This is a genomic window from Rhizobium sp. BK591 (assembly GCF_014195045.1).
GTDB lineage: Bacteria > Pseudomonadota > Alphaproteobacteria > Rhizobiales > Rhizobiaceae > Rhizobium > Rhizobium anhuiense.
Window position 1 is genome coordinate 835,408 of sequence record NZ_JACIAZ010000003.1, and the last position, 54,948, is coordinate 890,355.

56 protein-coding genes, 1 tRNA gene and 1 pseudogene (1 of these 58 only partly in view) are annotated in these 54,948 nt (G+C 61.3%); 38 read left to right on the top strand and 20 right to left on the bottom strand.

From position 1 onward, the window contains the following. Positions 1–201: 201 nt before the first annotated feature. Genes cysG through FHX10_RS17475 form a run of 5 tightly spaced genes read left to right on the top strand, consistent with a single transcriptional unit; the run spans position 202 to position 5,407 of the window. Positions 202–1,638, top strand: coding sequence for a siroheme synthase CysG (gene cysG / locus FHX10_RS17455; RefSeq protein ID WP_184389919.1), 1,437 nt, complete (start codon positions 202–204; stop codon positions 1,636–1,638). 2 nt (positions 1,639–1,640) lie between these two features. Beyond that, complete coding sequence (locus tag FHX10_RS17460; RefSeq protein ID WP_011651871.1) at positions 1,641–1,955, top strand: DUF2849 domain-containing protein; 315 nt, start codon at positions 1,641–1,643, stop codon at positions 1,953–1,955. An 8-nt stretch (positions 1,956–1,963) separates the two neighbouring features. Then, positions 1,964–3,634: a nitrite/sulfite reductase gene (locus tag FHX10_RS17465; RefSeq protein ID WP_097594547.1), complete on the top strand. Its 1,671-nt coding sequence runs from the start codon at positions 1,964–1,966 to the stop codon at positions 3,632–3,634. Positions 3,635–3,644: 10 nt separating this feature from the next. Then, positions 3,645–4,157 (top strand): DUF934 domain-containing protein, encoded by a 513-nt coding sequence (locus FHX10_RS17470; RefSeq protein ID WP_047615398.1) that lies wholly within the window; start codon positions 3,645–3,647, stop codon positions 4,155–4,157. A gap of 38 nt (positions 4,158–4,195) precedes the next feature. After that, entirely contained in the window at positions 4,196–5,407 is a 1,212-nt protein-coding gene (locus FHX10_RS17475) for a UbiH/UbiF family hydroxylase (protein WP_097630841.1), read from the top strand. On the opposite strand, the gene FHX10_RS17480 is transcribed toward FHX10_RS17475, so the two are convergent. The 5 genes from FHX10_RS17480 to FHX10_RS17500 form a co-directional block, all read right to left on the bottom strand. Beyond that, entirely contained in the window at positions 5,375–6,337 is a 963-nt protein-coding gene (locus tag FHX10_RS17480) for an AEC family transporter (protein ID WP_097623131.1), read from the bottom strand. The two genes, FHX10_RS17475 and FHX10_RS17480, sit on opposite strands and share 33 nt — an antisense overlap. 156 nt (positions 6,338–6,493) lie before the next feature. Continuing rightward, entirely contained in the window at positions 6,494–7,429 is a 936-nt protein-coding gene (locus tag FHX10_RS17485; RefSeq protein ID WP_184389921.1) for an MBL fold metallo-hydrolase, read from the bottom strand. Positions 7,430–7,691: 262 nt separating this feature from the next. Then, entirely contained in the window at positions 7,692–8,486 is a 795-nt protein-coding gene (locus FHX10_RS17490) for a potassium channel family protein (protein ID WP_047615041.1), read from the bottom strand. A gap of 111 nt (positions 8,487–8,597) precedes the next feature. Next, positions 8,598–9,368, bottom strand: coding sequence for an SDR family NAD(P)-dependent oxidoreductase (locus FHX10_RS17495; protein WP_184390016.1), 771 nt, complete (start codon positions 9,366–9,368; stop codon positions 8,598–8,600). Positions 9,369–9,634: 266 nt separating this feature from the next. Then, complete coding sequence (locus FHX10_RS17500; protein WP_184389923.1) at positions 9,635–10,384, bottom strand: cytochrome c biogenesis CcdA family protein; 750 nt, start codon at positions 10,382–10,384, stop codon at positions 9,635–9,637. A gap of 230 nt (positions 10,385–10,614) precedes the next feature. On the opposite strand from FHX10_RS17500, the gene FHX10_RS17505 reads away from it, so the two are divergent. Beyond that, positions 10,615–10,690: transfer RNA gene (locus tag FHX10_RS17505), tRNA-Lys, on the top strand. A gap of 306 nt (positions 10,691–10,996) precedes the next feature. Here the strand turns inward: FHX10_RS17505 and FHX10_RS17510 are convergent. Further along, entirely contained in the window at positions 10,997–11,692 is a 696-nt protein-coding gene (locus FHX10_RS17510; RefSeq protein ID WP_184389924.1) for a hypothetical protein, read from the bottom strand. A gap of 102 nt (positions 11,693–11,794) precedes the next feature. Between FHX10_RS17510 and FHX10_RS17515 the strand changes: the two genes are divergently transcribed. After that, positions 11,795–12,631: a hypothetical protein gene (locus tag FHX10_RS17515; protein ID WP_184389926.1), complete on the top strand. Its 837-nt coding sequence runs from the start codon at positions 11,795–11,797 to the stop codon at positions 12,629–12,631. A 363-nt stretch (positions 12,632–12,994) separates the two neighbouring features. Here the strand turns inward: FHX10_RS17515 and FHX10_RS35595 are convergent. Beyond that, positions 12,995–13,197, bottom strand: a pseudogene (locus tag FHX10_RS35595) (hypothetical protein). Positions 13,198–13,486: 289 nt separating this feature from the next. On the opposite strand from FHX10_RS35595, the gene FHX10_RS17520 reads away from it, so the two are divergent. Then, positions 13,487–13,690: a CsbD family protein gene (locus FHX10_RS17520; protein ID WP_028758090.1), complete on the top strand. Its 204-nt coding sequence runs from the start codon at positions 13,487–13,489 to the stop codon at positions 13,688–13,690. A 71-nt stretch (positions 13,691–13,761) separates the two neighbouring features. On the opposite strand, the gene FHX10_RS17525 is transcribed toward FHX10_RS17520, so the two are convergent. Then, positions 13,762–13,992: a hypothetical protein gene (locus FHX10_RS17525; RefSeq protein ID WP_184389927.1), complete on the bottom strand. Its 231-nt coding sequence runs from the start codon at positions 13,990–13,992 to the stop codon at positions 13,762–13,764. Between the two features lie 166 nt (positions 13,993–14,158). Here FHX10_RS17525 and FHX10_RS17530 point away from each other — a divergent pair, with 166 nt between their 5' ends. Together FHX10_RS17530 and FHX10_RS17535 are read left to right on the top strand one after the other, a co-directional pair. After that, the gene (locus FHX10_RS17530; RefSeq protein ID WP_179874667.1) at positions 14,159–14,329 is read left to right on the top strand and encodes a hypothetical protein; all 171 of its coding nucleotides are present in this window, start codon (positions 14,159–14,161) and stop codon (positions 14,327–14,329) included. Positions 14,330–14,659: 330 nt separating this feature from the next. Beyond that, the gene (locus tag FHX10_RS17535; RefSeq protein ID WP_184389928.1) at positions 14,660–16,153 is read left to right on the top strand and encodes an FAD-dependent monooxygenase; all 1,494 of its coding nucleotides are present in this window, start codon (positions 14,660–14,662) and stop codon (positions 16,151–16,153) included. Positions 16,154–16,179: 26 nt separating this feature from the next. On the opposite strand, the gene FHX10_RS17540 is transcribed toward FHX10_RS17535, so the two are convergent. Both FHX10_RS17540 and FHX10_RS17545 read right to left on the bottom strand, forming a co-directional pair. Continuing rightward, on the bottom strand, positions 16,180–16,917 hold the full coding sequence (locus FHX10_RS17540) for a hypothetical protein (protein WP_184389929.1): 738 nt from the start codon (positions 16,915–16,917) through the stop codon (positions 16,180–16,182). Between the two features lie 529 nt (positions 16,918–17,446). After that, positions 17,447–17,629 (bottom strand): hypothetical protein, encoded by a 183-nt coding sequence (locus FHX10_RS17545; protein WP_080759892.1) that lies wholly within the window; start codon positions 17,627–17,629, stop codon positions 17,447–17,449. Between the two features lie 317 nt (positions 17,630–17,946). Between FHX10_RS17545 and FHX10_RS17550 the strand changes: the two genes are divergently transcribed. After that, complete coding sequence (locus tag FHX10_RS17550; RefSeq protein WP_047615776.1) at positions 17,947–18,240, top strand: DUF982 domain-containing protein; 294 nt, start codon at positions 17,947–17,949, stop codon at positions 18,238–18,240. A gap of 172 nt (positions 18,241–18,412) precedes the next feature. Here FHX10_RS17550 and FHX10_RS17555 read toward each other — a convergent pair whose 3' ends face one another. After that, positions 18,413–19,240, bottom strand: a complete 828-nt coding sequence (locus FHX10_RS17555; protein WP_028758097.1) for a nickel-binding protein — start codon at positions 19,238–19,240, stop codon at positions 18,413–18,415. 462 nt (positions 19,241–19,702) lie between these two features. On the opposite strand from FHX10_RS17555, the gene FHX10_RS35190 reads away from it, so the two are divergent. The 3 genes from FHX10_RS35190 (at position 19,703) to FHX10_RS17570 (ending at position 20,533) form a co-directional block, all read left to right on the top strand. After that, positions 19,703–19,960, top strand: coding sequence for a DUF982 domain-containing protein (locus FHX10_RS35190; protein WP_028758098.1), 258 nt, complete (start codon positions 19,703–19,705; stop codon positions 19,958–19,960). 121 nt (positions 19,961–20,081) lie between these two features. Further along, on the top strand, positions 20,082–20,252 hold the full coding sequence (locus tag FHX10_RS17565; protein ID WP_164735986.1) for a hypothetical protein: 171 nt from the start codon (positions 20,082–20,084) through the stop codon (positions 20,250–20,252). Then, positions 20,252–20,533 (top strand): hypothetical protein, encoded by a 282-nt coding sequence (locus tag FHX10_RS17570; RefSeq protein ID WP_028758099.1) that lies wholly within the window; start codon positions 20,252–20,254, stop codon positions 20,531–20,533. Before FHX10_RS17565 ends, FHX10_RS17570 begins: the two co-directional genes overlap by 1 nt. Before the next feature lie 173 nt (positions 20,534–20,706). Here the strand turns inward: FHX10_RS17570 and FHX10_RS17575 are convergent, their stop codons facing one another. Beyond that, positions 20,707–22,200, bottom strand: coding sequence for an FAD-dependent oxidoreductase (locus tag FHX10_RS17575; protein ID WP_184389930.1), 1,494 nt, complete (start codon positions 22,198–22,200; stop codon positions 20,707–20,709). Between the two features lie 44 nt (positions 22,201–22,244). Here FHX10_RS17575 and FHX10_RS17580 point away from each other — a divergent pair, with 44 nt between their 5' ends. Further along, a complete protein-coding gene (locus FHX10_RS17580) occupies positions 22,245–22,769 on the top strand; it encodes a MarR family winged helix-turn-helix transcriptional regulator (protein ID WP_184389931.1) in 525 nt (174 codons plus the stop codon). A 110-nt stretch (positions 22,770–22,879) separates the two neighbouring features. After that, a complete protein-coding gene (locus FHX10_RS17585) occupies positions 22,880–23,356 on the top strand; it encodes a DUF2938 domain-containing protein (RefSeq protein WP_063475544.1) in 477 nt (158 codons plus the stop codon). Positions 23,357–23,585: 229 nt separating this feature from the next. On the opposite strand, the gene FHX10_RS17590 is transcribed toward FHX10_RS17585, so the two are convergent. The 3 genes from FHX10_RS17590 to FHX10_RS17600 are packed head-to-tail and all read right to left on the bottom strand — an operon-like array spanning position 23,586 to position 26,580. Continuing rightward, on the bottom strand, positions 23,586–24,227 hold the full coding sequence (locus FHX10_RS17590) for a ThuA domain-containing protein (RefSeq protein WP_184389933.1): 642 nt from the start codon (positions 24,225–24,227) through the stop codon (positions 23,586–23,588). An 18-nt stretch (positions 24,228–24,245) separates the two neighbouring features. Beyond that, on the bottom strand, positions 24,246–25,346 hold the full coding sequence (locus tag FHX10_RS17595; RefSeq protein WP_184389935.1) for a Gfo/Idh/MocA family protein: 1,101 nt from the start codon (positions 25,344–25,346) through the stop codon (positions 24,246–24,248). Between the two features lie 34 nt (positions 25,347–25,380). Then, positions 25,381–26,580 carry an ROK family transcriptional regulator gene (locus FHX10_RS17600; RefSeq protein WP_184389937.1) on the bottom strand — a complete coding sequence of 400 codons (1,200 nt, stop codon included), beginning with the start codon at positions 26,578–26,580 and terminating at the stop codon, positions 25,381–25,383. Between the two features lie 202 nt (positions 26,581–26,782). Here FHX10_RS17600 and FHX10_RS17605 point away from each other — a divergent pair, with 202 nt between their 5' ends. The 4 genes from FHX10_RS17605 (at position 26,783) to FHX10_RS17620 (ending at position 31,048) form a co-directional block, all read left to right on the top strand. Then, a complete protein-coding gene (locus FHX10_RS17605) occupies positions 26,783–28,087 on the top strand; it encodes an ABC transporter substrate-binding protein (RefSeq protein WP_028758106.1) in 1,305 nt (434 codons plus the stop codon). Positions 28,088–28,168: 81 nt separating this feature from the next. Next, entirely contained in the window at positions 28,169–29,107 is a 939-nt protein-coding gene (locus tag FHX10_RS17610) for a carbohydrate ABC transporter permease (RefSeq protein ID WP_047615059.1), read from the top strand. After that, a complete protein-coding gene (locus FHX10_RS17615; RefSeq protein WP_003539503.1) occupies positions 29,100–29,948 on the top strand; it encodes a carbohydrate ABC transporter permease in 849 nt (282 codons plus the stop codon). Before FHX10_RS17610 ends, FHX10_RS17615 begins: the two co-directional genes overlap by 8 nt. A 26-nt stretch (positions 29,949–29,974) precedes the next feature. Further along, entirely contained in the window at positions 29,975–31,048 is a 1,074-nt protein-coding gene (locus FHX10_RS17620; RefSeq protein ID WP_097623139.1) for an ABC transporter ATP-binding protein, read from the top strand. A 147-nt stretch (positions 31,049–31,195) separates the two neighbouring features. Here FHX10_RS17620 and kdgD read toward each other — a convergent pair whose 3' ends face one another. From kdgD to FHX10_RS17635, 3 genes are all read right to left on the bottom strand, one after another. Beyond that, entirely contained in the window at positions 31,196–32,122 is a 927-nt protein-coding gene (gene kdgD / locus FHX10_RS17625) for a 5-dehydro-4-deoxyglucarate dehydratase (RefSeq protein WP_028758110.1), read from the bottom strand. A 30-nt stretch (positions 32,123–32,152) separates the two neighbouring features. Then, complete coding sequence (locus FHX10_RS17630; RefSeq protein WP_028758111.1) at positions 32,153–33,127, bottom strand: mannonate dehydratase; 975 nt, start codon at positions 33,125–33,127, stop codon at positions 32,153–32,155. 65 nt (positions 33,128–33,192) lie between these two features. Beyond that, complete coding sequence (locus tag FHX10_RS17635) at positions 33,193–33,903, bottom strand: FadR/GntR family transcriptional regulator (protein ID WP_047615062.1); 711 nt, start codon at positions 33,901–33,903, stop codon at positions 33,193–33,195. Positions 33,904–34,035: 132 nt separating this feature from the next. Here FHX10_RS17635 and FHX10_RS17640 point away from each other — a divergent pair, with 132 nt between their 5' ends. From FHX10_RS17640 to FHX10_RS17660, 5 genes are read left to right on the top strand one after another with little or no spacing between them, the layout of a single operon-like run. Further along, positions 34,036–35,631, top strand: a complete 1,596-nt coding sequence (locus FHX10_RS17640) for an ABC transporter substrate-binding protein (RefSeq protein WP_028758113.1) — start codon at positions 34,036–34,038, stop codon at positions 35,629–35,631. Positions 35,632–35,651: 20 nt separating this feature from the next. After that, positions 35,652–36,680 carry an ABC transporter permease gene (locus tag FHX10_RS17645; RefSeq protein WP_028758114.1) on the top strand — a complete coding sequence of 343 codons (1,029 nt, stop codon included), beginning with the start codon at positions 35,652–35,654 and terminating at the stop codon, positions 36,678–36,680. Beyond that, the gene (locus FHX10_RS17650; RefSeq protein ID WP_028758115.1) at positions 36,677–37,579 is read left to right on the top strand and encodes an ABC transporter permease; all 903 of its coding nucleotides are present in this window, start codon (positions 36,677–36,679) and stop codon (positions 37,577–37,579) included. Before FHX10_RS17645 ends, FHX10_RS17650 begins: the two co-directional genes overlap by 4 nt. Further along, the gene (locus tag FHX10_RS17655; RefSeq protein WP_028758116.1) at positions 37,566–38,411 is read left to right on the top strand and encodes an ABC transporter ATP-binding protein; all 846 of its coding nucleotides are present in this window, start codon (positions 37,566–37,568) and stop codon (positions 38,409–38,411) included. Before FHX10_RS17650 ends, FHX10_RS17655 begins: the two co-directional genes overlap by 14 nt. Further along, positions 38,408–39,151 carry an ABC transporter ATP-binding protein gene (locus FHX10_RS17660; protein ID WP_047615069.1) on the top strand — a complete coding sequence of 248 codons (744 nt, stop codon included), beginning with the start codon at positions 38,408–38,410 and terminating at the stop codon, positions 39,149–39,151. The genes FHX10_RS17655 and FHX10_RS17660 overlap by 4 nt, the downstream gene beginning before the upstream one ends. Before the next feature lie 22 nt (positions 39,152–39,173). Here the strand turns inward: FHX10_RS17660 and FHX10_RS17665 are convergent, their stop codons facing one another. Continuing rightward, the gene (locus tag FHX10_RS17665) at positions 39,174–40,229 is read right to left on the bottom strand and encodes a LacI family DNA-binding transcriptional regulator (RefSeq protein ID WP_184389940.1); all 1,056 of its coding nucleotides are present in this window, start codon (positions 40,227–40,229) and stop codon (positions 39,174–39,176) included. Between the two features lie 188 nt (positions 40,230–40,417). On the opposite strand from FHX10_RS17665, the gene FHX10_RS17670 reads away from it, so the two are divergent. From FHX10_RS17670 to FHX10_RS17720, 11 genes are all read left to right on the top strand, one after another. Further along, the gene (locus FHX10_RS17670; RefSeq protein ID WP_184389942.1) at positions 40,418–42,940 is read left to right on the top strand and encodes a hypothetical protein; all 2,523 of its coding nucleotides are present in this window, start codon (positions 40,418–40,420) and stop codon (positions 42,938–42,940) included. 64 nt (positions 42,941–43,004) lie between these two features. Continuing rightward, positions 43,005–44,264 carry an ABC transporter substrate-binding protein gene (locus tag FHX10_RS17675; protein WP_063475553.1) on the top strand — a complete coding sequence of 420 codons (1,260 nt, stop codon included), beginning with the start codon at positions 43,005–43,007 and terminating at the stop codon, positions 44,262–44,264. An 11-nt stretch (positions 44,265–44,275) separates the two neighbouring features. Further along, positions 44,276–45,316: a carbohydrate ABC transporter permease gene (locus tag FHX10_RS17680; RefSeq protein ID WP_047615075.1), complete on the top strand. Its 1,041-nt coding sequence runs from the start codon at positions 44,276–44,278 to the stop codon at positions 45,314–45,316. Continuing rightward, positions 45,313–46,362, top strand: a complete 1,050-nt coding sequence (locus FHX10_RS17685) for a carbohydrate ABC transporter permease (protein WP_097544432.1) — start codon at positions 45,313–45,315, stop codon at positions 46,360–46,362. Before FHX10_RS17680 ends, FHX10_RS17685 begins: the two co-directional genes overlap by 4 nt. An 18-nt stretch (positions 46,363–46,380) precedes the next feature. Next, positions 46,381–47,460 (top strand): ABC transporter ATP-binding protein, encoded by a 1,080-nt coding sequence (locus FHX10_RS17690; protein ID WP_047615081.1) that lies wholly within the window; start codon positions 46,381–46,383, stop codon positions 47,458–47,460. 381 nt (positions 47,461–47,841) lie between these two features. Continuing rightward, positions 47,842–48,051, top strand: a complete 210-nt coding sequence (locus tag FHX10_RS17695) for a hypothetical protein (protein ID WP_047615083.1) — start codon at positions 47,842–47,844, stop codon at positions 48,049–48,051. Between the two features lie 9 nt (positions 48,052–48,060). After that, entirely contained in the window at positions 48,061–48,435 is a 375-nt protein-coding gene (locus tag FHX10_RS17700) for a GFA family protein (RefSeq protein WP_184389944.1), read from the top strand. A gap of 254 nt (positions 48,436–48,689) precedes the next feature. Beyond that, positions 48,690–49,982 carry an efflux RND transporter periplasmic adaptor subunit gene (locus FHX10_RS17705; RefSeq protein WP_184389947.1) on the top strand — a complete coding sequence of 431 codons (1,293 nt, stop codon included), beginning with the start codon at positions 48,690–48,692 and terminating at the stop codon, positions 49,980–49,982. Positions 49,983–49,994: 12 nt separating this feature from the next. Then, a complete protein-coding gene (locus FHX10_RS17710; protein ID WP_097594530.1) occupies positions 49,995–50,711 on the top strand; it encodes an ABC transporter ATP-binding protein in 717 nt (238 codons plus the stop codon). Continuing rightward, entirely contained in the window at positions 50,701–51,903 is a 1,203-nt protein-coding gene (locus FHX10_RS17715) for an ABC transporter permease (RefSeq protein ID WP_184389949.1), read from the top strand. The genes FHX10_RS17710 and FHX10_RS17715 overlap by 11 nt, the downstream gene beginning before the upstream one ends. Before the next feature lie 191 nt (positions 51,904–52,094). Next, a complete protein-coding gene (locus FHX10_RS17720) occupies positions 52,095–52,709 on the top strand; it encodes a GntR family transcriptional regulator (RefSeq protein ID WP_097594528.1) in 615 nt (204 codons plus the stop codon). Positions 52,710–52,760: 51 nt separating this feature from the next. Here FHX10_RS17720 and FHX10_RS17725 read toward each other — a convergent pair whose 3' ends face one another. Further along, entirely contained in the window at positions 52,761–53,573 is an 813-nt protein-coding gene (locus FHX10_RS17725) for a ferredoxin--NADP reductase (RefSeq protein WP_047615092.1), read from the bottom strand. Between the two features lie 367 nt (positions 53,574–53,940). Here FHX10_RS17725 and pcsA point away from each other — a divergent pair, with 367 nt between their 5' ends. Next, a complete protein-coding gene (gene pcsA, locus FHX10_RS17730) occupies positions 53,941–54,669 on the top strand; it encodes a phosphatidylcholine synthase (RefSeq protein WP_047615095.1) in 729 nt (242 codons plus the stop codon). A 9-nt stretch (positions 54,670–54,678) separates the two neighbouring features. Continuing rightward, positions 54,679–54,948: the beginning of a quinone oxidoreductase gene (locus FHX10_RS17735; RefSeq protein WP_184389952.1), read on the top strand. Its footprint extends 711 nt past the window's final position; only the first 270 of its 981 coding nucleotides appear in the window; the start codon lies at positions 54,679–54,681; its stop codon lies off the right edge, out of view.

Sequence of the window (54,948 nt, forward strand, 5' to 3'; positions counted from 1 at the left end):
GACGTCTTTTGTCACAGGCTTTATACTGCACTGCAGCAAGCGGGCTTGAGATATGCGGCTTTTTGGCAGCACGGGTGACTTTTCTCAAATCATTGACGGCACGAGCAAAAGAATACCTGCTTGCTTGGGCTTTCGAATTTCTGTTCCTTCAATCCCTTGTCGATCAAGGGCATATTCCGGCAACTTCGAAGTGGATTGATGATGCCTCCCAAGACTGAACAGCTTTCGGTATTTCCCGCCTTCTTTCGCGTGGAAGGCCAGAAGACGGCTGTCTTCGGCAATGGCGACGAAGCTTTCGCCAAGGTGCGGCTGCTGCTCAACACACGGGCGCGGATTGTCGCCTATGCCGAGCGGCCGGAAGCCGATTACCACGCCTTCCTGATCGCCAACCGTATCGAAACCGTGCGCGCTGCCTTTTCCGCCGAACAGGTCGAGGGTTCGGCACTCGTCTTCGCCGCAACCGGCAATGACGCTGACGACCGCGATATCGTCGATGCTGCGCGCTCTGCCAGAATTCCGGCCAATGCCGTCGATCAGCCCGATTACTGCGATTTCTTCACGCCGGCGCTGGTCAATCGCGCCCCCGTTGCCGTCGCGATCGGCACCGAAGGGGCAGGGCCGGTTCTGGCGCAGATGATCCGTGCGCAGATCGATCAGCTTCTGTCACCCTCGCTCGGCCGCCTCGCAGCACTGGCGACCAGCTATCGCAAGGCCGTTGAACAACGGGTGCCCCGCGGCGTCTCCCGCCGCGTCTTCTGGCGCCGCTTCTTTTCCGGCCCCGTTGCCGATGCTGTCGCCAATGGCAACCTGCCGCAGGCGCATTACGCGGCCGATGGGCTGTTGGGCGCGGTGGACAAGGTCGCAGGCCACGTCTGGCTGGTCGGCGCCGGTCCGGGTGCCGAGGATCTGCTGACGCTGCGTGCCCAGCGCGTGATGATGGAAGCCGATGTCATCGTTTATGACGCCCTCGTGCCGCAGGCGATCGTCGATATGGGGCGCCGCGATGCCGAGCGGCTTTCCGTCGGCAAACGCAAGGGCTGCCACTCGAAATCGCAAGAAGAAATCAACGACTTGCTGGTCGATCTCGGCAGCCAGGGCAAGCGCGTCGTCCGCCTGAAATCCGGCGATCCCCTGGTCTATGGCCGGGCAGGGGAAGAGATGGCCGCGCTGCGCGCTGCCGGCATCACCTATGAGGTCGTGCCCGGCATCACCTCGGCTTTCGCCGCCGCTGCCGATTTCGAGTTGCCGCTGACGCTGCGTGGCGTTGCCTCCTCGCTGGTCTTCACGACCGGCCATGATTTGACCGGCGACGTGCTGCCCGATTGGGCAAGCCTTGCCGTGTCGGGCGCGACGATTGCCGTCTATATGGGCCGCACGGTTGCAGCCTCCGTTGCTGAGCGGTTGATGCAGGCGGGCATTCCCGCTGAGACCACCGTTGCCGTCATCGAAAATGCCAGCCGCGCCGATCGCCGCCTGCTGCATGGCACGCTCGCTGATCTGCCCGATCTGCAGCACCGCGACGAATTGACAGGACCTGTCATGGTCATTATCGGCGATGCGGTCGCCGGCGCCAATTTCGAACTGTCCGAGCCCCTGGTGCGCGCAAACGCCCGGCTCGAGGAACTTGCAAGGAGCTGAATATGGGTGACAAGGTTCTGACCGCCAACCGGCTGACGGACGGCATTGCCGTCTGGCTGGATGCGAACGGGAAGTGGTCCACCTCGCTGCAGGAGGCGCTCGTTGCCCGTCACGCCGAAGCCGTTGCGGCGCTGGAGGCGATCGGCAAGAAATCCTATGCCGACAACGAGGTCGTTGACGTCGCCGTCGTCGACGTTCAGGAAACCAACGGCATTTTATGGCCGCTTCGCCTTCGCGAGCGCATCCGTGCTCAAGGGCCGACCATGGAATATGCCCCGGGCTACGCTCCGGCCGATCCCGAATTCATTGCAGTCTGAGGAAGACGATGTACCGTTACGACGAATTTGACCATGCCTTTGTCAGCGAGCGCGTCGAGCAGTTTCGCGATCAGGTTCAGCGCCGCCTGTCCGGCGAGCTCGCCGAGGACGCGTTCAAGCCGCTGCGCCTGATGAACGGCGTCTACCTGCAGCTGCACGCCTATATGCTGCGCATCGCTATTCCCTATGGCACGCTGAGCGCGCGCCAGCTGCGCATGCTCGCCCATATCGCCCGCACCTATGACCGCGGTTATGGCCACTTCACCACGCGCCAGAACCTGCAGTTCAACTGGCCGAAGCTGTCCGACATCCCCGATGCGCTCGCCGATCTTGCCAGCGTCGAGATGCATGCGCTGCAGACCTCGGGCAATTGCATCAGAAACGTCACGGCCGATCATTTCGCCGGTGCCGCCGCCGATGAGATCGCCGATCCGCGCCCCTACGCCGAGATCCTGCGCCAGTGGTCGTCTGTCCACCCGGAATTCTCCTTCCTGCCGCGCAAGTTCAAGATCGCCGTCACCGGCGCCGAGCGCGACCGCGCCGCGATCCAGGTCCATGATATCGGCCTGCACGTGAAGAAGAACGACAAGGGCGAGATCGGCTTTGCCGTCTATGTCGGCGGCGGCCAGGGCCGTACGCCGATGATCGCCAAGCTGATCCGCGACTTCCTGCCCGAGGAAGACCTGCTCTCCTACACCACGGCTATCGTGCGCGTGTACAATCTGCACGGCCGCCGCGACAACAAGTACAAGGCCCGTATCAAGATCCTGGTGCACGAGACCGGCACCGAGGAACTGACGCGCCAGGTAGAAGCCGAATTCGCCGCGCTGAAAGATAGCGAGCTCAAGCTGCCGGAAAAGGATGTCCAGGCAATCGCTGCCTATTTCGCGCCGCCGGCTCTGCCCGAACGCGCCGAAGGCTGGGAAAACCTTGCTCGCTGGAAGAAGGCCGATGCCGGCTTCGCCCGCTGGGTGCAGCAGAACGTGCAGCCGCACAAGAACCCCGATTACGGCATGGTGACGATCTCGCTGAAGCCGATCGGCGGCATTCCGGGCGACGCCTCGGATGCACAGATGGATGCGATCGCCGATCTCGCCGAGGAATATGGCTTCGACGAAATCCGCGTCAGCCATGAGCAGAACCTGATCCTGCCGCATGTGGCGCTGGCCGATCTCGAAGCCGTCTATCGCGGCCTCGTCGCCATCAACTTGGCGGAAGCCAATGCCGGTCTCATCACCGACATCATCGCCTGTCCCGGGCTCGACTACTGCGCGCTCGCCAATGCGCGCTCCATTCCGCTCGCGCAGGAAATCTCCCGCCGCTTCGGCAATGCCGAGCGCCAGGCGGAGATCGGCGAGCTGAAGATCAAGATCTCCGGCTGCATCAATGCCTGCGGCCATCACCATGTCGGCCATATCGGCCTGCTCGGTGTCGAGAAGAAGGGCGCCGAACTCTACCAGATCACGCTCGGCGGCTCCGGTGACGAACATACCTCGATCGGCGAAATCATCGGCCGCGGCTTCGAGCCGGACCGGGTGACCGACGCGATCGAGACGATCGTCGACACCTATCTCGGCCTGCGACTCGATCATTCCGAGAACTTCCTCGCCGCCTATCGCCGCGTCGGACCGCAGCCTTTCAAGACCGCGCTCTACGGCTCGGCCGCCGAAGCGGCATAAGGAGGGGATGATGACGAAGATCTGGAGAGAAACCGGTTTTGTCGAAAACGATCCCTGGGTGATCGAAACCGACGAGGTGAAGGCGACCGAGGAGCAGAAGCCGCTGCTCGGTCTCGACGAATTGATCGCCAAGGCCGATGAAAGCAACGATGTCGGCCTCGGCGTGCTGATCAAGCCGGCCGACGATGTGCGCAGGCTCGAGCCCTATCTCGATCGCCTCGAAATCGTCGCCGTCGCCTTTCCGGCGTTCAACGACGGCCGCGCCTTCAGCCACGCCTCGCTGCTACGCCAGCGCTTGGGTTATACCAACGAGCTGCGTGCCGTCGGCGACGTGCTGATCGATCAGGTGCCGCTGATGCTGCGCGTCGGCATCGACAGCTTTGCCGTCACCAACGCCACGGCGCTGAAGCGGCTTTCCGAAAACCGTCTTCCCGCCATTCCCCATCATTATCAACCGGCGGTGCGTGACGCCGACGCCGGCAAGGGCTATAGTTGGCGCCGTCAGGCGAAGCCGGCCGCATAAGCGGACGGTCCGCCTTTTTACGATGGCGGTACAGTAGCATGAAGACATTCGAAGTGGCGGTGATCGGTGGCGGGCTCGCCGGCATGATCGCAGCAATCGCGCTCGCGCGCGGCGGTCGCGATGTGGCGCTTGTCGCTCCTCTCGCTCCGAAGGAAGACCGGCGCACCACGGCGCTGATGGACCAGTCGATCCGCTTCCTCGACCGGCTGACGCTCTGGGAAAAGCTTCGGCCGGCAACCGCTCCTCTCACCAGCATGCGCATCGTCGACGGCACCGACCGGCTGCTGCGCGCGCCGACGACCACCTTCCGCGCCGCCGACGTCGGCCTGAATGCCTTCGGCTACAATTTCCCCAACAAGGCCCTGACCGACATCCTCGAGGCGGCTATATCAGGCGAGGGCAATATCACTCGCTTCTCCGACATGGCCGAATCGATCGAAATATCAAGCGATACAGTCTCGATCACACTTGCCGGCGGCGAGACTTTCTCGGCCGATTTTGCCGTCGGCGCCGATGGCCGCGGCTCGAAGCTGCGCGAAACCGCTGGCATCGGCGTGCGCAACTGGTCCTATCCGCAATCGGCCATGGTGCTGAATTTCGCCCATTCGCTGCCGCACCAGAACATCTCGACCGAATTCCACACCAAGCACGGCCCCTTCACCCAGGTGCCGCTGCCGGGAGGCCGCTCCAGCCTCGTCTGGGTGCAGGATCCCGCAGAAGCGGCAAGCCGCGCGGAATTGCAGCTTGCCGAACTCGGGGCTATTGTCGAGGCGCGCATGCAATCCATGCTCGGCAAGGTTGACGTCGAGGAGGGCGTCCAGGTCTGGCCGCTCTCCGGCATGATGGCGCATCGTTTCGGCAAGGGACGTATCGCGCTGATCGGCGAGGCCGCCCATGTCTTCCCGCCGATCGGGGCGCAGGGGCTGAATCTCAGCCTGCGTGATATCATGGCGCTCGCCGATATCCTCTGCGACAGGGCGGAACTGCCGGTGCCGGCCGATGCCGGCGACAGCTTCGACCGCAGGCGCCGTGCCGACATCATGACGCGCACGGCCAGCGTCGATCTCCTCAACCGCTCGCTGCTCTCGGATTTCCTGCCCGTCCAGATGCTGCGCGCTGCCGGCCTGCATATTCTCTCGGCCATTCCGCCGCTGCGCAACATCGTCATGCGCGAAGGCATCGAGCCCGGCCGCGGCTTCCGGGATATTCCGGATGCTCTACGGGAAAAGCTGAAGCGGAAGAAGGCCTGAGCGGATCACGATCAGCCAGAGCGAAACAGTCACCACCGATAGCACTGTCGTGATCAGGATCGTCGCCGAGGCGCGCTCCTGCCAGACGCCGTACTGCTGGCCGATGACGAAGACGTTGGTCGCCGTCGGCAGGCAGGCAAGCAGCACGGCCGCCTGGATCCACACCGGCTCGAAACCGCCAACCGCCGTCAGCGCGACGAAAACCGCGATCGGATGCAGGATCAGCTTCGCCGGCACGATATAGGAGATCTCTGCTGGGATCCGCTTCAGCGGCCGGAGCGCCAGAGTCACGCCCATGGCAAAGAGCGCGCAGGGCGCGGCCGCCTGGGCGAGGTAATCGACGAGGCGCTGAAAGGCCAGCGGCTGGTCGATATCAAGGGCGGCCACGGCAAAGCCTGCCGCCGTCGACAGGATGAAGGGATGCAGCGCCACCTTGCGCAGGATATCGGCGGCGAGTTGGCTGGTTGAACGCTTGTCGTCGCCGGCCGCCGCCATCAGCGCCGGCGCCACGATGAAATGCAGCGCGTTCTCGAAGCAGATGATCAGCGCCACCGGCACGGCTGCACCTTCGCCGAGCGCCAAGAGCGCCAGGCCCGGCCCCATATAGCCGATATTGCCGTAAGCGCCGGCAAAGGACTGGATGGTGCAATCGGCGAGCGAATTGCCGCGCAGAATGCGGCCGATGGCGAACAGCAGGATGAAGACCGCATAGGTCGCCGCGATATCGGTGACGATGAAATCGACGCGCGTCAGCTCCTCGATCGGCGTGCGTGAGACCAGCTTGAAGAACAGAGCGGGCAGGGCGGCGTAGATGATGAAGGTGTTCAGCCATCCCAACGTTTCGGCTGGCTGTTTGGTCGCCTTGGCTGCGATGTAGCCGATCAGGATCAGGCCGAAGAACGGCAATAGCAGGCTGACGATATCGGCCAAGAGGTCTTCCAGTGCAGGGGATGATCGGCGGGTCAGGTTCTGACTTAAGCAATTCCAGCAAAAGTGTGTAGCGGTTTTGCGTCCGGAATTGCGTAAACTAAATCGATAGAGCGTGTACTCATTGAGTACACGCTCTACGACCAACCGAACAACCGATCAGTAGTCCCAGAAGGCCGCTACCCAGCGAAAGGCGTCGCCGTCGACCGCCACCCGGCCGACGGAGGGGAACGGCAGGTGAGTGGCCACCAGTTGCTCGCCGGTCTCCGCCAGTTCCCGCAGAAGGCGGACCCGAACGCGCGCCGCCTCCTCGGGGTCGTGTTCGAAGCCGTTGAACCAGTCCGGATGTTCAAACCCGACCGCGAACACGGCGTCGCCGGCAAACATCAGCCGGTCGCCGCCGGACGCCAGGCGGATCACGCTGTGCCCGGGCGTGTGGCCGCCGGTGCGATGGACGACCACGCCCGGCGCCACCTCGTACTCATCATCGAACAGCCTGAGATGGCTGCGATATTCCTCCGCGAACCGCTTGGCGGTCGCCCGGAGCGCGTCCGGGAACCCCGGCGGCATGGAGACCCGGGAGAAATCGGGCGCCTCCCAGAACTTGACCTCGGCGGCCGCCACGTGGATCCGCAGGTCCGGACGCAGTTGCTCCTTCACCCCGTCGACGAGCAGTCCGCCGATGTGGTCCATATGCATATGGGTCAGGACCACGTCGGTCACCGACGCGAGATCGATGCCGGCGGCCTCCAGTCGCTTGATCAGTTGCCCGGCCCGCGGCAGGTGCAAGTCCGGGTCGAGCCCCAGCCCGGCGTCGAGGAGTATGGTCTGGTCGCCGCTGCGCACCACGACCACGTTCAGCGCCCAATCCAAAGCGTCCGGCGGCAGGAACATGTCTTTCAGCCAGGCCGCTCGGACGGCGGGATCGATGTTGTGTCCCAGCATCGCGGTTGGGAGCGGTAGCACGCCATCGCTGATCACCAGCACCTCAATCTCGCCGACCTGCACCGCGTAGCGCGACGGAACCAATTCGTCGAGCCGAGGTCTGCCGGTGTGTGCGGTGTTTTCCAGGCTCATCTTTGTCTCAAGGTTCATGTTCGTCTCCTTCTGACCGCCGCCTCAAACACGGCATCGACGACGCTACATGGAGGCGTGTTTGCGATCGATTGGGTCGAGGGATAAGGGCGGGTGGGGCCGAGGGACAGGGCAAGCCATACCACCGAATAGGTGCGGGCCTCGCTTCTTACTGCCGGCGGCGTGCTGGACGAGCGCGGAGTCGATCAGATCAGCGAACGCGGCAAGCCTGGGAATGGGCTCGCCACAAATGCCTGCCGTATCGTCTCGCCAGGGGCGACGGTCACGATCCCTCGTCCGGGATGTTCAAAACGTCTCCGCACGCCTTGCAATGAACGGCGTCGGCGTCATGGCGCTGGAGGCCGCATCGGTGACAGGCAAAGGTCACTTTGTGAGGCCGGACGACTGCCTGAGCAAGCCTGACGAATAGGGAGATGCCGACGATCATCGTCACCACGGAAGTGAGCTTGCCCAGCGTTCCCGGGAGCGTGATGTCTCCAAATCCCGTCGTCGTCACCGTCGCGACCGTGAAATATAGCGCATCGACGAATCCTTCGCCTCCCTCCCTGTTGTAGAAGAAGGACGTATAGACGAACCCGGTTGCCATGAAGAGGAACACAAGGAAATTGATCACCGCCCGGACGACGTCGAGAAGGTGTAAATAGCCGGCCTTGCGCAGCAAATCCTTGAGCAGCTGACTCGTGCCGATCGCCCAGAACCGCATGATCCGCAGGAAAGCGAAATTGAAGAGCAGGTCCGGCAGCAACAGCGTGGCCAGCACCACGAAGTCGATCCAGGTCATCGGCCGCCGAAGCCACTCGCGCACAGAGGATGCGGCGATCGCCCGGCCGACCATCTCGGCGGCGATCCACACTGCTATCGCATAGTCGATAATCAGATAGGACGGACCTGATCGCAGGTACGGGCCGAGCAGGAAGAAGGCGAGAATGGCAACGTCAATGGCAGCAAATACCAGCCGAAAGGCGACCGCCTGTCTGCCGTCGGCCCTATCGAGCCTTCGCAGCACCTGACGGAGCGAATTCTGCTGAGAGCCGTCGCCGGATTCGAAGATTTTCATCCAGGGAATGTAGATCCCTCATCGGCGTCCGCAAGTCGCCGAAGAGATCCTTGTCGGGGGAAATCGTTGTTCTCGTCTGGACAAGGTTTGCGCTGCAGGTTCCGCCTCGCCTCAGGCGACGGACCATCCACCGTCCACCAGCAGGTTCGCGCCGGTGATCAGGCTCGCAGCCGGTGATGCCAGGAAGACGACGGCACCCACCACATCATCGGTTTCGCCGATCCGGCCGAGCGGAATGTGATCGAGCGTCGCCTTGCGATTGTCGGCATCGGACAGAAAAGGTTCTGTGCCATCCGTGTGGATGAACGTTGGCGATACGGTGTTTACGGTGACATTATAGGCTGCCCATTCGGCGGCAAGGCAGCGGGTGAGGTGATTGATTGCCGCCTTGCTCATGCAATAGATTGCCTCGCCGCGCAGTGCCACGGTACCGGCCTGTGAACTGATGTTGATGATCCGGCCCCCATTGCGCTTGATCATCTGGCGGCCCACAGCCTGCGTCATCAGAAAGGTGCCCTTGATGTTGACATCGAGTATCTCGTCAAGGTCCTTCTCCTCGACGAGTTCTGCGAGATTGCCCGGAGCCACCCCGACATTGTTGACGAGGACGTCGATCCGACCGAACGTAGCAAGCGCCGCGTCGACGGCCTGCGCGATATGGGCCTTGTTGGGAATGTCCAGTTCAACAGGGAGAACTCTTCGTCCTGTGCCTTCGAGTTCGGCAACCAGGCCCGCCGACGCTGCGACATCGCGGACCCCTAAAACAATATCGGAACCTGCTGCGGCACAGGCAAGTGCGCAAGCTCGACCGATGCCACGGCTCGCTCCCGTCACCAAAGTCACCTTGCCCTCAAGGCTGAAGTCCGGCGCGTTCTTCTGCATCATCATGCCTCCCTCGATGAAATCAATTTATGACAGCGTCGGCGTGCGGATGCCAGATATTCTCAACATGCTGAGGAGCGTCCCCTTGACCAATGGGCGATCCCGCAACGTGGGACACTTTCCCCGATAGGCCCCCGCAAAAATCCGCATTGCCCGTCTGATCCTGCACACGACGACCGACGGCGCGGGAGGAAGCGACGAAGCCGATCTCGCGGCGGCTTCCGATACCGCCACCCACACGACCTGGAAAATCGGTATCCGGTGGCCTAGCCGATCTTCATCAGGACCGGAAAGGTCTGCTGGAACCAGATCGCCACATTGCTGACCCATCCGAACAGGAAGGCGAGGCCGGTAAGCACCAGGAAGAGACCCATCACCTTTTCCACCGTGCCGAGATGGCGGCGGAAGCGCGACAGGAAGCGCATGAAGGCGCCGGAAAAGCCGGCGGCGATCCAGAAGGGGATGGCAAGGCCGAGCGAATAGATGGCGAGCAGCCCGGCGCCGGAGCCGACCGTCTCGCGCGAGGCGGCAACGCCGAGGATGGCGCCGAGCACCGGCCCGATGCAGGGCGTCCAGCCGAAGGCGAAGGCAAGGCCCATGATATAGGCGCCCGTCAGCGTCGCCGGCTTGCCGCCGCCTTGGAAGCGCGCCTCGCGGGTCAGCAGTCCGATTCGGAAGAGGCCGAGAAAATTCAGCCCCATGACGATGATGATCAGCCCGCCGATCTTCGACAGGAGGTCGAGATGCTGGCGAAGCGCCATGCCGATGCTGGAAGCGCCGGCGCCGAGCGCCACGAAGACAGTGGCAAAGCCGAGCGTGAAGAAGAGTGCGGAGAAGAAAACGCTGCGCCTGACACCGGGCGCGACCACAACCGCACCGCCGCCGCGGAACTGCTCGACGGAGATGCCGGCCATATAGCAGAGATAGGGTGGGACGAGGGGAAGCACGCAGGGCGACAGAAAGGAAAGCGCCCCGGCAATCAGCGCGCTCCACAGGGAAATATCGGCAATCGACACGCATTCTCTCCGGCTGCAATCTGCGTGATGTTCCTAGCTTTGCAGGCCCGGGATTGCCAATCACCTTTTTGCGCGCGCAAGAAATCTGTCTTTGCACGCGAGACATCCGTCTTGCGCCGGCAAGAAATGTGCCGACCGTCGGAAAAAGGCAAATTTTTCGGTTGACCACAATGGGTCACCTGCCTATGTTCCGCCCACTTCCAGCCGGGGTGGTCACACCCGCGGAGAGGGAGAGCGTAGCTCAGCCGGTAGAGCAACTGACTTTTAATCAGTAGGTCTCGGGTTCGAACCCCGACGCTCTCACCAACAAATTCTGATAGACCAATAGGATATGAATGCTGACCGAAAGGTCACCTCTGGCACATCGGAATCTTTGCGCAATCCTGATGTTGCTTTGCTCAAATCATTGTTTTCGTCCCCATGTCCCCTGCGTGAAAAATCACTCGCGCTGGTAAATCAAGCGGCCCGCACCGTCAGTTTGTTTTGCAGCATCTTTGCGGGTCACAACTGTATGGCCGCTAGTGGCCACAATGTTTTGATTTGCGCCATGAGCCGGGTCTAGTTACTACGGCAGCGGCCTGTCCCGGGTAATTCTCAGAACGGGTGTAGAGGTCACGTCCCTATAACATTCACACCTAGTTGCAACCGATCATTCAGCAGTGGCACAAGCTTGGTGAGAGCATTGTTCGCTTCGGCGAAATCCTGTTTCGCACGGCGCACAAGCTCTTTTGCTACGGCCTCTACTTCGAACATCATCGCCTCGAGGTGACTACCCCGCCTGACGTTAAATTGGCCTTTGCCGTCGGAACCGTCAAATGTGTGATCTTCCCCCTGCGAAGCGATTGAAGAACGTCTAGCTTCGTACATCGTCCATGCGGGGATAATCGAGTTATGGATTTTGTCGAGAGAAGCTAGTGCGTTAAAAACCTCGTCGTCCTTGAGGGAAAGCAACATCGCCATTTCGGAAGGAGCAAAATCTATTGGAGAAGGTGGATTTGCTATCGGTAACAAAATCGCGGAAACCTGTTCAGTTTTTACACTCTTCCCGAATTCCAGGCGCTCATCGACGTGGGCCTTAATGTGTGCGAATGAGGCGTGGATGGATATAACCTTGAATAAGAGAGAATAGGCTTGGCCCTTAGCCTCGATCTTTCGATCCTCTGCACGCTCCTGTCGAGACGCCTTTTGCTCCTGTCGCTGGGCTATGAGCGTTATTAAGCCACCGACAACAGCGCCGATGATTGCCGCCCAAAATTCACTGCCCGGCCACGCAGCCAGCTCCTTCAACGATGCTAGAAATTCTGCCATTGCTGTCCTCCGTAAATCCTCGTTTGTGACTATCGCCGCGCGGCATAGCGGGATGTTCCGCATTTCCTTCCGAATCAGGCAGCGCCGCAGTACGTTGCTGATATGGCTACAAAATTCTTGTACATGGACGAGCAGTACATAGACCCTAATACCCATCGCAACGGAGAGACGTCGCGGCGCAAAAAGTGTGTATCGCTGACCGGCGTGCTGATCCCGACCGACATCCATAGGACATTCAGAAGTCGATACTACAAGGCGGTGGGGAAGGTACTCGGCGATTCAAACGAATTTCCTGAGCTGCCGGTGATCCACGCATCAAAGCTGTTTCCGGATCATTGCGACGATGTTAAGTACCAATTTCTTGAAGAAGTCGTCCAAATCTGCGCTGACCTTAAATTTCGCGTTTTCCGTGTCGGATATTACGTAACTCCGCAGCTTGTGTCGGTCTTGAAGTCCAACAAACCACAAAAAATTCTCAACCTTTGCTTCTCTAGCTTATTGTTCTGCCTTGAGGAGGAGCTTGCCAAAAACGAAATATGGCCAGTGATGGAGACTGATAACTCTTCCCAGCAGGACCGTATCTTCGCGGGCCTTATTCAGACGACCGATTATATTTCAGCTGTGATTGGTACGGGATCCCTATCTATTAACAACGAAAATCTAGGAGAACTGCACTACAGTACCAAACGGTCGGCATACGGGACTGTCACCGACTGCATTTCATATCTGCTAGATGCGAAATCATCCGTCGAATCGCTCGGGGCTATTGCGTCACCCTTCAAACAAAAGCTGGCCGAGATCGCTGCGAAGCTTGAACCGCTAACGGCGTTCAATGAGATTATTGAAATGAATTTCGAAATTCCGCCGCATGGCTACCTTGCCAAGGGGCCTTTTCGTTACGCCTTCTCCATCGCGCCCAGTGGAGTTGACGGCGGATAAGAATTCCAAGCAGCTTAGATCGCGCGTTCATGCCTTCTCGATCCAGTCCTGCCAACGATAGGGAGGAGGCCGGAAGCGATATAATCTTGATGCCGACTTTCCGGCAGGCTGTCATTGTTGAGCGCTGAGGCGGAGATGTGATGCTCTACCAATCAGTACAGGCTAAGATTTTTGCGCAGTCTCGGTTATAACATAGCCGAAAAACGCTGCACTATATCACTCTCTAAAGAACAACAAATACAAAGCAATACATGGATTCAAATCGCTGATAGGACTGGAATCGCACTGATTTTTGATCAGTAAGTCTCCGGTTCGAACTCCGACGCTCTCACCAATTCTAGTCCTCAAGATAGCTGCCGCGAACTAGATCAATAGTCGCATTAACGCGCCCTCGTCCTTCACCCCATGCTGGTACGAATGGATAACGCGCCGAGCCGGATCTTCGCGCTCGGTGTCTGTTGTGATTTGTCGCATCGAGCTGATGTGGGCAAACACTCTCTGGCAGAGGGAGACTTCTTCGTCGCTCAATACGCGGTTTGTGCGTAGGCTATCTGGGATCGGATCATGATCGCCCTCGCTTCCTTCGGATCGATGGGAGGATGGAACATCTCCTTTTTAACCGGGTGAAGGGAGACACAAGGTCGTGAGGTCCGCCCCCATTGTCGGGATAGGTCCTTGTCCCATCTCGCAACTAGTTCTCGTTCGGCCCGCTCCACACATATGCAGAAGCCGGATTTTTCTGGGCATTCCCGTCTCTGCTGCAGGATGGAGCTTCGCGGAAATCTGCTGAAGACTCAGGAACCAACTTCCACCGCGGTCCGTTTTCTTCTCATCAGCAAAGAGGAGAAATCGACCATGGATTGGAATCGGATCGAAGGAAACTGGAAGCAGGCGAAAGGCAAGATCAAGGAGCAGTGGGGCAAACTCACCGACGATGATCTCGATCAGATCGCCGGCAAGCGCGACCAGCTGGAAGGCAAGATCCAGGAGCGGTATGGCATCGAAAAGGACCGGATCAAACGCGACATCGATGATTGGACCGGTCGCCAGACTTGGTAGTGCCTGAACAAAAACCCGGCGAAAGCCGGGTTTTTGCCGAAGGAGCTACGGCGATCAACGGCGCTCGGATGTCACGAATATCCACCGAAAGCCAAGAGAAGTACGCCGATTGCGATAACCGCCAGGGCTGGCCAGTTTTGGGATATCCCGAGGAATCTGAGGCCTTGGCGCCGCGGTTCCAGCGTGGTGCTGCCTTGCGGCAGCATTTGATGCGGATTACTCGGTTTTCGACGAAGCGCCGACGTAAAGAGAAAAAGAAGTCCGCCGATGATGAGAGCGGCTCCGATCAGGATTGCCCACATGGTGACCTCCATAGAAACCAGGGTCTTGGGGTAAACCAGATCCGGACCTGATCGTTCCGTGAGTAGCTGCTCGCTTGAACAACCTCCACGGAAAGATTGAGCAAGCTACGCCGGAACCAAAAGTGCCCGCGGTGAATTTGACCGCTGAGCAATCTTGGAGATCCTGATGGACAAGACACCGAAGACGGCCATCCGCGGAATGATGCTGTACGTCATCGCTCTTCTCGTCTTGGGCATTCTAGCCGGCGCCGTCTACACGCTCTATGGCCATCCCGCCGATCCGTCCGAGCGACCGGCAGCCGAGACGATTCCGGAAAAAGCCACGGCTCCGCAGTGAGATGCGCTGTACCAGTTAATGGATTGACCGCCGTGGGAATGATGACCGGGAAAGGTGCTTGCCAGATCCGGCGCGCACCTGGTCAGGTCGTGTTGAAAGGCCCGCGCTCCCCGGCAAAAGATCCGCAAGTGGCGACCAACATGGCTTTGGAAAGCAAGCCGGAAATCCTGTCGCAAGTCGTTCCAACCAGTCAGAAGATAATATTATAGGGAGAACAACCTGCGACAGAGAAAATCGGCACGTAGGTGGGATCATTTGGATTGCGAAGAAGCCGCCTGTCCGAGGCTTTGAGATATTGCATTGGGACACCAGGCCCAGGGGAGTTTGCGGATGAAAGAACATGTCGTCGTGATATCGGGAGCAGGTCCGACAGGCCTGATGCTGGCAGGCGAGTTGGCCTTGGCAGGCGTCGACGTGGCGATCGTCGAACGCCGTCCCAACCAGGATCTTGCCGGTATGCGGGCCGGCGGTTTGAGTGCGCGCACGCTCGAGGTTCTCGATCAGCGTGGGATCGTCGACCGGTTCCTCGCCGAAGGCCAGATCGCCCAGGTTACCGGATTTGCGGTCACGCGTCTGGATATCAGCGATTTTCCGACCCGGCACAATTACGGGCTGGCGCTGCGGCAGAAGCATATCGAGCGCATTCTGGCCGGCTGGGTCGAGGAGCTGGCGGTGCCGATCTATCGCGGCCGTGATGTTACGGGTTTTGCTGAGGACGATATCGGCATCACCATCGAACTCTCCGGCGGCGCCTCGCTCAGGGCAGGTTATCTCGTCGGCTGCGATGGTGGCCGCAGTCTGATTCGCAAGATTGCCGGCATAGAATTTCCAGGATGGGATGCGACGACCAGCCACATTCTCGCCGAAGCCGAGATGGAGGAGGAGCCGCCATTGGGCATCCATCGCACGGCCCTTGGCATGCATGCCTTCGGCCGGGAGGAATATGAAATTCGCGACGGCAAGGTCGTCTTTGCCAGTGAAGGCCCGATCAATGTCATGGTAACGGAAAAGACGGTCGGCGGCACGGGCGAGCCGACGCTCAGCGATCTCAAGGAAGCCCTGATTGCCGCATGCGGGACAGATTATGGCATCCATAGTCTCAAGTGGATTTCCAGATTCACCGACATGTCACGCCAGGCGGCGGCATACCGCAAGGGCAGGGTGTTCCTGGCCGGCGATGCCGCCCATGTGCATTCTCCGGTGGGCGGACAAGGCCTCAATACCGGTGTGCAGGATGCCGTCAATCTCGGTTGGAAGCTGGCCCAGGTGGTGAAAGGAATGTCGCCTGAAGCCCTGCTCGATACTTACCACGCCGAACGGCATCCGGTGGCCGCCCGGGTGTTGCGGGCGACGATGGCGCAGGTCGCGTTGCAACGGACGGACGATCGAACGGAAGCCTTGCGTGAGATGATAACGGAGCTCCTCGGCATGGAGGAGCCTCGCAAAAGGATCGCGGCCGAGATGTCCGGACTGGCGATTCATTACGATCTCGGCAAAGGCCATCCGCTGCTCGGCCGCCGCATGCCTGACCTTGAGCTCACCACGCCGGATGGTCCTTTGCGTCTCTTTACGCTCCTCCATAATGCACGGCCAGCGCTCGTGAATTTCGGCGCACCCGGCAGCGTCGACATCACGCCGTGGTCGGACCGCGTCACGTTGGTCGATGCCCGATGTGATGGTGCATGGGAACTGCCCGCGCTGGGCATTGTTTCCGCGCCGGCCGCGGTGTTGATCCGGCCCGATGGCTACGTGGCGTGGGTGGGTGACGGGACGCAGGATGGTCTGCAAGATGCGATGAATAGCTGGTTCGGACCAGCCGGCTAAGGACCGAGAATTCGTGAGCTGTTGGCCTATGCGGCGAGCGAAATCGAACCGCAATCCAAAATCGTCTCGGGCTCGGGCATCGGTTTGCCGCGGCGTTCCCAGGTGCGACGGCTGATGCCGAAAGCCTCCCAGGGGCGCGCTTGGCTAAGGGCGTTGGCAAGATAGTCAGCTCTGGGCAGCGCGCCTGCCGCACGCCGTCGCTCTTCTTTTCGGGCTCGGTCCCGCTGCCGCCGCCTTTCGTTTTGAAGTTTTGTTCTTTTCCGCTTCGGCACATCGAATGCACCAATGGTGCGAATGTCGAGCGCGCTCCGCTCTGAGTAACTCAGATGCAGGGCATGACCGAGAGCGTCGGCGGACAACGAGGAAAAACGCACCTTTGTCCGCTCGTAGATGATGTCCTCTATATCGGCTTTTCCAGCCCATGGAAGCCAGCGCGCCGACCAGCCAAGCACCACGTCGACGAACTCTTGCCTGAATTCGACGAACGCGAGGCTGGCGATCACCTCGACGTAGATCAATGCGTCATCCGCCTCCGGCACGATGTCGCCGTGACGATGCCTGATCAGTTTTTCGAACTCGCGCACCCGGCCCCGGAAATGGTTCCAGCGGCTGACCCGCATGCGTCGCTGTACGACCTTGTATCCCAGCAGGCAGTCGCCGAGTTTGATGGTCGTAACATCCCGAGCAGGGCCATCCCGTTGATCCGCCTTTGCAGCCCGTTTCTCCGATTGAGCCGCTTCATCTGCGCCAATAAGACGATCCATCGAGTTCCCCTTGCGATCTGCCTCGGAGGCCGAAACGACGGATTGTAAAGGAAGTCGAAGGGGGTGATATGCACTCTTTACTCGGCATTCTGTGGATTGTTGAAGAAACGGCGGCCGTTCGATGACCTCGACGCTTCCTAATTAAATGCAAAAGACATTGCAGTTGCACTCGGCGGAATCGCCGGGCGGAGAAAGCGCGGTCGAGCCGCCATGTTTACATCAGCGACGATCAGCGAAAGCCGAAGAAACTCAAAATCGCGAGTACGATAACGACAGCGCCGACAAGCCAGATCAAATTGTTCATGGGGAACCGTTCTCCTGTTAAATCGAGCCAACCGTGACCCGATGACGTAATGCGGGGCGGGGCTTGCGGTTCCCTAACCATTCCGATTGCTGCAGCGCGCCTTCTCTCGCGACGCAGTCGTTCAACGGCTGTTTTCTTGCAAAGCGGGGTTCAGCAGCTGCTTGCGCCTCGGCGGTTAGACAATCTCAGCAGCGAAGCGTTGAACGAATGTCGGCCGTCTGTGCTTCAATAGCTGCACGAGCGCGCATTGCCGGGTCTGAATCCACCCGCGCAGGCAGGGTTTATCGAGCTATCGCGTTGATATTGAAAATCCTGGTTGTCGGGCCTTGCCGTCGACGTGCAGGCAGAAGTAATCGTGGATGTACCGAGCAGCGCTGCGGCGGCTACAAATGAAAGAAATCGGTTCATTTGAACTTCTCCTTGCGAGATTGTCATGGTCGCAACCTATTATGCCAATACGAGCCTATACGAAAACTTCCGGCCGGCTTGATCACGCTCACTTGATCTGAAGCATTCGTTACATTGATCAATCGATCTCACTTCGTGATGCGTCGAGGCTCGATTGATGTTCAAATCTATTCTTCTTTAATCTAATCGGGCTATTCTGCCATTATGGAAGTAGTTTCAATGGCGTTTTGAGCGTGACGTAACCAATTTTGACTTGAATTAAACACGTTTTTTCAGTAAATTTATAGCATAAAAAGTATTATAAATGGGAGGATACTATGTCTTCAACTCGGTTTGACCCGGTTTTGCTTCATCGCAAGCATTTCATCGATGAAATCACGTGCCTCGATGAAATCCTGGATTTCCTGGACGAATGGCCGGAGGACAAACGAGGTTTGGCATATGACACGCTGTTGAAGGCGTGCAGGGATACGGCCAGCGGCCGTTTCCCGCTGAGCGCCACGCGCGAGAATTTTCGGCGTTTTCTGAAAATGTCGGGCGTGCTGGCAAACGTCGAGGCTGCCCCCAAATTCGAGCGGCTGATGAACGAGCGAACTGTCGGCAATGCTTAGCAAGATATAGGCTCGTCAACGGGCCTATCCCGCAGGCGAGGGCGCGCCGTAACATCAGTTGCGGCGCGTTCTGGTCTCGGTATTTACGGATCTGACCATCGCCTATTTCTTGGCCACAAAGCACCGCGACAAGCACCTGTAAGAGGCAGGCGGTTGTCGGTTCTCAGCAGACTTAGGCCGCGCCCGCACTGGCCCAGTCGCATCGGAAGGCCAGCACAGGCTTCGAAAACCCTTTGAGCCGTCGGCGCGTTGCGTGACCGAAAAGATCGGCGGCGCCATATTCCCGAAAAATATTCTCCGAGACGAGGATCTGGTCGCTGGAGGCTGCTGCGCAGAGACGCGCGGCAAGTTGCACGGTCGAGCCGAAAAGGTCATTGCTGTCCTCCACTGGTTCGCCGCAATCCAGTCCGATGCGGATATGAATCGGCTCGGCGTTTCCGCCGTTGTAACGATCGAATTCGCGCTGAATCGCCATGGCGCATTCCACCGCTGCAGCCGTCGTGGCAAAGGCCGCCATGATGCCGTCGCCGGTGTGCTTCACTTCCCGGCCTGAATTCTGGCTGAGGCACCGGCGCACGATTGCGTCATGAGCCCGGACCATTTCGGTCGCCATGCGGTCGCCGAGGCGTGATGTCATCGCGGTCGAGCCGACGATATCGGTAAACAGGATTGCCCGGTGGCCGGGATCCACGTCGACAGAGGATTGGCCGGGCGCCGGCTCAGGATCGTGAATGCGGCCGAGGAAAGCCTCGACGGCTGACAAGGCGACCTCGACGATCTCGTTGGCGACGAAGCCGTGCGCCTCGCGATGCACACATTGCGCGGTTTCCGCGTCCGGCGCATCCACCAGGCAAAAGGCGGTTCCGCGCCGCTGATCGAACCAGTAGGTGAGGAACTTGACGCCGTACCGATCCTGAATGTCGAGATCCATGCGATGCGCCCGGGCGACGTCGGCGGCTGACGTTCCCTCGAGATAGTGCCGGTCCATGAAGATAGGCATCGCGCGCTCCTCCCAGATCCGCCGCGTGAGAGATGGACGGCATTGTACGACCTCGAGGCAACTCCGTCCATCTATGGCACAGTCAAGGAATGATCATAAATGCTCTTTCTTCCAGAAAAACATGGCGTTGCTGTAAACCATTTGGAGTATAGAAAGGAGATGTTTGAGTTTTAATCAGTCAACCCTGGATGTGAACCCGATTTTTACCATAATTGATCGATTAGTGGCTGATCGCAGGACTCTGGCGGCCGTTCAGCAGGCTTCAGGCGTTTCATCTTCAAGGACGCCGGGAGATCTGGCGGGCCGGGACACCGCAGGGCCGGGAGACTGAAGGGATGGAGAGACACGTCTGTTCCAACATCAAATCCGTGCAACGCGCTTCGGCTGTACCTAGCCTGGCAACGGCACGCAAATTGCATCGCACTCATAAGCTCCACCGAAATTGGGAAAAGCTGTAGCAAAGTGAGACAGACGGCACATTTTCGACCGGTCGGCTTGGCCTCGATGGGGCTCGGTCATTATGCCGTTATCAACTCTGTGTGGGACGCCGCGCGTACGCTTTTGCACGACTGGCCCGTCGATGACGGCGAAGATTATCTCGAGGCCGTCAAGTCATGCCTGGATGCGATCATCGGCGATCTCCCGCCCGACGAAGTGCGGGCGGCATTCATCCGGGCGGCGCAGGAGGCGGGCATCGCCGTTATAGAGGCTGCGGACTGAATGTCTGCCGCGCCCAAGCCGCCAGCTTGATACGCCCGTCCCGAACCCGAAATCACCCCAGCGCTTGACTTCTTCGGCCAAAGTTCTATTTTAGAACAAAACAGGAACATTGGAGATGATCATGACGCATACGGAACAGGTGATCGCCAACGCCCTTGCGCTTGTCGAAGCGTCCCGCGCAGCGCGCGAGCGGGATCAGCTGCGGCGTGCCGCCTGGCAGAAGAAGGTCGAACTCAGCCGGCCGCTGCCGCCTTTGCCGCGTCCGGTTCAATTGCCGCTGGCGCTGAACTGATGCAGCCGGCAACGATCTTGGAACCCAATCGCGCAAGCACGAAACAGGCATTGTCCGACCGAGCTGGGCCTGATCAAGCCTCGTCGGATCAAGCTTGGCCCGATCAGGCTTGGGAAGTCGAAGCCGTGCTTGCCTGGCATGACGACAATGCCAAGGCGGCGATACGCTCGCTGCTCGACGACTGCAAACATCTCCGCCAGCAACTGGCGCTGGCGGAAAGCATGATGAGCCGCGGAATGGCCCGCGGTTGGACGCCGCGATACGAGCGCGACGCCCTCTGAAACGGAGGCGATCCGGAGCGCCAATCGGCCGCGTGACATGCGCCCGTTCCGAAAAACCCGCATAGGCGCACACATCCGGCTCGTCCGCGATCGCGGCGGTTTTCCCGCAGCCGGGGCTCCGCGCCGCCTGTTATCGGACCCGGCGATGACCCCGGGCCTCTTTGAATTGGCGCCTATCCCGTCAGGCCGACATTCGCGAGATAGGCCTCCAGCGCCCACACATCCGCGGAGGCGACGATGGCGCCGACATAGCCGTCCGGACGCACGAGCACCCAGTCGCCTGCTGTGGGGGCATAGGCGTCCCGGAAATGGCCGCCGTCGTCTATCAGATCGCCGCCTCGCCCGATCCGGTGGATGTGCAGGCCTGTGCGCGGCGGCAAGGCGGCTTGCACTTCATAGCCGAGCAGCGTCCAATGCGCGCCCTTGAACAGCTCGAACAGACGCACCGGCTGGCCGGCGGCGCCACGTATCGGCGCATCCGGCGCACGGTCGCCCGCAAGCAGGCCGCCATGTCGCTCCGGCTTTTCCAGCGCGAAGGAGGATTCGGGGTAGCCGATGTCGAGTTGATGGACCTCGCGGCCGCGCCGCATCTCGCCGCGTTTGAGAGCGTCGAGAAGACTGGTGGCGAGACCGAGCATCGTCGCTGCGACGGGGCGGCGCTCTTCCTCATAGCTGTCGAGCAGCGCGTCGGGGGCGCCCGCTGCGACCGCCGCCAGTTTCCATCCGAGATTATAGGCGTCCTGAACGCTGGTATTGAGACCCTGTCCGCCGGTCGGCGGATGCGTATGGGCGGCATCGCCAACCAGGAAGACGCGGCCCAGCCGGTAGCGATCGGCAAGCCTTGCATTCATGTTGAAGGCCGAAGCCCATGAGACCGACTGGACCTCGATGTCGTCGCGGCCGCTGCGCTCCTTGACCAGGGCGGACAAGCCTGCCGCGGAAAGATCGACCTCGCCTTCGAGCGGGATGGGTGCCTGGATCTGGAACAGATCCGTTCCGGCGAGCGGGCAAATCGCAATCTGCCGCTGCATGTCACCTTGGCCGAAGCGATGCCATGCGTCGCGATCCAGTCCGGTTAGAAGGACATCGGCGACGATGGCGCGCACGCCGAGCGTCTTGCCGGGAAAGCCGATATCGAGCGCATGGCGCACGAAGCTGCGGCCGCCGTCGGCACCAATCAGCCAGCGCACGCGGACGGTCTCTTCGCCGGATGTGCTCCTGAGCCGCGCAGTCACGCCGGCCTCATCCTGTTCGAAGCCGATGAGATCGCTGGCGAATTCGGGCCGGTGGCCAAGCTCCAGCAGGCGCCCGCGCATCACGCCTTCGGTGAGGAACTGCGGCACCATCAGCGGAAGATGATAGGGCTCGGCAGGCGTCGGCTCCTCACCCACCACGGCGTCGGATTCGCTGAAGCTGCCGTCATCGCGATATTCCCGTTGCCGGGGATAGGCGCCGCCGAGTGCGACGATCCGGTCGAGAATGCCGAGATCCTCGAAGACTTCCTGGGTTCGCGGCTGGATGCCCTTGCCGCGGGAACCGCGGAACGGGTCGTTCAATTTCTCGATCAGGCGGAAGGATACGCCGCGCCGCGCGAGCTCGATCGCCAGCGTCAGGCCAGCCGCACCGGCGCCCGATATCAGCACGTCGACTGTCGAATTCTCTGTCATTGCTTTCTCCATATGTGTATTATGCACATAATAGGAGAATCGGCATGGCGTCAACAAAGAATGTGCAAAATACACATATAAGCGAGAAGCTGCGCGAGTTGCATGGAGCATTGATCGAGATCGTCAGCGTCATGAACCGCCCGCAGCGCGACGAGCAGATGGTCCGCGAGGCGGGCATTTCGCTCGATCGCGCCCTGTTTCCGCTGCTGGTCACGATAGAGCGGCTCGGTCCCATCGGGGTCGTCGAACTCGCCGACCGCGCCGGACGCGACTACACCACCGTCAGCCGCCAGGTCGCCAAGCTCGAAAGCCTCGATCTGGTGGAGCGCCGCGGCAGTGCCGCCGACCGGCGCGTGCGCGAGGCGGTCATCAGCCCCAAGGGCAAGGCAATGACCGATCGCATCGATGTCGCCCGCGAGAGGATCGGCCGCGCCATCTTCGAGACCTGGGACGAGCAGGACTTCAATGAACTCGTGCGGCTCATGCGGAAGTTTGCAAAGGATATCAGCGGCGATATCGGCAGCAGCGCGGGGGAAACGCAGGGCGAGGGCGGACCGCAACCGGGTTAACCTCGGAATCCTTGCTTGATGTGGCGGTGAATTCACCGGAGCCATTGCGCCGATGCGTCTGCAATGGTTTTGTAGCCTCCTGCAATCGCAACGCTTTCCGGTGATTCCCAATGTTCGATATTCTGTGGCGCGGCCTGTTGATCGGCGCCGGCGCAACCATCCTCATGGACCTCTGGGCGATCCTGCTCACCCAGTTCGGCCAAGCGGCGCCCAACTGGGCACCGGTCGGCCGATGGTTCTGGCACCTTCGCCGCGGCAAAGTCTTTCACGACAGCATCGCCGATGCCGAGCCCTATGCCAATGAACTGGCGCTCGGCTGGATCAGCCATTACGCCGTCGGCATTCTCTATGGGATGATCTTTGCCATCATCATGGGCTCGGCCTGGCTGGCGGCCCCGACATTTCTTCCCGCCTGGATCTTCGGCATCGTCACCGTCGGGGCAGGGTGGTTCTTGCTGCAGCCGGGCCTCGGCATCGGCTGGGCGGCCTCCAAACACCCGACCCCGAACAAGGTCCGCTGCTTCAATCTGCTGGCTCATACGGTGTTTGCATTGGGGCTTTATGGGACTGCGCTGATCATAGGGTGAGCGCGGGGTCGGTTTGGTCCGGCCTAAGGGCTGCCCCTCACCCTAACCCTCTCCCCGTAAGGACGGGGAGAGGGGACGTGCCCTGCGAGAGCGAGGTGGGACGGAGAGGTTGCGGCATGTCCCTTCGCCCCGCGAGCGGGGAGAAGGTGCCGGCAGGCGGATAAAGGGCAGGCGGCGATCATGGGGCGAAGCAGAGCCCTTGCCAAAGGTCTCCCCAGACAGCCTCGCCTTACCGCGCCGCCCAGTCGGCGCCGCGGCGGAAGATGGTCTTCATCTGGGGCACGTCGAACTCCTTGGCCTGATGGCCGAGCGAGGAATAGAAGACGCGGCCCTTGCCGTATTTCCGTTTCCAGACGACCGGCATGACGACGCCGTCGATCCAGTAGGCGTGCTCGCCGGTGAATTTCGTCGTCGCCAGAACCTCGTTCGAGGGGTCGACATGCATGTAATATTGCTCTGACGTATAAGGGAAATCGGCGATCCCTTCGACGAGAGGGTCGTCGGGTCGGGTGATGTTGACGGTATAATCGATGATGTTGCCGGGGTGAGCCACCCACTGGCCGCCGATGATGAACTGATAGTCGACGGAATCGCGGAAGGCATCGCCCGCACCGCCGTGATAGCCGGCAATGCCGACGCCGCTTTCGATCGCCGCGGCGAGGTTCTTCACCTCCTCCTTCTCGATCTTCGACATCGTCATGATCGGCACGACGAGGCTGAGATCATGGACGGAAGGATCGGCAAGCGCCTCGGTGCCGTGTTCGAGATAGACCTTGAAACCGTCTTCCTCGAGCATGGTCTTGATGATTTCGGCGCATTCCTGCGGCTCATGCCCGCTCCAGCCGCCCCAGACGATCAGTGCTTCACGCATAGTCTTTCCTCCTGAATCTTATTTCGCCAGTCGTCCGTCGACGATGGAATCGGACAAGGGGGCAGGGCGCTCCGTTGCCGTGGTGATCGCCACTGTCCGGCCGGTCGCGGCTGCGGTATGGAACGCTTCCATGACTTCGAGCACATGCAGCGCCAGATCGCCATTGGCCCGATGCGGCCGGTTGGAGCGGATCGCATGCGCCATGTCGGCGACGCCGAGCGAGCGATAATTGCCGTCGGCATAAGGCGCTGTGACCGGCTGGTCCTCGAACGAACCACCCTTCTTCAGATATTCCACCGGGCCGGCGAACTTGTTCGGATCGGGCACAAGAAGCGTGCCCTCCGTTCCGTAGATTTCGAGCGGCACATGCTTGTGGCCAGCGACATCGAAGCTCATGGCGATCTGGACGACGGCGCCGTTGGCAAAAGCCATCATGCCGGCAACATGGGTCGGCACATGCACGGGAATGCGCTCGCCATTGCGCGGTTCGCTTGATATCAGCCGTTCCGATCGCGGCGTCGTCGCAAAACCCGCAACCTGCGCTACAGGTCCGAGAAGATTGACGAGATCGGTGATGTAATAGGGGCCCATGTCGAGCATCGGCCCGCCGCCGACTTCGTAAAAGAAGGCCGGGTTCGGATGCCAGCGCTCATGGCCCGGGCACATGAAGGTGGCTGAGCCGCCGACCGGCTGGCCGATGACGCCCTGGTCGATCAAGGCGCGGGCCGTCTGGTGGCCGCCACCGAGGAAGGTGTCGGGAGCAGCGCCGATGAGCAGATTCCTGGCCTTGGCGGCCTCCGCCAATTTTTTCCCTTCCGCGAAATTAATCCCGAGCGGCTTTTCCGAATAGGTGTGCTTGCCGGCCTCGAGCGCCTGCAACGCCACCGTAACATGGGCCTTCGGGATCGTCAGGTTGACGATGATCTCGACCTTGGGGTCGGCGAAAAGCTCCTCGACCGATTTGACGGGAATGTTGAATTCCGCAGCTTTTGCTTCCGCCAGCTCCCGGTTGAGATCGGCGACGCCGCGAATATCCAGGATAGGGAAGGACGCCATCGCCGTGAGATAGGCGCCAGAAATATTGCCGCATCCGATGATGCCGATACCGACTTTGTCCATGAACTCCTCCATTCAATCTTGATTGTGCCGCCCGTCAGAGCGCCGGCCCTGTCGTGTTCCAGGGCGATTCGTAGAGTTCGTAGAGCGCCACCGCAGCCGCACCCTGCGCCCAGAAATCATCGCTCGAATCGTCAAAGACGAGTTCGCTCACGCCGCGCAGCGACGGCGGAATGGCGAGCGCATAGGCATCGCGCAGGCTGTTGAGGAAGGGTTCGCCGAGCGCCAGGCTCGACCCCACAAGAATGACCCGCGGCGGCGCAAACAGCGTGACGATGTTGGCAATCGTCAATCCGACCGCTCCGCCGGCGCGGATGGCGGCGCTGATCAGCCGGTCGTCATCGGCCTTGATCAGGGCCTGGGCATGGTTCATGCCGCGACCGAGGCGGATCGCTTCGGCAAAACGCCCGTCGGCCTGCTGTTCGCCGAGGATGGCACTTTCGCCGGCCTGGCTGAAAAGCCGCACGACGCCATTTGGCCCCATGCCGAGCACGAGGTCGCCGAGATTGTGGCTGAGACCGCCGGCGCCGCGAAACAGGCTGTTGCCGTGCAACACGCCGAGCCCCAGCGTCTGTTCCAGCGAAATCAGCACCATATCCTCGAGATCGCGTGCCTTGCCGAACCAGTGATGGCCAAGCGTGATGGCATGGGCGTCACTTTCGACAATGGTCGGCGTCGAAAGCCGCGCCGACATCTCGGCGGCGAAATCGACATTGGTGTCGCGAAAGATCGGGCTGCTTCTGATGTAGCCGGTGCGGTGCTCGATGACGCCGGGAAAGCCGAGGCAGACGCTGTCAACATCCTCCAGCGACAGCCCGGCATCGACGACGCAGCGCCTCACTCCATCCTCGACCAGATCGGCGATGACGCCGATCGGCTGCCGGTCGATGCGGATCGGCAGAGCGAGCTTCGACAGCACGTCGCCGCGGAAATTGGTGACGACGAAGACCATCCGGTTGGCGGCGATCTTGGCGCCCACCACGCGGGCTGCATCGGGATTGAGTTCCAGCATCACCCGCGGGCGCCCACGCACCGCCTCGTTGCGGATATCGCCTTCATGACGCGGCAGGATCAGCCCGTCGTCGAGCAGCGAGGCAGTGATGGCGGAAACGGTCGTGGTGGAGAGTTCGGTGCGCTCGCTGATCTCGATACGCGAGATCGGACCATGGCGCCGGACGGTATCGAGCACGTTCAAGCGATTGATCGCGCGCATTAATTCTGGATCTGCGGTCTTCATTGGGTCTAGCCAGGCGATCGTTTCGTTGGGTCGGGACCCAAATATTTTTAACGGGTTACGAAATAAATAGCGGGCAATTCGGCGGCTCTGTCAAGCGCATTTGATAAAAATACAGGCATTGGGTTGACATTGCGTCAAAGCTCCGTTGAATTAATCCGCATAGGGGAAAAATTGTGAGGACAAGCCCCTGGGAGGAAAAATCATGAATTTTATGTTGAAGAGCGCCGGTCTCGGCGGCAGACGCATCGCATCCATGGCCGCGGCCGCCGGCATGTTGCTGGCCGGGGCAGGTGCGGCCTCGGCGACGACGGTGGTCAAGTGGCTGCATCTCGAGCTCGATCCCAAATACGTCGCGGCCTGGGAAGACATCGTCAAGAAATACGAAGCCCAGCATCCCGACGTCGACATCCAGATGCAGTTTCTCGAAAACGAGGCCTTTAAGGCCAAGCTGCCGACCTTGCTGCAGTCCGACGACGTGCCGGATTTCTTCTTCAGCTGGGGCGGCGGAGTCTTGAAGCAGCAATCCGAGACCGGCGCGCTCCAGGATGTGACAGCGGCACTCGATGCCGATGGCGGCAAGCTGCGCAGCGCTTATAGCCCGGCTTCGGTCAGCGGCCTGACATTCGACGGCAAGACCTGGGCCATTCCCTACAAGGTCGGTCTGGTCAGCTTTTTCTACAACAAGGAACTGTTCGCCAAGGCCGGGGTGAAGGCCGAGGACATCAAGAACTGGGCTGATTTTCTGGACACGGTGAAGAAGATCAAGGCGGCGGGCATCGTGCCGATCGCCGGCGGCGGCGGTGAGAAGTGGCCGATCCACTTCTACTGGAGCTATCTCGTCATGCGCGAAGGCGGCCAGAAGGTCTTCGAAGCGGCCAAGACGGGACAGGGAGAAGGTTTCCTCGATCCGGCGATCATCAAGGCTGGTGACGATCTTGCCGAACTCGGAAAGCTCGAACCTTTCCAGCCCGGCTATCTCGGTTCGACCTGGCCGCAGGCGCTCGGCGTTTTCGGTGACGGCAAGGCTGCGATCATCCTCGGCTTTGAAAATACCGAGGCCAATCAGCGCAAGAATGCCGGCGACGGCAAGGGCCTCGCACCCGACAATATCGGCCGTTTCGCCTTCCCGGCGGTCGATGGCGGCGCCGGTAAGCCGACGGATACGCTCGGCGGTCTGAACGGCTGGGCCGTCACCAAGAAGGCCTCCAAGGAAGCGATCGATTTCCTCGCTTTCCTGACGAGTGCGGACAACGAGCGGGCGATGGCCAAGGCCGGCATGCTGCTGCCCGTTGCCGTCGGCGCCGGTGACGGCGTCACCAACCCGCTGCTTGCCGAATCGGCAAAACAGCTTGCCGGCTCGACCTGGCATCAGAACTATTTCGACCAGGATCTCGGCGCGGCCGTTGGCCGTGTTGTCAACGACGTGTCGGTGGAAATCGTCTCCGGTCAGATGAATTCCAAGGACGGCGCCCAGATGATCCAGGACGCTTTCGAACTGGAACAATAACCAGCGCCTGCAGATCCTCCCGGCGCTCCTGTTGAAAGCGGGCGCCGGGATTGCTGCCGACGAGATGCGAAAGCAGGAACCATGGCCAATATCTCAGTCCCATCGATAACGACGGCCGCAAGGCCGGCAAGAAAAGCCGCAAACAGCAGGAGTTCGGTCGCCCATGACCGGCTGACGGTGCTTTTGATCTTTTTGCCGCCGGCGCTGCTGCTTTTCACCCTCTTCGTCATCATGCCGATGGGCGAGGCGGCTTGGTACAGCCTCTACAAGTGGAATGGTTACGGCACGCCGACCGAGTTCATCGCGCTGCGCAATTTCCAGGTTCTGTTTCGAAATGCGGCTTTCACCCAGGCGTTGGTCAATAACGGCCTGATCATCGTCATCTCGATCTGCATCCAGGTGCCGCTCGCCATCTGGCTGGCGACCATGCTGGCGCACCGCATTCCGGGCGTCGTCGGCTACCGCCTGATCTTCTTCCTGCCCTACGTGCTGGCAGACGTTGCCGCGGGTCTTATCTGGCGCTTCGTCTATGATGGCGATTACGGCCTGTTTGCCGCCGTTTCCAACTTCTTCGGCTTCGCCAACCCCTATGTGCTCGCCGACAAGGATGTGGCGATCTATGCCGTGCTTGGGGTCATCGTCTGGAAATATTTCGGCTTCCACATGATGCTGTTCATCGCCGGCCTGCAATCGGTCGACAAAAGCGTGCTGGAAGCCGCCGAAATCGACGGCGCCACCGGCTGGCAGAAGTTCCGTTACGTCACGCTGCCGCTGCTCGGCTCGACCTTGCGTCTTTCGATCTTCTTTGCCGTCGTCGGCTCGCTGCAGCTCTTCGACATGATCATGCCGCTGACCGGCGGCGGGCCGTCCAACTCCACCCAGACGATGGTCACCTTCCTCTACACCTATGGCGTCATGCGCATGCAGGTCGGCCTCGGCAGCGCCGTCGGTGTCGTGCTCTTCGTCATCTGCGTGACGCTCGCCTTCGGTTACAAAAGGATTTTCATGCGCCATGACTGATATGAGCTCTTCCATCCGCATGAGCACGTCCACGCGCGTCTATCTCTACGTGTCGCTGAGCCTGATTGCCGCAATCGTGCTGGTGCCGCTGCTGACGACCGCACTCGGCGGCTTCAAGACGCTGGGTGACCTGCGCACCAATCCCTTCGGCCTGCCGACGGAGTGGCAATGGGCGAACTATACCGATATTCTTTTCGGTGAGCGCTACTGGCTGCAGATCGGCAATTCGCTGGTGATCGCGTCGCTCACCGTCCTCCTGACGCTGATCGTCTCGTCGATGGCGGCTTTCGCCTTTGCCCATGTCCGGTTTTTCGGATCGTCGTTCCTGCTCAATTATTTCCTGCTCGGCCTGATGTTTCCGGCGGCGACCGCGATCCTGCCGCTCTTCATCCGCATCCGCGATCTCGGCCTGCTCGATACCTATTGGGGCGTGGTGCTGCCGCAGGTGGCCTTCGGCCTTGGCATGAGCATCCTGCTGTTTCGAAACTATTTCCGCAACCTTCCGGAAGAATTGTTTCAGGCGGCCTTCGTCGACGGTTGCGGCTATCTCCGCTTCTTCTGGCATATCTCGCTGCCGCTTTCCCGGCCGATCGTCGCCACCGTCAGCATCATTTCCTTCGTCGGCAGCTGGAACAGCTACATCCTGCCGCTGATCATGCTGAACTCTGAATCGAAATATCCCTGGCCGCTCGGCATCATGGTCTATCGCGGCGAATACGGCACGGAATGGCAGCTGGTGCTGGCCTTCATCACGCTGACCATCCTTCCCACCATCATCGTCTTTTTCGTCGCCCAGAGACACATCATCGCCGGTCTGACAGCCGGCGCCGTCAAGTCCTGAGCCGAACCACCATTGGAGCTGCAATCATGGCATCCGTTGAACTCACCGATATCAGCAAGACCTATGGCGCCGTCGACGTCATCCACGGCATTTCGCTTCATATCGAGGATGGGGAATTCGTCGCCCTCGTCGGGCCGTCCGGTTGCGGGAAATCGACACTGCTGCGGATGATCGCCGGCCTCGAGGAGATCACCGATGGCGAGATCGCCATCGGCGGCAAGGTCGTCAACGCCATGACGCCGCGCGAACGCAACATCGCCATGGTCTTCCAGTCCTATGCGCTCTATCCGCACATGACCGTGGCTGAAAACATGGGCTTCAATCTGAAGCTCGCCGGCGTTGCCAAACCCCAGATCGAGGCCCGGGTGGCGGAGGCCGCCCGCATGCTGGATCTCGCCGAGCTCCTCGACCGCAAGCCGGCCCAGCTTTCCGGCGGCCAGCGTCAGCGTGTCGCCATGGGCCGCGCCGTCGTGCGCAATCCCGCCGTCTTCCTGTTCGACGAGCCGCTCTCCAACCTCGATGCCAAGCTGCGCGTGCAGATGCGCTCGGAAATCAAGACGCTGCACCAGAAGGTCAGGACGACCTCTATCTACGTCACCCACGACCAGATCGAAGCGATGACGCTGGCCGACCGCATCGTCGTGCTCAATCAGGGCAGGGTGGAGCAGCAGGGCACGCCGCTCGAACTTTACAGGAAGCCCGCCAATCTCTTCGTCGCCGCCTTCATCGGATCGCCGGCGATGAACATGCTGGACGGCACGGTCGACGGCGAAAACGGTGAACCCGCCGCCCGCCTCGAGGACGGCACGGCAATCCGCATCGCCCCCGACCGCAAGGTCAGGCCCGGCCAGGCCATCACCATCGGCCTGCGCCCCGAACATCTCGTTCCCGGCATATCAGCCGGCACGCCGCTCGCCGGCCGCACGATGCTGGTGGAACCCACCGGCGCCCAGACCCATGTCGTCTTCGACCTCGCCGGCCAGCAGGTGACCGCCATCGTCGACGGCGAATATCCCGCCCGTTACGGCGCCGTCTTCGAGGCGAGTATTACAAGCGATCAGGTGCATGTCTTCGATCGCGGCACTGGTGTGGCGCTGTAGCGAATCCTCGGCCCAGGAGATCGCCGATAGCAGCCCCTTGCATGTTCAATTTGCGCTGATTGTTGGATGATCGGTGCGCACTCCGGCGGATGGCGATCCGCCGGAGTGCGGACGGCCGTGACGTCGGCCGCCTGCTGCCGCGATATATTATTCCGCCGCAATCCGTTCGACGCCGTTGGCCTGGACGATCTTCTCCAGCAGCGCGAGCTCGTCCGGGGTGAGATCCGTCAGAGGCGGGCGCACAGGCCCCGGATTCTGACCGAGCACCCGGAGGCCGGCCTTGATGATCGAGACGGCATATCCCTTCTTGCGGTTGCGCAAGGCGACGAAGGGGAAGAAGAAGCTCTTCAGGATCTCGTCGACGGTCGCCTGATCGCCGGTGCGCAAGGCGCCGTAAAAGCGTTGGGCCAGTGCAGGCACGAAGTTGAAGACGGCGGACGAATAGGTCGTCACGCCGGCGGCAAAATAGGCTTGGGCATAGACCTCGTGGGTCGGCATGCCGCCGACATAAACGAGACGGTCGCCGAGCAGGGTGGTGATCTCGATCACCTTGTCGACATCGCCGACGCCGTCCTTGAAGCCGATCAGGTTCGGGCATTCCTCCGCCAGGCGCGAAATGCTTTCGGCCGAAAGAATGGCGTTGTCGCGGTTATAGACGATGACGCCGATGCCGACCGACTGGCAGACCGCCTTGACGTGGGCAATCAACCCGGCCTGTTCGGCAAACATCAGATAGGGCGGCAACAGCAGCAATCCGTCCGCGCCGGCCTTCTCGGCCGCCTTTGCGATCTCGATCGCCAGCGACGTGCCGTAGCCGGTTCCCGAGATGATCGGCGTCTTGCCCGCCGACGCCTTGGCGGCCCGGACGACCTGTGGAATCTCGGCGGGATTGAGGGAGAAGAACTCACCGGTGCCGCCGGCGGCAAACAGCGCGGCCGCGTCATATCCTGCAAGCCACTCGACATGACGGCGGTACTTGGCTTCGTCGAACTTGAGTTGATCGTCGAAATGCGTCACCGGAAACGAGAGGAGACCACTGCCGACGGCCTTCTTCAATTCAATCGGGTTCATCATGAATTCCTATTCTTGACCTGTTGAAAATTGTCAGGCGCTTTCGAGCGCTTGCAGAAGTGCCGCGATATAGCCGTAGCAGAAGGCAAAGGCGGTGGCGGAAGGGTCCTTGCCGCTGACGGTCGGCACATGGTCCGGCATCAGCATGTATTTGAAGCCGACTTCCTTGTAGATCCTGACCGAGCGGACCATGTCCATGTCGCCCTCGTCCGGGAAGGTCTCCATGAACGAAAGCTTGCCGCCGCGAATGTTGCGGAAGTGAACATTGAAGATCTTGCCGCGTTGGCCGAACCAGCGAATGATGTCGTCGATTTCTTCGCCCGGATTTTCGAGCATCTCGCCGACTGAGCCCTGGCAGAAATTGAGGCCGTGATACGGGTTTTCCCGCATCAGCACGAATTTCTTCAGGCCTTCCACCGTACCCAGCACCCGCGTGACGCCGCGGTAGCCCGGCGGCGTATAGGGATCGTGCGGATGGCAGGCGAGCCTGACGCGATTGCTTTCGGCCACCGGAACGACGCGTTCGAGGAAATAGTCGATCCGCTCCCAGTTTTCGTCTTCGGAGAGAACGCCGGCAAGGCCGGGCGCGGCCTGCTGGTCCGTCTTCTCCCAGCGGAAGCTGGCGTTCAGCGAGCCGCCGCGTCCCGGTTCGTCCGGCGTGCGCGGAATGCCGATCAGGTTGAGATTATATTTGACGGCGGGAATGCCGGCCGCCGCGACATTCTCGATCATCTTGCAGACGGCGTCGATCTGCCGGTCGCGATCAGGTCCGGCGAGCAGGATATCGGGATAGGACGCCTTCTCGATCGGCTGCGAGGGCAGGGGCAACTGGATCATGTCGAGGATCAGGCCGAAGCTCTCGACCTTGTCGCGATGTCGCTCGATGTCGGAAAGCGTCCAACTGCTCGGCTTTCCCGGCGGGTCGGCACTGATATGCTTCACGCCCAGTTGCGCGAAGATGCGATAATCGTCGTCATCCCGCGCGGCCACCTGTGTTCCCAGATACATTTGAGTCTCTCTCGAAATTGCACAATGTCATATGACATAATATGAATTTCGGAGAGTGTCGAGCCCTATTGCTGTTCGGCGAGCATGCGGTAGCGGCGTTGGCTGGCCATCATATGTGCGCGCATCGCCTGGCGGGCGCGTTCCGGATCCTGATCGGCGATGGCCGACAGGATTTCGACATGTTCGGCATAAACCTTCTGGAGATAGTCGCGGTCGTTGGCCTCGGGCAGCGTCGGAAACTGGCCGCGGGGGATGGCCCGGGGGCCGAAATGGCGCAGCACGTCGACATAGAATCGGTTGTTGGTGGCAGCGGCAATCGCCATGTGGAAGGCGTAATCCGCCTCCACGGTCTGCTGTCCGGTTTCGATGAGTTGCGCCATTTTGCGGTTGGCATCGCGGATCGCTGCCTCCTGCTCGGCCGTGCGGCGATAGGCGGCGATTGCGGCCGCTTCACCCTCGGCCGCCATGCGAAACTCCAGCAATTCCAAGGTTTCCGGGATGCTTTTGATTTCCACCGGCGTCAGTGACAGGACCGAATGCGCCTTCGGATCCGCGACAAAGACGCCTTTGCCCTGGATCGGCTTGACGAAGCCCGCGGCCCTCAGATCGGCAATCGCCTCGCGCACTACGGTGCGGCTGACGCCGAATGTCGATTCGAGCTGCGGCTCGGTCGGCAGCTGGTCGCCGACCCGCAGCTTCCCCGTCTCGATCTGTGCCCGCAGTTGATCGATGACCTGCTGCGCCAGTCTTTGCCGACCACGGCCGAGTGTTGTCATAGTCCGTTCCCCAATCCCTCTGCATCAAGTCTCCCGCTCGGGTCTTGCAAATCATATCAGACTTCGATAAATCATAATACGACATACGGGCGACATAATATGTCTCTTATAGTAGTCTAGGGAGGACTGACAATGAAGCATTTTTCTAAGGGCTTGTTCGTCGGCGCCGTGATCGGCGCCCTGACGATATCAGCACCGCAGCTATACGCCGCCACGCCGAAGGACCAGCTGGTGATCGGGACATCGCTGGCGCAGGTTCTGTCCCTCGACCCGCATCAGGCGACCGAGGGAAAAGCGGTCGAGATCATGTCGAATCTCTACGACCGGCTGGTCAACAGCACGCCGGATGGCAAGATCGTGCCGCAGCTGGCCGAAAGCTGGAAAGTTGACGACAAGGGCATCACCTTCACGTTGCGCCAAGCCAATTTCGCCACCGGCAATCCGGTAACGTCAAAAGATGTCGTCTATTCGCTGGGACGGCTCTTGAAGCTCGACCAGGCAGCCGCCGCCAACCTCAAGCGCATCGGCTATGACAAGGACAATATCGACAAGCTCGTCACGGCAGTCGACGACAAGACGGTCCGCGTCGATTTTTCCGGCCAGGTGACGGCCGAGATGCTGCTCTACCGGCTCACGACCTCGACCACCAGCGTCGTCGATAGCGTCGAAGTGCAGAAGCATGTCGCCGACAATGACTGGGGAAATGCCTGGATGCGCACGCATTCGGCCGGCTCCGGTCCGTTCACGCTCAATCGCTGGTCTCCGAACGAACTTGTTATTCTCGACGCCAACAAGGATTATGTGGCCGGCGCGCCGAAGATGAAGCGCGTCATCGTTCGGCATGTTCCGGAAAGCCAGGTCGAACGGCTGATGCTCGAACGCGGCGATATCGATATCGCCAGCGCGCTGACCGCATCCGATCTCGCGACCTTCAAGGACAAGCAGGGCTTTACGATCCAGCGGATTCCGACAGGCGGATTCTACGTGCTGTCGATGAATGCCGGCAACCAATACCTTTCCAACCCCAAGGTCCGCGAGGCCATTGCCTACGGCATCGACTATAAGGGCATCGAGAAGACGATCATGGGTCCTTACGGGCGGGCGAGAAACGTTCCCGTTCCGGAGAATTTCGAATATGCGATCGCCAATCCCGATTGGCATCTCGACGTCGAAAAGTCCAAGCAACTGTTGGCCGAAGCGGGGTTCAAGGACGGATTCTCGCTGACGCTGAAGACGATCGCGCAGACGCCGCGCATCGATCTTGCCACGGCCATCCAGGCATCGCTTGCCCAGGTCGGCATCAAGATCGATATCCAGCAGGGCAACGGCTCGGAAATCATCGCCGCCCACCGCGCCCGGGATTTCGATCTGCTGATCCCGCAGACGAGCGCCTATATGCCGAACGTGCTCGGCTCGATGGAGCAGTTCTCGTCCAATCCCGACAACTCGAAGGAAGCCAACAATGCCGGCAACTTCGTCTGGCGTTCGGCCTGGGACATTCCCGAACTGACGGCCCTGACCGCCAAGGCATCGATGGAGCCGGACCCGAAGAAGCGCGGCGAACTCTACGTGCAGATGCAGAAGATGTTCGTCGAACAGAAGCCGGCCGTGCTGCCGATGTTCGAGCGCTTCGAGCCGATCGTCCTGTCGAGCAAGGTCCAGGGATATATCGGGCATCCGACCCAGCTGACGCGTCTCGAGAACGTCACGAAGTCTGAAACCCAGTAATACTCCCGAGGCAGCCGATCATGAAGGAACTCTCCGTAGCCGAATTTGGCCGACGCCTGGCGCATTTGCTGGTCAGCCTGTTCATCCTCTTATGTGTGACCTTCGTGATCGGCCGCATCCTGCCCACCGATCCGGTCGGCGCGATCGTCGGCGAGCTCGCCGATCCCGCCGCTTATGCGGCGATGCGGGCGCGTCTCGGTCTCGATCTGCCGATCTACCAGCAGTTTTTCCTCTATCTGAACGGGTTGGCGCATGGTGATTTCGGCACCGCCGTCCTCACCGGCAATCCCGTCTCTTCGGACCTGGCCCAGGCGTTTCCGGCGACATTCGAACTGGCGACGCTGGCGGTAATCATCTCCACTTTCGTCGGCGTCCCGCTCGGACTGGTCGCCGCACTGTTTCGCGACAGCTTCATCGACAAGACGGCCCGCGTGCTTGCGCTCGTCGGTCATTCGATCCCGGTCTTCTGGTTCGGCATCGTCGGGCTCGTCATCTTCTATGCGGGCCTCAATTGGGTCGGCGGGCCGGGCAGGATCGATGTCTTCTACGAAGGCCTCGTGACGCCACAAACCGGGCTGTTGCTGGTCGACAGCCTGCTGCAGGGCGAGACGGAAATCTTCTGGAATGCACTCGGCCATATCATTCTTCCCGCCATCATCCTTGCCTATGCGGCCATGGCCTACATCACCCGCATGACACGCAGCTTCACCCTGGAACAGTTGAGCCAGGATTATGTCATCGCCGCCCGTGCCAAGGGTGTGAGCCCCTTGGGCACGATCTGGCATCACGTCCTGCCGAACATTGCCGTGCAGCTGATCACCATCCTGGCCATTTCCTATGGTGGGCTGCTCGAAGGCGCTGTTGTCACCGAGATCGTCTTCTCCTGGCCCGGCATTGGCCAGTACATGACGAACGCGCTGATGATCGGCGACATGAACGCCGTCGTCGCCGGCACCATTATCGTTGGATTCATTTTCATGCTGTTGAACTTCTTCGCCGACGTCGCTTATGCCGTGTTTGATCCCCGTATGAGGGAGGCGGCCCGATGAGCGACGTTATCCGCAGCGAGATTCAGATCCGCCCTCCAAGTGTATCGAGCCGCATGGCGGCGTCGCTGGCGCGCGCCGGCCGCAAACTGGCCCACGAGCCGCTTGGCCTTGCGGGGTTCGTCATCCTCGGTCTTCTCTGCTTCATCGCGATCTTCGCGCCGCTTCTGGCCCCTTATGATCCGGCCATACAGGCGCTGGGCGATGCCCTGCAGCCGCCGAGCCTTGCGCATCTCGCAGGCACCGACGAATTCGGTCGCGATATCCTGAGCCGCCTCATCTTCGGCACGCGCATCACCATCCAGACCGTGCTTTCCATCTCCTTGATCGTCGGGCCGATCGGCCTGTTGATCGGCGTCGTTGCCGGTTTCTTCGGCGGACGCGTCGATGCGCTGCTGATGCGCGCCACCGATATCGTTCTCTCTTTCCCGTCGCTGATCCTGGCTCTGGCTTTTGCCGCGGCACTTGGCGCCGGCTTGACCACGGCCATCATCGCGATCTCGCTGACCGCATGGCCGCCGATTGCCAGGCTTGCGCGCGCCGAGGCCCTTGTCGTCAGAAACGCCGACTATGTGGTTGCCGCCCGCCTTTATGGCGCCTCGCCGATCCGCATTCTTTTCCTCTATATCGCGCCGATGTGCGTGCCCTCCGTCATCGTTCGCCTGACGCTCAACATGGCGGGCATCATCCTGACGGCGGCGTCACTCGGCTTCCTCGGTCTTGGCGCCCAGCCGCCGGCCCCGGAATGGGGTGCGATGATCTCCAGCGGCCGCAAGTTCATGCTCGATTATTGGTGGGTCGCCGTCATGCCGGGTATCGCCATCCTGCTAACCAGCCTTGCCTTCAACATCGCCGGAGATGCTCTGCGCGACATTCTGGATCCCCGCCATGCAAGATCGTGATCAAAAGCCCGTTCTTTCCGTCAAGGGGCTGAACGTCCGTTTCGGGCGAGGCGCCGTGCCCGCCGTTTCCAATGTCAGTTTCGACGTCGGCCGTGAGCGTGTCGGCATCGTCGGCGAATCCGGTTCCGGCAAATCGACGACGGGTCGCGCCATCATGCGTCTTCTGCCGCCGGCCGCGGTGGTCTCTGCCGAACGCCTGGATCTTGCCGGCAGTCCTTTGCTGTCAAAGACCGAGCGTCAGATGGGCGCGCTTCGCGGCAAGGATATCGCACTGATCATGCAGGATCCGCGCTATTCGCTGAACCCGGTGCTCTCGATCGGCAAGCAGATCGCCGAAGCCGCACGCCTTCACCTCGGCCTTCACAAGAAACAGGCGTTTGAGGCGGCCCGCGCCATGCTCGAACGCGTGCGCATCAGCGATCCCGATCGGGTGATGGCGCTTTATCCCCACCAGATATCGGGCGGCATGGGCCAGCGTGTGATGATCGCCATGATGCTGCTGGCGCGGCCGAAGCTCGTCATCGCCGACGAACCGACCTCGGCTCTCGATGTCAGCGTCCGCAAGGACGTGCTGCTGCTGCTCGACGAACTGGTGCGCGAGAACAATTCCGGACTGCTCCTCATCAGCCACGACATTCGCATGGTGGCCGCCTTTTGCGAGCGCATCATCGTCATGTATGCCGGCCGGATCGTCGAAACCCTGACCAGCCTTGAGGACGCCCGCCACCCCTATACCCGCGGGCTGATAGCAGCGCTGCCCGACCCGAAGAACCCGGTTCGCCGGCTTGCTGTTCTCGACAGGGCGAAACTCGATCTGGAGACGGCGCAATGATCAATGTGCGTGACCTCGATGTCGTCTTTACTTCTGGCAAATCAAGCAACCATGTCGTCAGGGGCATCAGTTTTCAGGTCGGCCAGGGGGAGACGCTCGGCATTGTCGGTGAATCCGGCTGCGGCAAATCGACGGTGCTGCGCTGCCTCGCCGGGATGGAGTCCGGTTGGACCGGTCACATCGAGCTTGGCGGAAAACCGATCGGAAGAAAGCGCTCCCGCGAGGAGCTGAAATTCGCCCAGATGGTCTTTCAGGACCCTTACGGATCCCTACATCCGCGCCATCGCATCGGCACCGCGCTCGCCGAGCCGCTACGCGCCATGGGGCATTCCGATATCTGGTCGAAGGTCGAAAAAGCACTGGTCCAGGTCGGCCTGCCGGCGAGCTTCGCCAATCGTTTTCCGCACGAGCTTTCCGGCGGCCAGAGGCAACGCGTGGCGATCGCCCGGGCGCTGATCCTGTCGCCGCCCATCCTGCTGCTCGACGAGCCGACATCGGCGCTTGACGTCTCGATCCAGGCCGAAATCCTCAATCTGCTTGCCGATCAGCGCGAGGAAAAGGAGCTGACCTATCTGCTTGTCAGCCACGACCTCGCCGTCATCGCTCATATGTGCGATCGGGTGCTGATCATGAAGAACGGCTGTTTCGTCGACGAGCTCACCAAAGCCGATCTGCAGGCCGGCGTCACCCATGATGCCTATGCACGGGAACTGTTCGAGGCGAGCTTCATCGAGGCTTGATATCCTTAAACGTGGTGTGAGTTCAGCGATCCTCCGTTGCGACATGGGCGCGGTTGACCGCCGCAACACTGCCCCTTTCCACGAGATGGCAGGCGAGCTCGACGCGGCGGCGCGGAGCCGCAAGACCGAGCATCATGTCGCGCAGCAGATCGAGCGCGGTGGCGCCGAGTTCACGCATCGGAATATGCACCGTCGAGAGCGGTGGATTGAGAAAGGCTGACTGCGGCAGGTCGTCGATGCCCATGACGGAGATGTCCTTCGGCACGGCATAACCCATCGCCTGCAAGCCGCGCACGGCGCCGTTGGCGAGACTGTCGCCCGCCGTCAGGACGGCGGTGAAGGAGAGACCTTTCTCGCGGACAAGACGGGTAATCGCCTCGGCGCCGAGGTCCGGCAGCCAGTCGTCGACTTCGAGCACCAGATCCGCGTCGGCCTTCAGCCCATGAAGCTGCAGGGCATCGCGCCATCCCTCCAGGCGCCGCTCGATCGTCCGCCGTCCCGGCCGCAGCATGAAGAGAATACGTTCATGCCCGGCCTCGATCAGCCGTTCGGCGGCGATGAAGGCGGCCGAGCGGTTGCAGGGCGTAACACTCGAAAGCCGCATATAGGGATCGTCGCTGTTGACGAGCACGACGGGCTTTCCGAGATCGGCGGCTGCCGCCAGCATGTCCTCTTCGTCGACGGTCAGGATCAGCATGCCGCCGAAACTCGGATCATCGCGCATCTCGGCGACGACGCGCGCTTCATCCCCCTTGTCGGCGATCGGGCGCATCGAAAGCTCGATGCCGAGGGCGGCCGCACGCGCATTCAACCCTTCGAGCACGTAGAGCGTAAACTGGTTGCGGACATAGTCGATCATTGCCGCACCGGAGGCGACGAGCATGACCTTCTTGCCGGCCACGCTGGCCGGCAAGGCGTAGCTGACCGCACTTGCCGTTTCCAGCACCAGCTTGCGAATGTCAGGCCTGACGCCCTTCTCACCGGCCAGCGCCCGCGACACCGTGCTGATCGACACGCCGCATTTGGCGGCGATGTCGTCGAGGCGCGTACGCCTGGCTTTTTTCGGTTCCCCTGTCATCTCATCTCCTCGCTCCTTCGCCATCATGCAAAAATCTTTCAGATTGCGCAAATGGAATGCCTATGCACAATTACCTGCGAGGAGTCCGCGGCAAGCGGCAGAGCAGGGAGGCTTTGAAGATGCGGCTTGACGGCCAGTCCATGCGTCGGCGGTTTGCCCGGCGTGGCAATGCTCGAGCGGACTGAAACATGGCCACCGAGCAGCAATCTTATCTCCGCCGATCAACTGAGAAGCACAGTCCGATCGTCTACTGGCAGCTCGCCCAGCTGTGGCAGGAGCGCTACGATGTCGCCGACCGTCCGATGGACGGCAGAATGGATCCGTTCTTCTTCGTCACCAAGACGAAGAACTTCATCCCGCATGAATATCCCTGCCGCACCGAATTCAAGACATCCTTCTCCGGCCGGCGGCCGCAGCCGGCTGGCGAATTCGAGGCCGTCCGCTGGTGGCTTCCCTTTGCCTCTCCGCGAGTCGATCTCTCCGGCTTCTGGTTTCGCCCGACGCGCATCGGCTGCTGGGCACGCACGTTTCTCGATGCACAGTCGGCGGGGTCCGCCACGCTTCGCCTGTCGACCTGCGGCGGCGCGATCCTCTTCGTCAACGGCCGCGAGCAGGGCGTCATGGCGCCTTACCAGCGCAATCTGGAAGCCCAGCAGCTCTTCGAGATAGAGCTCACGGCCGGCCTCAACGAGATCCGCATCTATTTCGACGATCTCGCCGAGCGCGACGCCCGGTTCTATTTTCAGCTGGATTATCTCGAAGGGCCTGAGGTCGAAACATCGGTCCCTGTTCCCGTCGCCGCCGGTGATGCGGATGCGCTGGAGGAGATCCTCGAAGGCATGCGTTTCGACCGCACCGCCTATCTCGGCGAGGATGTGACGATCCTCTTTCCCTTGCCGCTGCCGGTGGCGCTGACCTGCCATGTCGAGATCGAAGGCGACTTCATGTCGACCGAGCGCTTCGACTATGATTTCGAGCTGAAAGCAGGAGCGACCAAGCTGGAGCTCGGCGCCTCGGCTGATATGCCGGCCGATTTCCGCCATTTCCGCATCACCTTCACAACAGGCGAGCTTTCGCTCGGCCGCACGCTCGGCGTCGAAATCTGTCATCCCGAGCGGCAGGGCGAGGCACCCGCCGCCCTCAACGACCGCGTCGCCGAGGCGCTGGCCGAGGTCGCCGCCCGTTCCGAGCCCGACACGGTCTGTGCTTTTGCGCGTCTGGCGCTGGGGCAGGGCGGCGAGGAAACCGAGGCGATGATCGCGGCCATGCTGCCGGTCATCGAGGATTGCCACGACTGCGCCGATTTCGTGCTGGTGCCGCTGCTCTTTGCCTATACCCGCTGGAGCGATCTGCTCTCATCCGAGCTGCGCGACAGGATCAAGCAGGCGGTCCTCAATTACCGATACTGGATGGATGAGCCCGGCAACGACGTTCAGTGGTATTTCTCGGAAAACCACGCGCTTCTCTTCCATACCGCCGCCTATCTCGGCGGCAGGCTGTTCCCCGATGCCGTCTTCGTCCGTTCCGGCCGCACCGGCGCCGAGCAGATGCAGGTCGGCGAGGAACGTGTCCGCGCCTGGCTCGATCATTTCGAGCGCTGGGAAATGGCCGAGTGGAACTCCGTTCCCTATTTCCCGATCGACCTCAAGGGCCTGACGGCGCTCGCCGCCTGCGCGCCGGATGAGACGATCCGCAGCCGGGCGAGCGCCAGCATCATCCGCCTGATGGAGATCGTCGCCCGTTCGGCCCATCACGGCATGCTGACCGGCAGCCAGGGCCGCTCCTACGAACATACGCTGCGCCCCGGCCGCTCGGTCGAGCTGTCCGCCATCGCCCGCCTGCTCTGGGGCCGTGGCTGGTACGGCCGCCGTGTCCACGCTTTGCCGCAGCTTGCCGTCTGCATCCGCGACCACGGCCTGGACTTTCCGGAACGGCTTGCGGCGATCGCTTCGCATCAGGCCGACGCCGCGCAGGAATGGACCTTTTCCCAGGGCGAGAATCGTTTTGCCGCCCTCTACCACTACAAGACGCGCGACACCGCACTCGGCACCATCGCGCATTATCGCCCCGGCGCCTGGGGTTATCAGGAGACGGTGCTGCACCTACGCTTGGGCCACCGGCCGGAAGCGCAGATCTGGATCAACCATCCCGGCGAAACCATTCAGTTCGGCTATGGCCGGCCGAGCTTCTGGGGTGGTTGTGGAACACTGCCGCGCGTGCACCAGTATCGCGATCTGGCGATCCTCGATTTCGACATCCACGAGGGTCAGCCGGATTTCACTCACGCCTGGTTCCCGCTCGAGGCCTTCGACGACGCGAGGGTCGACGGCAATCTGGCGGTCGCTCGCTCCGGCAACGGGATTGCGATGCTGATCGGCAACGCGGCGCTGGTGCCGGTGAAACAAGGGCCGACGACGGATATCGAGCTGCGTCTGCCCGGCCGCAAGGGTCGCTGGATCGTCCGTCTCTCCGATATCGAGCGCGAGGCTGGCCTTGACGGCATGCAGGCGCGTTTCGCCGCGCTCTCGGCTCGCCGCGACGACGAGGGCGCATTGATCGTTATCGATCCGGATTATGGCCGGGTCGTCTTCGAAGAGGACGGCACCGTGCGTGCCGAAGGCCGTATTCTTCGCCCTGCGGACTGGTCGGTACGAGGAGAAGCGGTACATCTCAAGATACCGGGCAGGCAGCCTCGGCGCGCGGCCTCGTAGACGACGTGTCCGGCAGGTGGAGGACCGGCCGGACGCAGCAATTCATCGGTCAGAGGAGGAGAAAATGACCAGAATGAAATCGATCGGCGCGGCCTTTGCTGCGGTTCTCTTGAGTTCCGTTGCCGCACACGCCGGAGACGTGCGCATCATGTGGTATTCCGACGGCGGCGAAGGCGAGGTGATCAAGGACCTGCTCTCCCGCTTCTCGAAAGCCAACCCCGACGTCAACGTCGTCCTCGACGAGGTCTCCTACGACGTTGTCAAGGAACAGCTGCCGGTGCAGCTCGAAGCCGGGCAGGGGCCCGATATTGCCCGGGTCACTAATCTGAAGGCGCCGGCACAGCACTGGCTCGACCTTCGTCCCTACCTCACCGACGCGAAATACTGGGAGGACAATTTCGGCGCCCAGGCCGACTGGATGCGTCCGGACGGTTCGAACGCCATCACCGGCTTCATGACGCAGCTGACGCTGACCGGCGGCTTCGCCAACAAGACGCTGTTCGAGCAGGCCGGCGTCGAGATCCCCGGCCCGAAGGCCACCTGGGACGATTGGGCGGCGGCGGCCAAGAAGGTCGCAGACAGCCAGAAGGTCTTCGCCATGGCGATCGACCGCTCCGGCCACCGCGTCTCCGGTCCGAACATTTCCTACGGCGCCAACTATATCGCCGCCGACGGCAAGCCGGCGCCGATCGATCAGGGCGCCAAGGACTTCCTCAGCCGCTTCGTCAAGTGGAACGAGGATGGCACCGTCAACAAGGATGTCTGGGTGAGTGCTGCCGGCACCACCTACCGTTCCGCCGCCGAGGACTTCATCAATGGTGGCCTCGCCTATCTTTATTCCGGCAGCTGGCAGGTGCCGGGCTTCGCCCAGAAGATCGGCGACAGTTTCGACTGGGTGATGGCCGGCAGCCCCTGCGGCACGGTCGCCTGCACCGGCATGCAGGGCGGTGCGGGTCTCGTCGCCGTCAAATACACCAAGAACCCGAAGGACGTCGCCAAGGTGATGGATTACCTGGCAAGTGCCGACGTGCAGAAGGAATTCGCCGAGCGCAGCCTGTTCATCCCGGCGCATAAGGGTGTTGCCGCCGGCCAGATCGACTTCAAGACCGACAATCCGCATGTGCAGGCGGCGCTGAAAGCCTTCGTCGAAGCGGCCGGCCAGACTGCCGCACCCGCCATGAAACTGCCGGGCTGGAAGTGGTCGGACGCCTATTACAGCGCCATCGTCGCCCGCATCAGCCAGGTGATCGCCGGCGAATTGAAGCTCGACGACGCCTATGCCCGCATCGACGAGGACATCAAGGCCAAGGTCGCCGGCAACTGACGGAAGAACAGATGACGGCGAAGACAGTTTCTTCAGCACCACCTGTCAAAAAAACCAGTCTGCGGCAGGCGCTCCTTGCGCCTGTCCGGCTGGCGATGGGGCTCATCGACATTCCCATGCGCGCCTGGCAGAAGCTGACGGGGCTGAATGGCATGGCGGGCGTCTTCCTGGCGCCCAATATGCTGATTTTCACCGTCTTCGTGCTTCTGCCGCTGGTCATCAATTTCATCTATTCGACGACGAGCGGCAGCGCCATCTTCCTGCAGAACAGGACCTATGTCGGCGCTGACCAGTACCGCATCCTCTTCGATTGCGGCAGCTATCTCGACCCCTCGACATGCGCGGCCGACACCTTCTGGGCGGCCGTGCGCAATACCGCCGTCTTCGTCGTCTTCCAGGTAACGGCCATGTTGATCGCGGCGCTCGCAACGGCACTGATCCTCAACCGCGAACTTTCCAATCGCGGCTTCTGGCGCGCCGTCTTCTTCTTCCCGGTGCTGCTGTCGCCGGTCGTCGTCGGCCTGATCTGGAAATGGATCCTGCAGCGTGAAGGCCTGTTGAATTTTGCGCTGAGCCCCTTCGGCTTCGAACCCTTCTCCTGGCTCAGCGATCGTTTCTGGGCCTTCTTCTTCGCCGTCTTCGTCTCGGTCTGGGCGCATATGGGCTTTTATGCGCTGATCCTCCTCGCCGGCCTGCAGGCGATCCCGCGGGATCTCTACGAGGCGGCGGCGATGGACAGCGCCGGCCCGACCCGCATCTTCCGGCGCATCACCCTGCCGCTGCTGATGCCGAACCTTATTGTTGTCCTGGTCTTGGCGCTGATCCGCGCCGTGCAGATCTTCGACGAGGTCTTCGTGCTGACCGGCGGCGGGCCGGGCACCAGCACCATGTACATCACCCAATATATTTACGAGACCGGCTTTGCGAGTTCGCTGCGCAACCCGGGGCTTGCCTCCGCCGCCTCGATCCTGATGGGTATCGTGCTCGTCATCCTGACGCTGATCCAACTCGGCGTCAGCAGCCGCAACGAGAAGAAGGGAGCACGCCAGTGAGCGCTGTCGGCGCCTTTCTGCTCCGCCGCCGCGGCCGAGGCTGGCACTGGACGGATGTGGTGACCTGGATCTGGCTGATATCGGGCGTCTTCCTGATGTTCGGCCCGGCCGTCTGGCTCGTCTTCTCCTCCTTCAAGACGCCGGCGGCGCTTGCCGAATTCCCGCCATCGGTCCTGCCCTATGTCACTGAACAGGCAGTGGTGCCGGGCTACGACAAGCCGTTGCCGCTCTATCAGGCGGCGATGCCGGATGGCAGCACGCGTGTGCTCGCCGAGGTCCGCCGCATCGGCATCATCGGCCAGATGGTCGATCCGAAACAGCCGGGCGAAATCGTCAAGGTGAACATCAAGGACCGCACGCCGGTGCGCAAGGTCGAATTCGCCGGCGGCAATTATACCGAACCGTTCCAGCGCTTCGATTTCTTCCTGTTCCTGCGCAACTCCGTCTTCGTCACCGTGGTCGCGACGGCGATTACGCTGCTCGTCAATTCCATGGCTGCCTTCGCCCTGTCGAAATACCAGTTCCCCGGCCGCACCGCCGTCATGCTGATGATCCTGGCGACGCTGATGGTGCCGCTCTCGGTCATCGTCGTGCCTCTCTATTCCGTCATCGGCACGTTGAACCTCTTCGACAGCCTCTGGGGCGTCATCCTGCCGACGGTCGCCACCCCGACCGGCGTGTTCCTGCTCCGGCAATACATGCTGACCATCCCGGACGAATTGATCGATGCCGCGCGCATGGACAAGGCCAGCGAATGGCAAATCTACTGGCGCATCATCCTGCCGCTGTCGGCGCCCGCACTGGCGGTGCTGGCGATCTTCTCGGTCGTCTGGCGCTGGAACGACTTCCTCTGGCCGCTGATCGTGCTCTCGCGCAAGGAACTCTATACGCTGCAGGTCGGCCTCAACGTCTATGCCGGCGAGCTCAATGTGCAATGGCATTACATCCTCGCCATGACCGTCGTCTCGATGATCCCGGTTGTGCTGATCTTCGTCTTCCTGCAGCGATTCATCACCACAGGCATCGCCGGGTCGGGGCTGAAATAATATGAAACAGGAGAGTGCATGAGCGGACTCGAGCTCAGGAACATCGTCAAGAATTTCGGCGCCGTCGAGGTCATTCGCGATGTCTCCCTTGCCGTCAACGACGGCGAGTTCGTCGCTTTCGTTGGCCCTTCCGGTTGCGGGAAATCGACGCTGCTGCGCCTGATCGCCGGCCTCGATAAGCCCACAGGCGGCAGCATCGCCATCGACGGCAAGGATGTTACCGGCATCAGCGCCGCCGATCGCGGCCTTGCCATGGTCTTCCAATCCTATGCGCTCTATCCGCATATGAGCGTCAGGGAAAACCTTGCCTTCGGTCTTGAGAATACCAAGGTGGCGAAGGCCGAGATCGAAGCGCGCATCACTGAGGCCGCGCGCATGCTGGAGATCGAGCCTTTCCTGCAGCGCCGTCCGGGCCAGCTCTCCGGCGGCCAGCGCCAGCGCGTCGCGATCGGCCGCGCCATCGTCCGCCGGCCGGATGCCTTCCTGCTCGACGAGCCGCTCTCCAATCTCGATGCCGAACTCAGAGTCACCATGCGCGCCGAACTCGCGGCCCTTCACGCGCGATTGAGGGCGACGATGATCTACGTCACCCATGACCAGGTTGAGGCGATGACGCTTGCAGACCGCATCGTCGTGTTGAGAGGCGGCAGGATCGAGCAGGTGGGAACACCGCTGGAACTGTACAACAAACCGGCCAACCGCTTCGTCGCCGGCTTCATCGGTGCGCCGCACATGAATTTTCTCGAAGGCGCCATTGTCGGTCACGAGGGCAGTTTCGCCGAGGTCGAAACCGTCGGCGGCCATCGTCTTTCCGTGATTGCCAAGGAGGCGCGCCCGACGGGCGAAAGGGTCAGCATCGGCATCCGGCCGCAGCATATCACCTTTGCCGACGCAAATGCTGAGAGGAGGCTGGACACCCGCATCATCCTTGTCGAGGAACTCGGCTCGGAGACCGTCGTCCACGCCGACGCGGGGGGTAAGAAGCTGATTGCAGTCTTTGCCGGCCAGCAGCGAATGAAATCCGGCGACAGCCTGCCGCTGCATCTTGATCCCGAAGTTCTGCACCTCTTCGGCGAGGATGGACGGCGTCTGTCGTAAAGCGTGTCGCGCAAAAGTGTGCCCGGTTTTGCGATAACGACATGCGCGGAACAACGAGCTAAAGGAAGGGCCGCGCCGAAGCGCGAGCCGAATTTCAGATCAACAGATTTAGTGGGGATGAGAAAACGGACCGGGCGGGTAGGGAGCTCGTCTGCCATTTCGTTGGCCATCGGGAGAAAGCGGAAAAATCCCGATGTTCTCCGGCACCGCCGCGTCCGCTTGGCGCAGTCCGCAACCTCAATCTTACAATGTGCGTGACGGCAAGAAGGTTCCGGAAATGACCCCGGCCCACCCATGCCGAAAGGGCCGGTGCAGCCCGTCGGCTCTTTCCTATTCAACCCATCGCTCTAACTTACAGGGCATAGGAAGAAAGGAGAAACCATGACCGACGCACCGAATGCGGCGACCCCGGCGCGAAGAGTATTGCGTGGCCGCCCCTACAGCATCAGCGAATTTGCCAGGAAATACCGGTTGGACGACAAGGAGGCAAAGCGCCTCTACGAGAAGTTCGGCCCATCCGCCACCGAACTCGATCTGTTGATGGCGGCAAAGCGTCGCCCGCCTGGTCTTCCGTCCAGTCTCGACGCCTGACGCCGCGCCATGAAGATCCGAACCGGAGGCTGCCTTTGCGGGGCGGTCGCCTACAGGCTGGAAGGAGAGCCGCTGCGCGTCGGCCTCTGCCACTGCGCCGATTGCCGCAAATCGAGCGGCTCCGCCTTCGTCTTCTTTGCGGTCTGGCCGCGTCAGGCTTTTTCCCATAGCGGCGAGATCGCCACTTTCGCCGGCCGCAGCTTCTGCCCCGCCTGCGGCAGCCGGCTTTTCTGCCTCAGGGACGATGAGGCGGAACTCCGCCTGGGCTCGCTCGACACTCCGCCGACCGACCTTGCACCCGGCTATGAGGTCTGGATCAAGCGGCGTGAACCCTGGCTGCATCCTTTGCCCGACGCCGGCCAATTTGCCGAGGATGCGGACTGACGGGCGCTAAAGCGCGTCGCGATCGAGATCGCTTGCCGCGCTTTAGGTCTTTGGTTTGCCGCATGTCGTGATCGCAAAACCGCAGCACAGTTTTGCGCGACATGCTCAGGCGCACCCAAAACTTGACTTCCTTACCAATATTTCATTTCACCCATCCGCAATTCCGTGCCACTTCCGCGGCAACGCTAATCGCCGGTTCATCTGCGTTGTGATTATTTCACCCAGAGGCCGCAAGCGGCACGATCGAGGACAGCATGAACAAAATCGTAAGCGGCAGCGAAACCGGGGCAAAGACAGGCGAAGCGTCCGACCTCGCAGCGATCGTTGCCGCGTCGGGACGGCAGGGCAAGCGCAGCCGCTGGCGTGGGCGCCTGCTCATTCTTCTCCTCGTCATCGCCGCCGCCGCAGGTGCCGCTTATGTCTATATGGGCAGAGGGCAGAGTGAAGTGAGCTACGCCACCCAGCCGGCAAAACGCGGCGACTTGACCGTGCTTGTCACCGCCACCGGCTCGGTGCAGCCGACCGAGCAGGTGGATATATCGAGCGAACTTTCCGGCACGGTTCGCGACGTCAATGTCGATTACAACAGCACGGTCAAATCAGGCGAGGTGCTCGCCCTTCTCGATACCAACAAGCTCGAGGCGGATGTGAAGAGTTCGCGCGCCAAGCTCAATTCGGCCAAGGCGAACGTCGTCAAGGCCAATGCCGACATGCAATCGGCGGGCACCTCGCTCGAGCGGTTGAAGAGCCTGGTCAGGAGCAATGTCTCCACCCAGCAGAGCCTGGACGACGCCACCTACAAATATGATTCCGCCGTTGCCGCCAAACAGATCAACGAAGCCGAAGTCCTGGCCGCGGAGGCCGACCTGCAACTGGCCGAAGTCAATCTCGCCAAGGCGAAGATCATCTCGCCGATCGACGGCGTCATCCTCACCCGCTCGGTCAATCCGGGCGCTACCGTCGCAGCCTCGCTTTCGGCGCCGATCCTTTTCACCATTGCCGGCGACCTGAAGAAGATGGAGCTGCAGGTCGATGTCGACGAAGCCGATGTCGGCCAGATCGCCGTCGGCCAAAAGGCGAAGTTCACGGTCGACGCCTATCCCGACCGGACTTTTCCCGCCGAAATCGAGCAGATCCGCTTCGCCTCCGAAGTGGTCAACAATGTCGTGACCTACAAGGCGGTGCTGTCGGTCGACAATGCCGATCTGCTGCTGCGCCCCGGCATGACGGCGACGGCCGATGTCACCGTCGAGGCCGTCAAGGACACGCTGATGGTGCCGAACGCCGCGCTGCGCTATGCCCCGGCACAGGCCGAAAGGCGCGGCCGTGGCATTTTCGGCATCTTCGGCCCGCCACGCCAGCGCAACAACAATGCCGGTTCGGCGCTGACGGGCGCGCAGCGCCGCGTCTGGGTGCTGCGCAACGGCCACCCAGCGCCCGTTATCATCCAGGTCGGCTCATCCGACGGCCAGTTCACCCAGGTCGTCTCCGGCGACATCAAGCAGGACGACGCACTGGTGACCGACGCCACGACGCGTGCGAACTAGGCGGAGAGACGGATGGCAAGCCCGCCGCTCATCGAATTCAGGCAGGTCTCGAAAATCTACGGCGAGGGCGAGGCGGCGATCCGCGCGCTCGACCGCGTCGACCTGGCGATCAACGCCCATGAATTCGTCGCGATCATGGGGCCATCCGGTTCCGGCAAATCGACGGCGATGAACATCCTCGGCTGCCTCGACGTGCCGACATCAGGCGACTATATTTTCCAAGGCATTCCGACCAGCGGCTTCGACCGCAGCCAGCTGACGCTGCTGCGCCGCCACATGCTGGGCTTCGTCTTCCAGGGCTTCAACCTCCTGTCGCGCACCTCTGCCGTCGAAAATGTCGAGCTGCCGCTGATCTATCGCGGCATGGCGGTGCGTGAGCGGCGCGAACGGGCCCGCGAAGCCCTGGCGCTGGTCGGCCTCACCGGCCGCGAACATCACAAGACCCAGGAACTGTCCGGCGGCCAGCAGCAGCGCGTCGCCATCGCCCGCGCCATCGTCACCGAGCCGGCGCTGCTTCTGGCCGACGAGCCCACGGGCAATCTCGATACCAAGACCAGCGTCGAGATCATGGACCTGATGACGCGGCTGAACCGCGAGCAGGGCATCACCATCGTCATGGTCACCCATGAGCCCGATATCGCCGGCTATGCCCAGCGGCTGCTGCGTTTCGTCGACGGCAAGCTGGAGACTGAGGTCGAGCACCGGAGGAGGGCGGATCATGTTCTTTGAGACGCTGAAGCTGGCGCTGCGGGCCATCAGCCGCAACATGCTGCGCTCCTTCCTGACCGTGCTCGGCGTCGTCATCGGCGTTGCCGCCGTCATCGCGCTGGTGACGATCGGCAACGGCACCACCGCGCAGGTCTCGACCGAGCTGTCGCGGCTCGGCACCAACATGCTGTTCGTCCGTCCCGGCCAGTTCGGCCCAGGCCGGGCGAGCTCCGAGGCCAAGCGCTTCAGCATCAAGGACGTCGCGGCGATCCGCGACCAGATCGGCGGCCTGAGGGCCGTGGCGCCGCTCAACCAGTCGACGGCGACGGTGATTTTTGGCGGCCAGAACCATTCGACCAGCGTGTCGGGCACCACCAACGACTATTTCGTCGCCCAGGACTGGAACCTGGCCCTCGGCCGCAATTTCTCACCCGCCGAGGAGCGCGGCCAGGCGCGCTGCATCATCGGCGAGACGGTGCGCTCGCAGCTTTTCGGCAGCGCCGACCCCACAGGCCAGCAGATCCGCGTCGGCAAGGTCTCATGCCCCGTGATCGGGGTGCTTGCCAAGCGCGGCCAGTCCGGCATGGGCAACGACCAGGACGATGTCGTCATCATGCCGGTCAAGGTGTTCCAGCGGCGCATCAGCGGCAGCTCCAACGTGCCGCAGATCATCATCTCGGCGCGCGACGGCGTCTCCACGGCCAAAGTGCAGTCCGACGTCGAAAATCTCCTGCGCGAGCGCCGCAAGATCGTGCCCGGCCGCCAGGACGATTTCAACGTCAACGACATGACGCAGATCGCCGAGGCGATGACCGGCACGACGACGCTGCTGACCGGCCTGCTCGGCGCCGTCGCCGCCATCAGCCTGCTCGTCGGCGGCATCGGCATCATGAACATCATGCTGGTCTCCGTCACCGAGCGCACCCGCGAGATCGGCATTCGCCTGGCGATCGGCGCGCTCGAAAACCAGGTGCTCACCCAGTTCCTGGTCGAGGCCGTGGCGCTGTCGCTGTTCGGCGGCATCACCGGCATCGTGCTGGGGCTCAGCCTCGGCTTCGGCGCCGTGACGCTGCTGAAAGTACCCTTCGTCTTCAGCCCCCTCATGGTCGCCGTCGCCTTCCTGTTCTCCGCGGCAATCGGCATGATCTTCGGCTATTTCCCGGCGAGAAGGGCAGCGCAGTTGAACCCGATCGAGGCGCTGCGGCACGAATAAATGCGTTGTGGGATGATGTGTCTCCACGCTAACGGAGGGTGGGGGAGGCGCTGGTATCGCAACACCATTCACCGAACTTCGCAGGCTCGCTATGTTATCTATCTGTCTCTATTCTGATATATCAGTCTGACTTGCCATCGGTCTTCGAGCGTGCGACTATGTGATATATCAGTAGGGCAACGGAACCAGGCATGCAGACTTCACAAAGCCATCTTGCCTATCTCGCGCTGGAGCATCTGATCGTGACGCTGGCGTTGAAGCCCGGCGCGCTTGTCACCGAAAAGCAGCTGATCGATATGGCGGGCCACGGGCGCACGCCGGTGCGTGAGGCCATCCAGAAGCTCGCCTGGCAGGGGCTGATCCTGGTGAAGCCGCGCGTCGGGCTGCAGGTCGCCAAGATCGCGACTGAGGATCATCGCAATGTCATGCAGGTGCGCCGCGAGCTGGAGCCGATCGCAGCAGGCTTGGCCGCCGAACATGCGAGCGACGAACAGCGCGCGCGTCTCGTCGACTGTGCCCGCGCCATGGACGAATGCACTGTGACGGGTGATCTCGCCGGATTTTTTGCCGCTGACAAGGCCTTCGACGAAATTCTCGAGGATGCCTGCCCAAACGGCTTCATCATGGCGGCGCTCGGCCCGGTACAGACGCATTCGCGCCGCCTCTGGTATTCCACCGCAAGCCCGGAGCGCATGGATCGCGCCATCGCGCTGCATGTCGCCGTCATCCAGGCCATCCATCAGGGCCGGCCGGACGAGGCGCGCGCCACCATGGCGACGCTGATCAATTATCTCAGCCAGGAATAGAAACGGCCCCGTTTCCGGAGCCGTTGTCAGATCGGATTGTCGGGAAAATTTTCAGCCGACGAAAGCGCGCTCGATGACGAACTCGGCGGGCTTGCTGTTGGCGCCTTCATTGAGGCCGGCCTTTTCGAGCAGTTCCTTGGTATCCTTCAGCATCGCCGAGGAGCCACAGATCATGCCGCGGTCAATCGCCGGGTCGAGCGGCGGTACGCCGAGATCGGAAAACAGCTTGCCGGAGGAGATCAGGTCGGTGATGCGGCCGCGATATTCGAAATCCTCGCGCGTGACGGTCGCATAGTGGCGCAGCTTGTCGCCGACGACTTCCTTCAGCAATTCGTCATTCTGGATTTCGTGCACGAGGTCGAAGCCGTATTTCAGCTCGGCGACATCGCGGGTCGTATGGGTGAGGATGACTTCCTCGAACTTCTCATAGGTCTCAGGATCGCGGATCAGGCTGGCGAATGGCGCAACACCCGTTCCCGTCGAGAACATGTAGAGACGACGGCCGGGCGTCAGCGCGTCGAGCACCAGCGTGCCGGTCGGCTTCTTGCGCATCAGCACCTGGTCACCCGGCTTGATCGCCTGCAGATGCGAGGTCAGCGGGCCGTCCGGCACCTTGATCGAGAAGAATTCAAGCTCTTCGGCCCAAGCTGGGCTGGCGATCGAATAGGCGCGGAAGACCGGCTTGCCCTCGACCATCAGGCCGATCATCGCGAACTCGCCGGAACGGAAACGGAAGCCCTGCGGCCGGGTCATCGTGAAGCGGAAGAGCCGGTCGGTGTAATGCGTCACAGCGAGCACCGTCTCGGCGTAAACGCCGGCGGGGATGGACGGGGCGAAGTCTTCGGTCTTTGCAGGCGCGTTCATTGCGGTAGAGGATCCCGTTTCGTCGGATGAACTGTCGGATGCGAGGCTGATATTACATATCGGGCCGGAATTAAAGGCATTCCATTCCATGCAGCGCCCATCAGAGGAAATATGCATGTCATTGTCAGGATTCAATGGCCACTAGGGGGCAAGCAGGGGGCGGGCGGGGAAAGTCGTATTTCCTGCTGGCGAAGCCCGGCAAAGGATGCATATTAGAGCGGCGCGCCGAAATGGATGCCGGTTTTCGGCAAAAACGGTGCGACAACAAAGACCTACGGCGTCGGAACCCTCAGCAACAGGTCCGGCAATGGTGGCGAAATAAAAAAGATGCTTGCCGGGGCGAGCGCGATAGGGCGGTCGGGGGAATATGAAGATTTTCAACTACAAGCGTGTTCCTTACGCGGAGATGCGCGCCTTTTCCGTCCATATCCTGACGGCATCCGGCTCCTTCCTTGCCTTTCTCGGCGTCGTTGCCGCTGCCGAGCATCGCTTCATCGACATGTTCTGGTGGCTGGGTCTCGCCCTTCTCGTCGACGGCATAGACGGGCCGATAGCCCGCAAGGTGCGCGTCAAGGAAGTGCTGCCCAACTGGTCGGGCGATACGCTCGACAATATCATCGATTACGTCACCTATGTGCTTCTGCCGGCCTTCGCGCTCTATCAGAGCGGCATGATCGGCGAGCCCTGGTCCTTCGTCGCCGCCGGCATGATCGTCGTCTCCAGCGCCATCTACTATGCCGATATGGGCATGAAGACGGATGAGTATTTCTTCTCCGGCTTCCCGGTCGTCTGGAACATGATCGTTTTCACGCTGTTCGTCATCGATGCCAGCGCGACGACCGCGCTTGCCGTCGTCATTATCTCGGTGGTGCTGACCTTCCTGCCGATCAATTTCCTGCATCCGGTCCGCGTCAAAAGGCTGCGCCCGCTCAATCTCGGCGTCTTTTTCCTGTGGTCGGCACTCGGCATTTTTTCGCTGCTGATGCATTTCGACACGCCCGAATGGGCACTCATTCTCTTTATCGTGACCGGGCTCTATCTTTACGTCATCGGTGCGGTGCTGCAATTCTTCCCCGCCCTTGGACGCGAAGCTTAGGATAGGCAGATGACCAAAACGCAGGCTGTTTCATTCTCGAGGACGGGCGGGCCCGAGGTTTTCGACTATATCGAGATCGATCTCCCGCCGCCCTCGGCGGGCGAAGTGCAGATCAAGCAGGCGGCGGTCGGCCTCAATTTCATCGACGTCTATTTCCGCAACGGCAGCTACAAGGTGCCGCATCTGCCCTTCGTCACCGGCAAGGAGGGCGCCGGCACCGTGACATCGGTCGGTCCCGGCGTCGAGGATTTCAAGGTTGGCGACCGCGTCGCCTATGCC

What these genes read in the sequence shown, in the direction of transcription:
- kdgD (WP_028758110.1), bottom strand. Translation starts at nt 32,122, where the DNA reads ATGATGAACCCGATTGAATTGAAGAAGGCCGTCGGCAGTGGTCTCCTC.
- FHX10_RS17720 (WP_097594528.1), top strand. Translation starts at nt 52,095, where the DNA reads ATGCAGACTTCACAAAGCCATCTTGCCTATCTCGCGCTGGAGCATCTG.
- FHX10_RS17595 (WP_184389935.1), bottom strand. Translation starts at nt 25,346, where the DNA reads ATGGACAAAGTCGGTATCGGCATCATCGGATGCGGCAATATTTCTGGC.
- FHX10_RS17490 (WP_047615041.1), bottom strand. Translation starts at nt 8,486, where the DNA reads ATGAAAATCTTCGAATCCGGCGACGGCTCTCAGCAGAATTCGCTCCGT.
- FHX10_RS17630 (WP_028758111.1), bottom strand. Translation starts at nt 33,127, where the DNA reads ATGTATCTGGGAACACAGGTGGCCGCGCGGGATGACGACGATTATCGC.
- FHX10_RS17610 (WP_047615059.1), top strand. Translation starts at nt 28,169, where the DNA reads ATGGCCAATATCTCAGTCCCATCGATAACGACGGCCGCAAGGCCGGCA.
- FHX10_RS17620 (WP_097623139.1), top strand. Translation starts at nt 29,975, where the DNA reads ATGGCATCCGTTGAACTCACCGATATCAGCAAGACCTATGGCGCCGTC.
- FHX10_RS17710 (WP_097594530.1), top strand. Translation starts at nt 49,995, where the DNA reads ATGGCAAGCCCGCCGCTCATCGAATTCAGGCAGGTCTCGAAAATCTAC.
- FHX10_RS17715 (WP_184389949.1), top strand. Translation starts at nt 50,701, where the DNA reads ATGTTCTTTGAGACGCTGAAGCTGGCGCTGCGGGCCATCAGCCGCAAC.
- cysG (WP_184389919.1), top strand. Translation starts at nt 202, where the DNA reads ATGCCTCCCAAGACTGAACAGCTTTCGGTATTTCCCGCCTTCTTTCGC.
- FHX10_RS17470 (WP_047615398.1), top strand. Translation starts at nt 3,645, where the DNA reads ATGACGAAGATCTGGAGAGAAACCGGTTTTGTCGAAAACGATCCCTGG.
- FHX10_RS17465 (WP_097594547.1), top strand. Translation starts at nt 1,964, where the DNA reads ATGTACCGTTACGACGAATTTGACCATGCCTTTGTCAGCGAGCGCGTC.
- FHX10_RS17530 (WP_179874667.1), top strand. Translation starts at nt 14,159, where the DNA reads ATGGACAAGACACCGAAGACGGCCATCCGCGGAATGATGCTGTACGTC.
- FHX10_RS17690 (WP_047615081.1), top strand. Translation starts at nt 46,381, where the DNA reads ATGAGCGGACTCGAGCTCAGGAACATCGTCAAGAATTTCGGCGCCGTC.
- FHX10_RS17670 (WP_184389942.1), top strand. Translation starts at nt 40,418, where the DNA reads ATGGCCACCGAGCAGCAATCTTATCTCCGCCGATCAACTGAGAAGCAC.
- FHX10_RS17525 (WP_184389927.1), bottom strand. Translation starts at nt 13,992, where the DNA reads ATGTGGGCAATCCTGATCGGAGCCGCTCTCATCATCGGCGGACTTCTT.
- FHX10_RS17580 (WP_184389931.1), top strand. Translation starts at nt 22,245, where the DNA reads ATGGCGTCAACAAAGAATGTGCAAAATACACATATAAGCGAGAAGCTG.
- FHX10_RS17650 (WP_028758115.1), top strand. Translation starts at nt 36,677, where the DNA reads ATGAGCGACGTTATCCGCAGCGAGATTCAGATCCGCCCTCCAAGTGTA.
- FHX10_RS17660 (WP_047615069.1), top strand. Translation starts at nt 38,408, where the DNA reads ATGATCAATGTGCGTGACCTCGATGTCGTCTTTACTTCTGGCAAATCA.
- FHX10_RS17635 (WP_047615062.1), bottom strand. Translation starts at nt 33,903, where the DNA reads ATGACAACACTCGGCCGTGGTCGGCAAAGACTGGCGCAGCAGGTCATC.
- FHX10_RS17510 (WP_184389924.1), bottom strand. Translation starts at nt 11,692, where the DNA reads ATGGCAGAATTTCTAGCATCGTTGAAGGAGCTGGCTGCGTGGCCGGGC.
- FHX10_RS17575 (WP_184389930.1), bottom strand. Translation starts at nt 22,200, where the DNA reads ATGACAGAGAATTCGACAGTCGACGTGCTGATATCGGGCGCCGGTGCG.
- FHX10_RS17515 (WP_184389926.1), top strand. Translation starts at nt 11,795, where the DNA reads ATGGCTACAAAATTCTTGTACATGGACGAGCAGTACATAGACCCTAAT.
- FHX10_RS17570 (WP_028758099.1), top strand. Translation starts at nt 20,252, where the DNA reads ATGCAGCCGGCAACGATCTTGGAACCCAATCGCGCAAGCACGAAACAG.
- FHX10_RS17485 (WP_184389921.1), bottom strand. Translation starts at nt 7,429, where the DNA reads ATGAACCTTGAGACAAAGATGAGCCTGGAAAACACCGCACACACCGGC.
- FHX10_RS17565 (WP_164735986.1), top strand. Translation starts at nt 20,082, where the DNA reads ATGACGCATACGGAACAGGTGATCGCCAACGCCCTTGCGCTTGTCGAA.
- FHX10_RS17675 (WP_063475553.1), top strand. Translation starts at nt 43,005, where the DNA reads ATGACCAGAATGAAATCGATCGGCGCGGCCTTTGCTGCGGTTCTCTTG.
- FHX10_RS17550 (WP_047615776.1), top strand. Translation starts at nt 17,947, where the DNA reads ATGTCTTCAACTCGGTTTGACCCGGTTTTGCTTCATCGCAAGCATTTC.
- FHX10_RS17585 (WP_063475544.1), top strand. Translation starts at nt 22,880, where the DNA reads ATGTTCGATATTCTGTGGCGCGGCCTGTTGATCGGCGCCGGCGCAACC.
- FHX10_RS17640 (WP_028758113.1), top strand. Translation starts at nt 34,036, where the DNA reads ATGAAGCATTTTTCTAAGGGCTTGTTCGTCGGCGCCGTGATCGGCGCC.
- FHX10_RS17590 (WP_184389933.1), bottom strand. Translation starts at nt 24,227, where the DNA reads ATGCGTGAAGCACTGATCGTCTGGGGCGGCTGGAGCGGGCATGAGCCG.
- FHX10_RS17545 (WP_080759892.1), bottom strand. Translation starts at nt 17,629, where the DNA reads ATGAACCGATTTCTTTCATTTGTAGCCGCCGCAGCGCTGCTCGGTACA.
- FHX10_RS17700 (WP_184389944.1), top strand. Translation starts at nt 48,061, where the DNA reads ATGAAGATCCGAACCGGAGGCTGCCTTTGCGGGGCGGTCGCCTACAGG.
- FHX10_RS17535 (WP_184389928.1), top strand. Translation starts at nt 14,660, where the DNA reads ATGAAAGAACATGTCGTCGTGATATCGGGAGCAGGTCCGACAGGCCTG.
- FHX10_RS17460 (WP_011651871.1), top strand. Translation starts at nt 1,641, where the DNA reads ATGGGTGACAAGGTTCTGACCGCCAACCGGCTGACGGACGGCATTGCC.
- FHX10_RS17495 (WP_184390016.1), bottom strand. Translation starts at nt 9,368, where the DNA reads ATGCAGAAGAACGCGCCGGACTTCAGCCTTGAGGGCAAGGTGACTTTG.
- FHX10_RS17725 (WP_047615092.1), bottom strand. Translation starts at nt 53,573, where the DNA reads ATGAACGCGCCTGCAAAGACCGAAGACTTCGCCCCGTCCATCCCCGCC.
- FHX10_RS17615 (WP_003539503.1), top strand. Translation starts at nt 29,100, where the DNA reads ATGACTGATATGAGCTCTTCCATCCGCATGAGCACGTCCACGCGCGTC.
- FHX10_RS17655 (WP_028758116.1), top strand. Translation starts at nt 37,566, where the DNA reads ATGCAAGATCGTGATCAAAAGCCCGTTCTTTCCGTCAAGGGGCTGAAC.
- FHX10_RS17520 (WP_028758090.1), top strand. Translation starts at nt 13,487, where the DNA reads ATGGATTGGAATCGGATCGAAGGAAACTGGAAGCAGGCGAAAGGCAAG.
- pcsA (WP_047615095.1), top strand. Translation starts at nt 53,941, where the DNA reads ATGAAGATTTTCAACTACAAGCGTGTTCCTTACGCGGAGATGCGCGCC.
- FHX10_RS17680 (WP_047615075.1), top strand. Translation starts at nt 44,276, where the DNA reads ATGACGGCGAAGACAGTTTCTTCAGCACCACCTGTCAAAAAAACCAGT.
- FHX10_RS17705 (WP_184389947.1), top strand. Translation starts at nt 48,690, where the DNA reads ATGAACAAAATCGTAAGCGGCAGCGAAACCGGGGCAAAGACAGGCGAA.
- FHX10_RS17600 (WP_184389937.1), bottom strand. Translation starts at nt 26,580, where the DNA reads ATGAAGACCGCAGATCCAGAATTAATGCGCGCGATCAATCGCTTGAAC.
- FHX10_RS17665 (WP_184389940.1), bottom strand. Translation starts at nt 40,229, where the DNA reads ATGACAGGGGAACCGAAAAAAGCCAGGCGTACGCGCCTCGACGACATC.
- FHX10_RS17555 (WP_028758097.1), bottom strand. Translation starts at nt 19,240, where the DNA reads ATGCCTATCTTCATGGACCGGCACTATCTCGAGGGAACGTCAGCCGCC.
- FHX10_RS17645 (WP_028758114.1), top strand. Translation starts at nt 35,652, where the DNA reads ATGAAGGAACTCTCCGTAGCCGAATTTGGCCGACGCCTGGCGCATTTG.
- FHX10_RS17605 (WP_028758106.1), top strand. Translation starts at nt 26,783, where the DNA reads ATGAATTTTATGTTGAAGAGCGCCGGTCTCGGCGGCAGACGCATCGCA.
- FHX10_RS17540 (WP_184389929.1), bottom strand. Translation starts at nt 16,917, where the DNA reads ATGGATCGTCTTATTGGCGCAGATGAAGCGGCTCAATCGGAGAAACGG.
- FHX10_RS17475 (WP_097630841.1), top strand. Translation starts at nt 4,196, where the DNA reads ATGAAGACATTCGAAGTGGCGGTGATCGGTGGCGGGCTCGCCGGCATG.
- FHX10_RS17695 (WP_047615083.1), top strand. Translation starts at nt 47,842, where the DNA reads ATGACCGACGCACCGAATGCGGCGACCCCGGCGCGAAGAGTATTGCGT.